Here is a 45,679-nt window from a genome sequence, read left to right as displayed (position 1 = left end):
AAACGCCCGGTTACATTCCGAACCCGGAAGCTAAGCCTTTCAGCGCCGATGGTACTGCAGGGGGGACCCTGTGGGAGAGTAGGACACCGCCGAACAACCCGCCCTTTTAGCTCAGTCGGTAGAGCGTCTCCATGGTAAGGAGAAGGTCAACGGTTCGATTCCGTTAAAGGGCTCAGAGAAAAGGCCCCCGCCATCAGGCGGGGGCCTTTTTGCGTTGTCCGGGAAACTTCGTCGAAGAAAGTTCGGCGAGGATGTCGAGACCGCGTGGCCGGCTTCGTCCCAGGGGTGAGCGCGACCAGAATGGGTCGCACCGCACCAAGGAGAGCACCATGGCCAAGTACCTGCTGCTGAAGCACTACCGGGGCGCGCCGGCCTCGGTCAACGACACTCCCATGGAGCAGTGGACGCCCGAGGAGATCTCGGCCCACATGCAGTACATGAACGACTTCGCCGCCCGGCTGGAGAAGACCGGGGAATTCGTCGGCTCCCAGGCGCTCTCCCCCGAGGGGACGTTCGTCCGGTACGACGGCGAAGGACGGCCGCCGGTCACCGACGGGCCGTTCGCCGAGACGAAGGACCTCATCGCCGGGTGGATGGTGATCGACGTCGACGACTACCAGCGGGCCCTCGAACTGGCCGGGGAACTGTCCTCGGCACCCGGAGCCGGCGGCAAGCCGATCCACGAATGGCTCGAACTCCGGCCCTTCATGGGCGAGTGCCCCACCATCACCGAATGACCCCACCCATGGACGAGGCACGGCTGCGTGCTCTCACGCCGGGCGTGCTCGGCGTCCTCGTCCGCCGCGGAGCCGAGTTCGCGGCGGCCGAGGACGCCGTCCAGGACGCACTGCTCGAAGCGCTGCGGGTCTGGCCCGCCGACCCGCCCCGGGACCCCCAAGGCTGGCTCGTCACCGTCGCCTGGCACCGCTTCCTCGACGCCACCCGGGCCGACACCGCCCGCCGTCGGCGCGAGGACCGCGTCCACGAGACGCCCGCACCCGGACCCGTGTCCGCGGCCGACGACACGCTCCAGCTGTACTTCCTGTGCGCGCACCCCTCGCTGACCCCGTCGTCCGCGGTCGCCCTCACCCTGCGCGCCGTCGGCGGACTGACCACCCGCCAGATCGCCGCCGCCTACCTGGTGCCCGAGGCGACCATGGCGCAGCGGATCAGCCGGGCCAAACGCACCGTCTCCGGCGTACGGCTCGACCGGCCCGGCGACGTCGCCACCGTGCTGCGCGTCCTCTACCTGGTCTTCAACGAGGGCTACTCCGGGGACGTCGACCTCGCCGCCGAGGCCATCCGGCTCACCCGGCAGCTCGCCGCCGCGATCGACCACCCCGAGGTGGCGGGACTCCTCGCGCTCATACTGCTCCACCACGCCCGCCGGGCCGGCCGGACCGCGGCCGACGGAAGCCTGGTGCCGCTCGCCGAACAGGACCGCGGCCGCTGGGACACCGGGATGATCGCCGAAGGCGTGGCCGTACTCCAGCGTGCTCTCGCCCGCGACCGGCTCGGCGAGTTCCAGGCCCAGGCCGCCATCGCGGCCCTGCACGCCGACGCGCCCAGCACCGAGGAGACGGACTGGGTGCAGATCGTCGAGTGGTACGACGAACTCGTCCGTCTCACCGGCAGCCCCGTCGTCCGGCTCAACCGGGCCGTCGCCGTCGGCGAGGCCGACGGACCCCGCGCCGGGCTCGCGGCGCTCACCGCACTCGACGACACCCTGCCCCGGTACACCGCCGCGGCCGCCTACCTCCACGAACGCGACGGAGCCCCGAGGACCGCGGCCCGGCTGTACGCCGAGGCGGCCCGCAAGGCGACCGACCTGGCAGAGCGCGACTATCTGACCCGCCAGGCCGCCCGGCTCAACAGCCGCTGAGCCGACCCGGCTTACGGGTGGGGCTGCTCCGGGATGCGCAGGGCGAGGATTGCCATGTCGTCCGAGGCCGGAGCCTGGGCGAAGCGCTCGACCGCCCGCAGCACCCGGGCGGCGACCGCGCCGGCCGTCAGGCCCGTACACGACCTGAGGACATCGGCGAGACCGTCGTCGCCCAGCATCCGGGTGCCCTCGCGGCGCTCCGTGACGCCGTCCGTGACACACAGCAGGACATCGCCGGGATCGAGGGTGACCGTCTGCTCGTACAGCTCCAGGTCCTCCATGACGCCGAGCAGTGGCTGCGGGTCGGCCGCCGGGCGGACCGTGCCGTCCTGGCTCAGCCGGAGCGGGAGCGGATGGCCCGCGCAGACGAGCTTGAGGAGGGCCGAGCCGTCCTCAAGCGGGCGCAGCTCGCCGTACAGCAGCGTGAGGAAGCGGCTGCGGGCGCCCTCGTCGAGGATCGCCGCGTTCAGGCGCTCCAGGACGGCCGGGCCGCCGAAGCCCTCGCGGGCCAGCAGCCGCAGGGCGTGCCGGGCGAGACCGGTGACGGCCGCGGCCTCGGGGCCCGTACCGCAGACGTCGCCGATGGCGAGGCCGTACGCGCCGTCGCGGATCGGGAAGAGATCGTAGAAGTCGCCGCCGACCTCGTTGCCCTCGCCGGCCGCGCGGTAGATGACGTCGACCTCGACACCCGGGATCTCCGGGAGGCCGGGCGGCAGCAGGCTGCGCTGCAGGGACTGGCTGATGGCCACCCGCTCCGAGTAGAGGCGGGCGTTGTCCAGGGCGAGCGCGGCCCGGCGGGACAGGTCCTCGGCCAGCTCCAGGCTCTCCTGGCGGAAGTGGTCGTCGGAGGGCCGGCCCAGCGTCAGCATGCCGATGACGCGGTTGCGGGCCACCAGCGGCAGCACCACGGTCTCGCCCCCGACGGCCGTCGCCGTGGTGAGGGCGTGGTCGATGCCGGAGGAGACCGGGCTGCCGCGGCCGTCGAGCTCGCGCATCGAGACGCTCAGCGCGGCGCGGTGGGCGGCCTCGCCCGGGGCCGTCCAGACCCGGGCGCCGGGCGTCGTCACCGGGTCGGGCGGGGCGATCGACAGGAGCAGCGCCTTCACCCCGTCGATCTGGTCCTCGTCCTCATGCAGGACATACGACAGATTCGGGTCCGACGTCTGCTCGGCGATCGTGTAGACGGCGCACCAGGTGGCCAGCGTCGGGACCGTCATCTGGGCCATCAGGGCCAGCGTCTGGTCCCGGTCGAGGGTGCCGGCCAGCAGGTCGGAGGCCTCGACGAGGAAGCTGAGGGAGCCGCGGCGGAGCCGTTCCAGTTCGCCGAGGCGGGCGGACTCCACGGCCAGGGCGATGCGGTCCGCGGCGAACTGGAGGCGCAGGGCCTCCTCGTTGGAGTAGCGGTCGGCGCTCTCGGCGGCGACGCCGAGAGAACCGGTGAGCCGGCCCTCGACCTTCAGCGGGACCGTGACGACCGAGCGCATGCCGGTGCCTTCGAGGAGGGGTACGGCGCCGGGGACGGCGGCGAGGTCCTCGTGGACGGCGGGCATCCGGGCGGAGCCGTAGCGGCTGGCGCCGGTCTCGACCGGGACGCGCGCGAAGCGCTGGCGGGCGGAGGGCAGGCCCGTGGTGGCCCGTACCTCCAGCTCGGTCTCGTCGTCGGTGGCCAGGAGCAGGAAGGCGGCGTCGCCGTCGAGCATGTCGCGGGCGCGTTCGACCGTGCGCTGGAGGAGGCCGTCGAGGTCCTCGGGGGCCGGGGAGCCGATGAAGACCTCGAAGGGGTCGACGGAGGCGCGGTCCTTCGGACCGGGTTCGGTGCCGGCGGCGCGCTGCGGGGTCTGCAGGACCGCGCGCTCGAACTCACGGACGAGGAGGCACACGGTGGACGGCTCGCCCTCGGCGTCGCGCACCCGGAGGTGCGAGGCGTAGACCGGGACGACCCGGCCGTCGGCGCAGCGGATGCCGTAGCTGCCCTCCCAGCGGGACAGCCGCAGTGCCTCGGCGAGGCCGGTGGCGATGCCGGGGGTGTGCGGCCAGGCGGCGAGATCGCCCAGCGGCTTGCCGACGACCTGCTCCGATTCGTAGCCGAAGATCTCCCCGGCGTCCTCGTTCCAGGCGGCGACGGCGCCGTCGGCGTCGAGCTGGACGACGGCGACGCGGACGCGGCTGTCGGTGCGGGGGAGTAGCCGGTCGGGCAGGAGAGGGCCCGCGGAGCGGGTGCCGACGGGGCGTTCGGGCAGGTCGAGGTGGAACCAGACGTGCTTGTGGGTGGGGGCGTAGTCGACGCCCCAGCGGGTGGCGAGGGCGGCGCACAGCAGAAGGCCCCGGCCGTTCTCGCGGTCGGGGCTGCCGGGCGTCCGGCTCTGCTGGACGGGGATCTCACGTTCGGGGTAGCGGTCGGCGACCTCGATGCGGACGCCGTCGTCGTGGCGCAGGCACAGGACGTCGGCCGAGGTGCCGGCGTGGATGACGGCGTTGGTGACGAGTTCGCTGGTCAGGACGACGGCGTCGTCGACGACCTCGGCGTATCCCCAGCCCTGCAGGGTGTCCCGGACGAAGGCGCGGGCGGTCGCGACGGACCGCCCGGCGGGTTCGAAACTGGCGGCCGCCCGAGCGGTGATCACTGAACTCCTCGTACGCGTCTCGACGCCCGGCTCTGCCATGGTCGGTGTGCCCTCCCGCTGCCCGTGCTCACGTTCCGCCGTCCCGCTCCCGCCGGGTGGACCGGGGCGGGTTGGACAGCCGGATGCCAGGTTACTTACCTTCGCTGTCCCCGCGGATGCCGGTCGCTCAATCGCGTCCCTCGGACGTGGGGACCTTGTGCGAAGCCGCCGGACTGTTATCGCCTGGTCCGGACCCGGTGAAACACTGGGCAGGCAGTAGCGAGAAAACGTACGGTCCGTTCGACCCCCTCGGGAGGGACACGGTGGAGTCTGGCACGACGACGCGGCGCGGTGGCGGTGCGCGGGCGAAGGGCGGCGGGCGGCCCGGGGGCAGGGGGACGGTGGAGGTCGACGAGGCCGCGCTGCAGCGGCTGCTGGCCGCGCTGGCGTCGATGCGGGACGGCAATTTCCGCAAGCGGCTGACGGTCTCCGGCGACGGGATCATGACCGAGATCGCCGCCGTGTTCAACGAGGTCGCGGACCGGCAGACGCATCTGACCGGGGAGCTGTCGCGGGTGCGCCGGGTGGTGGGCCGCGAGGGCAAGCTGTCGGAGCGGCTGGACACCGGGGCCGGCGAGGGGGCCTGGGCGTCGGCGATCGACGCGGCGAACGCGCTGGTGGACGAGCTGGCGCGGCCCGTCTCCGAGGTCGGGCGGGTGCTGTCGGCGGTGGCCGACGGTGATCTGGGGCAGCGGATGGAGCTGCGCTCGGAGGGCGCCGACGGGACGACGCGGCCGCTGCGCGGCGAGTTCCTGAAGGTCGCCCGTACCGTGAACAACCTGGTCGACCAGCTGTCGGTGTTCGCGGACGAGGTGACCCGGGTCGCCCTGGAGGTCGGCACCGACGGCATCCTGGGCGGGCAGGCGCAGGTGCGCGGGATGTCGGGTTCGTGGAAGGACCTCACGGACTCGGTCAACACCATGGCGAACCAGCTGACCGCGCAGGTGCGGGACATCGCCCTGGTCACGACGGCGGTGGCCAACGGCGATCTGTCGCAGAAGGTCACCGCGAACGTGGCCGGCGAGATGCTGGCGCTCAAGAACACGGTCAACCGGATGGTGGACCAGCTCTCGTCGTTCTCCTCCGAAGTGACGCGGGTGGCCCGCGAGGTGGGTACGGAGGGCGAGCTGGGCGGCCAGGCCGAGGTGGCCGGGGTAGCCGGCGTGTGGAAGGACCTCACCGACTCCGTCAACACGATGGCGGGAAATCTGACCAATCAGGTGAGAGGAATCGCGGAGGTCACCACCGCCGTCGCCAATGGCGACCTTTCGCAGAAGGTGCAGGTCTCGGCGCGCGGCGAGATCGCCCAGCTCGCGGACACCATCAACCAGATGACGGAGACGCTGCGCACCTTCGCGGACGAGGTGACGCGTGTGTCCGGCGAGGTCGGCGCGCAGGGTCTGCTCGGAGGCCAGGCGCAGGTGCCGGGCGCGGCGGGCACCTGGAAGGACCTCACCGACTCGGTCAACACCGTCTTCCGCAACATCACCACGCAGGTGCGGGACATCGCGACGGTGACGACGGCGGTCGCCAACGGTGACCTGTCGCAGAAGGTCACCGTGGACGTGGCCGGCGAGATGCTGGAGCTGAAGAACACCGTCAACACGATGGTCGACCAGCTGTCCGCGTTCGGTTCCGAGGTGACCCGGGTGGCGCGGGAGGTCGGCGTCGAGGGTCTGCTGGGCGGTCAGGCGCAGGTGCCGGGCGCGGCGGGGACGTGGAAGGACCTCACGGACTCCGTGAACACGGCCTTCCGTAACCTGACGGGCCAGGTGCGGGACATCGCCCAGGTGACGACGGCGGTCGCCAACGGTGACCTGTCGCAGAAGGTCACGGTCGACGTGGCCGGCGAGATGCTGGAGCTGAAGAACACCGTCAACACCATGGTGTCGCAGCTGTCGTCGTTCGCCGACCAGGTGACGCGGATGGCGCGGGACGTGGGCACCGAGGGACGGCTGGGCGGTCAGGCCCGGGTGGACGGCGTGTCCGGGCGGTGGCGCGAGCTGACCGACTCCGTGAACTTCATGGCCGGCAACCTGACGTCGCAGGTACGGCAGATCGCCCAGGTGACGACGGCGGTGGCGCGCGGTGACCTGTCGCAGAAGATCGACGTGGACGCGCGCGGGGAGATCCTGGAGCTGAAGAACACCATCAACACGATGGTGGACCAGCTCTCCGCGTTCGCGGACCAGGTGACCCGGGTGGCCCGCGAGGTGGGCACCGAAGGCCGGCTGGGCGGACAGGCGCAGGTGCCGGGCGTCGCCGGTGTGTGGCGGGACCTCACCGACTCGGTGAACGGCATGGCCGGCAACCTCACCGACCAGGTGCGCAACATCGCGCAGGTCGCGACCGCCGTGGCGCGCGGCGACCTGTCGCAGAAGATCGACGTGGACGCGCGCGGGGAGATCCTCGAGCTCAAGAACACCCTCAACACGATGGTGGACCAGCTCTCCAGCTTTGCCGAGCAGGTGACGCGCGTGGCCCGCGAGGTGGGCACGGAGGGCATCCTGGGCGGTCAGGCCGAGGTGCAGGGAGTCTCCGGCACCTGGAAGGACCTCACCCAGTCGGTGAACATGATGGCGAACAACCTGACCTTCCAGGTCCGGAACATCGCCGAGGTCACCACCGCCGTGGCGCGCGGCGACCTGTCGCGGAAGATCACCGTCGACGCCAAGGGCGAGATCCTGGAGCTGGTGACGACCGTCAACACGATGGTCGACCAGCTGTCCAACTTCGCCGCCGAGGTGACCCGGGTGGCCCGTGAGGTGGGTACCGAGGGCATCCTCGGCGGGCAGGCCCGGGTGAGCGGCGTGACCGGCATCTGGAAGGACCTGAGCGACAACGTCAACCTGATGGCCAACAACCTCACCTATCAGGTGCGCAACATCTCCCGGGTCTCGGCGGCCGTCGCCAACGGCGATCTGACGAAGAAGGTGACGGTCGAGGCGCGCGGCGAGGTCGCCGAACTCGCCGACACCGTCAACACGATGGTGACGACCCTGTCGTCGTTCGCCGACGAGGTGACCCGCGTCGCCCGTGAGGTGGGCACGGAGGGCGAGCTGGGCGGCCAGGCGCGCGTCCCCGGCGTCTCGGGCACCTGGAAGGACCTCACCGACTCGGTGAACTCGATGGCCGACAACCTGACGGGCCAGGTGCGCCAGATCGCCGCCGTCACGACCGCCATCGCCAAGGGCGATCTGACCAAGAAGATCGACATCGACGCGCGCGGGGAGATCCTCCAGCTGAAGAGCACCATCAACACGATGGTCGACCAGCTCTCCAACTTCGCGGAGGAACTCACCCGGGTGGCCCGCGAGGTGGGTACCGAGGGCATCCTCGGCGGCCAGGCCCGGGTCCGGGACGTCGACGGCACCTGGCGGGACCTGACCGTGTCGGTCAACGAGATGGCCGGGAACCTGACCCGGCAGGTGCGGGCCATCGCGAAGGTCGCCACCGCGGTGACCCGCGGCGACCTCAACCTCAAGATCGACGGTGTGGACGCGGCCGGGGAGATCCAGGCCCTCCAGGAAAACATCAACACCATGATCGCCAACCTGCGCGACACCACCCTCGCCAACGAGGAGCAGGACTGGCTGAAGGGCAATCTGGCCCGTATCTCCGCCCTCATGCAGGGCCGCCGCGACCTGAAGGACGTCGCCTCGCTCATCATGAGCGAGCTGACCCCGGTGGTCTCGGCGCAGCACGGCGCCTTCTTCGTCGCCACCCCGCTCGGCGCCGCCCACAGCGACACCGAACCCGTGGGGGAGGGCGAAGGGGAGTACGAGCTGCGCATGCGCGGCAGTTACGGCTACTCGGCCGGCACCATGCCGACGACCTTCCGGCCCGGCGAGACGCTCATCGGCACGGCCGCCGAGGAGAAGCGGAGCATCCACGTCAACGTACCGCCGGGCTATCTGAAGATCTCGTCCGGACTGGGCGAGGCCGCCCCGGCCCATGTGATCGTGCTGCCGGTGCTGTTCGAGGGCCGGGTGCTCGGCGTGATCGAGCTGGCGTCCTTCCAGCCGTTCACCCACATCCAGCGCGACTTCCTCAACCAGATCGCCGAGCTGATCGCCACCACCGTCAACACCATCAGCGTCAACACCCGTACAGAGGTGCTGCTCAAGCAGTCGCAGGAGCTGACCGAGCAGCTGAAGGAGCGGTCGGGCGAGCTGGAGAACCGGCAGAAGGAGCTGCAGAACTCCAACGCGGAGCTGGAGGAGAAGGCCGCGCTGCTGGCCCGCCAGAACCGCGACATCGAGGTGAAGAACACCGAGATCGAGGAGGCCCGGCAGGTCCTGGAGGAGCGGGCCGAACAGCTCGCCGTCTCCATGCGCTACAAGTCCGAGTTCCTCGCCAACATGTCGCACGAGCTGCGCACCCCGCTCAACTCGCTGCTGATCCTGGCGAAGCTGCTCGCCGACAACGCCGACGGCAATCTGACGCACAAGCAGATCGAGTTCGCCGACACCATCCACGGCGCCGGGTCCGACCTGCTCCAGCTGATCAACGACATCCTCGACCTGTCGAAGGTCGAGGCCGGCAAGATGGACGTGTCGCCGACCCGGATCGCGCTCGTCCAGCTCGTCGACTACGTGGAGGCCACGTTCCGGCCGCTCACGGCGGAGAAGGGGCTCGACTTCTCGGTGCGGGTCTCGCCCGAGCTGCCCGCCACCCTGCACACCGACGAGCAGCGGCTGCTCCAGGTGCTGCGCAACCTGCTGTCGAACGCGGTGAAGTTCACCGCCAGCGGAGCCGTCGAGCTGGTCATCCGCCCGGCCGGCGCGGACGTGCCGCAGTCGATCCGCGAACAGATGCTGGAGGCCGGGACGCTGCGCGACGCGGACGCCGACCTGATCGCCTTCTCGGTGACGGACACCGGCATCGGCATCGCCGAGAGCAAGATGCTGGTCATCTTCGAGGCGTTCAAGCAGGCCGACGGCACCACCAGCCGCAAGTACGGCGGGACCGGCCTCGGCCTGTCCATCAGCCGGGAGATCGCCCGGCTGCTCGGCGGCGAGATCCACGCGGCGAGCGAGCCCGGCCGAGGCTCGACCTTCACCCTCTACCTGCCGCTGTGCCCGACCGAGTCCGCGCACGCGGGCGCCGGGCAGGACCACGACCAGGACGAGGACCACGAGCGGCGGGGCCGGGACGCCGCGCTCGGATACGCGGACGAGGACGGTTTCGCCGAGGGCCTGGCGCACTTCGCGCCGGCGCCCGCGCCCGGCGAGCTCCGCTCGGGCGCCGGCGCGCTGTTCCGGCACCGCCGGGCGGCGGCCCCGAAGCGGGCGCAGCTGCCCGGGCAGGCCGGCAAGGAGGCGCCGGCGCCGCAGGGCGGGGAGCACGCGGGTCGGGAACCGCGGCCGGAGTTCTCGTTCTGCGGCGAGAAGGTGCTGATCGTCGACGACGACGTCCGCAACGTGTTCGCGCTCACCAGCGTCCTGGAGCAGAACGGCCTCGCGGTGCTGTACGCCGAGAACGGGCGCGAGGGCGTCGAGGTCCTGGAACAGCACGAGGACGTGTCCGTGGTGCTGATGGACATCATGATGCCGGAGATGGACGGGTACGCGACGACCACCGCGATCCGGCGGATGCCGCAGTTCGCCGGGCTGCCGATCATCGCGCTGACCGCCAAGGCGATGCAGGGCGACCGCGAGAAGGCGATCGAGTGCGGGGCCTCGGACTACGTCACCAAGCCGGTGGACCCGGACCATCTGCTGACGGTCATGGAGCGGTGGATGCGGGGCGAGGGGCACTGAGCCGGGTCCCGTCCGGAGCCGGAGGGGACCGCGCCCGGGGCCGTACGGACGCCGGGGCGGGGCTGTCGCGCCCCGCCCCGCGACCGCTTGCCGGCCGTTCCGCGGACGTCCGCCGGACCTCTGCCCCGGGCCCGCCGGATGTTCCGCGCGGGACTTTTGGCGACACCGGGAACCTTCCGGGCTCCCGCCGCGTTCGACATACGGGCACGGGTCTGCGTGCTCTGTGACATCGCGGTGACAGGGTGTGGCGATGGGTGGGGTGCGGCTACGATGACCGGCACAAGGACGGACGGCGTGTGGGAGTCGTCTTCTGGGGCGGCGCCCGGTGCTTCCCCCGGCTCGCGGAGCCGGAGCGAGCCAGTGCCGGGGCGAGGAGGACGAGGCATGGTGCAGAAGGCCAAGATCCTCCTGGTCGATGACCGGCCGGAGAATCTGCTGGCGTTGGAGGCCATTCTCTCCGCGCTCGATCAGACCCTGGTCCGGGCATCGTCCGGGGAGGAAGCGCTCAAGGCGCTGCTGACCGACGACTTCGCGGTCATTCTGCTGGACGTCCAGATGCCCGGCATGGACGGGTTCGAGACGGCCGCGCACATCAAGCGGCGGGAGCGGACCCGGGACATCCCGATCATCTTCCTCACCGCCATCAACCACGGCCCCCACCACACCTTCCGCGGGTACGCGGCGGGCGCCGTCGACTACATCTCCAAGCCGTTCGACCCGTGGGTGCTGCGCGCCAAGGTGTCGGTCTTCGTGGAGCTGTACATGAAGAACTGTCAGCTCCGCGAACAGGCCGCGCTGCTCCGGCTCCAGTTGGAGGGCGGCGGCCCCGGCGGGCAGACCAAGGAGTCCGCGGGCCTGCTCGCCGAACTGTCCGCGCGGCTCGCCGCCGTCGAGGAACAGGCCGAGGCGCTGTCCAAACAGCTCGACGACGACTCCGCCGACGCGGCGGCCGTCGCCACCGCCGCGCACCTGGAGCGCAAGCTCACCGGACTGCGCCGGGCCCTCGACGCGCTGGAGCCGGGCACCGGCGGCACCGCCGTTCTGCCGTCGCAGAACTGACGAAAGGTCACTCCGCGGGCGCCCGTCGTGAACGGGTGTCAGTTTCGCGCCCGATACGGCACGACACGAACGGGTGAGCGTGTTTTCCGGGCGGTGCGCACCGGTAACCTCAGCACCATGGCCTCACGTACGTCCGGCAAGGGTTCCCAGGGCACGGCGGGCACCGCGAAGCCGCGCGCCGGCCGTACGACCGGCGCCGCGAAGAAAGCGGCGCCCGGAAAGTCCCCTGGAAAGCCGCCCGCCAAGTCCGCCACCGGTTCCACCGCCAAGCCGCCCGCGAAGAAGGCGCCCGCCAAGAAGGCAGCGCCCGCCAAGCGCGCGCCCGCCAAGAAGGCACCGGCGAAGAAGCCCGCACCCCGGCCCGCGCCGTCTCCCACCGGCGGCATCTACCGCCTGGTGCGCGGACTCGGGCGCGGAATCGGCGGGTTGTTCCGGCACGTGGGGCGAGGCGCCAAGGGCCTCGACCCGGCGCACCGCAAGGACGGACTCGCGCTGCTGCTGATCGGGCTCGCCCTGGTCGTCGCCGCCGGCACCTGGTCCAACCTCCAAGGACCCGTCGGCGACCTGGTGGAGATGCTCGTCACCGGCTCCTTCGGACGGCTCGACCTGCTCGTCCCGCTGCTGCTCGGCGCGATCGGCGTCCGGCTGCTGCTCTATCCGCAGCGGCCGGAGGCCAACGGACGGATCGTCATCGGCCTGTCCGCGCTGGCCATCGGCATTCTCGGGCAGGTGCACATCGCGTGCGACTCGCCCGGCCGCGGCGACGGCACCAAAGCCATGCAGGACGCCGGCGGCCTGATCGGCTGGGCCGCGTCCAAGCCCCTCGTCTTCATGATGGGCGAGGTCCTGGCGGTACCGCTGCTCCTGCTGCTCACCCTCTTCGGCCTGCTCGTCGTCACCGCCACCCCCGTCAACGCCATCCCGCAGCGGCTGCGCGCGCTCGGCGCCCGGCTCGGCGTCGTCGAACCCGCCTACGACCCCGACGCGGACCCGTACGACGTGTACGGCGACGAGTGGCGCGACGACGAACCCCGGCCGGCCCGTTCGTCCCGCCGCCGGCCGGCCGGCCCCGGGAACGGCGTCGAATCCGACCCGGACCAGGCGGAGGCCGAGGCCCTGGAGCGGCGCGGCCGGCGCCGTACCCCGCCCGCGTCCGCGTTCGACACCGGCGGGCTCGACCCGGTCGACGTGGCCGCCGCGGCGGCCGCCGCGCTCGACGGCGCGGTCCTCAACGGCATGCCGCCGTCCCCGCTGGTCGCCGACCTCACCCGGGACCTCACCGCCGACCGGGCCGCCGCCGTGGCCGCGGCCGCCGCCGAGGCGACGGGGGAGACCCCGGCCCCCGCGGCGTCCGTGCCGGGCGCGCGCGGCGGCAAGCGGCGCGCCCCCGAGGACCGCGGCGGCGCGGTGCCCGACCTGACCAAGCCGGCGCCCGAGCCGACCGACCTGCCCGCGCGGGCCGAACAGCTCCAGCTCGCCGGGGACATCACGTACTCCCTGCCCTCCATGGACCTGCTGGAGCGCGGCGGCCCGGGCAAGACGCGCAGCGCGGCCAACGACGTCGTCGTCGAGTCGCTCACCAACGTCTTCGCGGAGTTCAAGGTCGACGCGGCCGTCACCGGCTTCACCCGCGGCCCGACGGTCACCCGCTACGAGGTCGAACTGGGCCCGGCCGTCAAGGTCGAGAAGATCACCGCGCTCACCAAGAACATCGCGTACGCCGTGGCCAGCCCCGACGTCCGGATCATCTCGCCCATCCCCGGCAAGTCCGCCGTTGGCATCGAGATCCCGAACACCGACCGGGAGATGGTCAACCTCGGCGACGTCCTGCGGCTCGCGGAGGCGGCCGAGGACGACCACCCGATGCTGGTGGCGCTCGGCAAGGACGTCGAGGGCGGCTACGTGATGGCCAACCTGGCGAAGATGCCGCACATCCTGGTCGCCGGCGCCACCGGCTCCGGCAAGTCCTCGTGCATCAACTGCCTGATCACGTCGGTGATGATAAGAGCGACCCCGGACGACGTCCGGATGGTGCTCGTCGACCCCAAGCGGGTCGAACTGACCGCGTACGAGGGCATCCCGCACCTCATCACGCCGATCATCACCAACCCCAAGAAGGCCGCCGAGGCGCTCCAGTGGGTCGTGCGCGAGATGGACCTGCGCTACGACGACCTCGCCGCCTTCGGTTTCCGGCACATCGACGACTTCAACCAGGCGATCCGCGACGGCAAGGTGAAACCGCCGCCGGGCAGCGAGCGCGAACTGCAGCCCTACCCGTACCTGCTGGTGATCGTCGACGAGCTGGCCGACCTGATGATGGTCGCGCCGCGCGACGTCGAGGACGCGATCGTCCGTATCACCCAGCTGGCCCGCGCGGCCGGCATCCACCTCGTGCTCGCCACCCAGCGGCCCTCGGTGGACGTCGTCACCGGTCTGATCAAGGCGAACGTGCCGTCCCGGCTCGCCTTCGCCACCTCCTCGCTCGCCGACAGCCGCGTCATCCTCGACCAGCCCGGCGCCGAGAAGCTGATCGGCAAGGGCGACGGCCTGTTCCTGCCGATGGGCGCGAACAAGCCCGTCCGGATGCAGGGCGCCTTCGTCACCGAGGCCGAGGTCGCCACGATCGTCCGGCACTGCAAGGACCAGATGGCGCCGGTCTTCCGGGACGACGTCACCGTCGGCGGCAAGCAGAAGAAGGAGATCGACGAGGAGATCGGCGACGATCTCGACCTGCTGTGCCAGGCGGCCGAGCTGGTCGTCTCCACCCAGTTCGGCTCCACGTCCATGCTCCAGCGCAAGCTGCGGGTGGGCTTCGCGAAGGCCGGCCGGCTGATGGACTTGATGGAGTCGCGGGACATCGTGGGACCGAGCGAGGGCTCCAAGGCGCGCGACGTGCTCGTCAAACCCGACGACCTGGACGGGATCCTCGCCGTCATCCGCGGCGAGGACGCGCCGTGATCCGGCAGCCGGCCGGGCGGCCGGCCGGGCAGCCGGTACGGCGCTCACGGTGGTCGGTCCGCCGGGCGCCGTCGTCGCCCGGTTCACCGTGGCGAGATACCGCCGAGATCCATCCGTGAGGAAACCGGAGCAACCCTTTCCGGCGGTCGTACGTCCGATGAGGGGAGGGGCGGCAATGCCCCATTCCCCTGGCGTACAAACCACGCCCGCCCGGTTGCCCCACCCTTTCGTACCACCCATAGACTGAACCTCCAGCAGGTGGTTACACGCTCGAAAGGCGCTCTCGTGTCCATCGGCAACTCCCCCGAAGACGACCGGTACTTCCCGGCAGACGACCCTGAATCCATCGGTCGTGCCCTCCAGCAGGCCCGTATCGCGGCCGGTCTCACCGCCGAGGAGATCAGCACCTCCACCCGGGTACGGGTCCCGATCGTGCAGGCGATCGAGGAGGACGACTTCTCGCGCTGCGGCGGCGACGTCTACGCGCGCGGGCACATCCGTACGCTCGCGCGCGCCGTGGGGCTGGATCCGGCGCCGCTGATCGAACGGTACGACGCCGAGCACGGCGGCCGTCCCGCGCCGACCCCGGCCGCGCCGCTGTTCGAGGCGGAACGTATCCGCGCCGAGCCCCGGCGCCCCAACTGGACCGCCGCCATGGTCGCCGCGATCGTGGCCGTCGTCGGATTCGTCGGCTTCACCATGTTCAACGGCACGGACGCCCCGTCCGGCGGTTCGGCCGCCGAGGGCCCCGCCCCCGCGACCAGCGCCACCGCCCCCGCCAAGCCGAAGCCGGCCAAGCCGGCCGACCCCAAGCCCGTCCCCTCGGACAGCGCCATCGCCGCGGTCCCGCAGGACAAGGTCACCGTCAAGCTGACCGCGACCGACGACAAGAGCTGGATCTCCGCCAAGGCCCACGACGGCAAGGTGCTCTTCGACGGCCTGCTCCTGGCCGGCCAGTCCAAGACCTTCCAGGACGACGAGCGCGTCGATCTCATCCTCGGCAACGCCGGCCCGATCGAGCTGTACGTGAACGGCAAGAAGGTCGAGGACAGCTTCGAGTCCGGCCAGGTCGAGCGCCTCTCGTACACGAAGGGCGACCCCCAGGCGGGCTGATCGGGCCCTTCCCGGCGTCCCGGTCACGCCCCACGTCGCCAGGGTGAACCCTGCGCGACGAGAGCGCGGCCGGGACGAAGTAGTCTTGAGCCCATGCCCGAACGCCGTACCGTCGCCCTTGTCACTCTCGGATGCGCCCGTAACGAGGTGGACTCGGAGGAGCTCGCAGGCCGCTTGGCAGCGGACGGCTGGGAGCTCGTCGAGAACGCCGAGGAAGCGGACGTCGCCGTCGTCAACACCTGCGGCTTCGTCGAAGCCGCCAAGAAGGACTCCGTCGACGCCCTTCTCGAAGCCAATGACCTGAAGGACCACGGCCGCACCCAGGCCGTCGTCGCCGTCGGCTGCATGGCCGAGCGCTACGGCAAGGAACTCGCCGACGCGCTGCCCGAGGCCGACGGTGTGCTCGGCTTCGACGACTACGCCGACATCTCCAACCGCCTCCAGGTCATCCTCAGCGGCGGCAGCGTCGAGGCGCACACCCCGCGCGACCGGCGCTCGCTGCTCCCGCTGTCCCCCGTCGAGCGCCAGAAGGCCGCCGAGGGCGTGGCCCTGCCCGGCCACGGCACGGCGGGTGAGGCCGACCTCGCCTCCGCCGCCGAGAGCGCTCCCGCCGACCTGCCCGAGGGCCTCGCGCCCGCCTCCGGCCCGCGCGCGCCGCTGCGCCGCCGCCTGGACACCAGCCCCGTCGCCTCGGTGAAGCTGGCCTCCGGCTGCGACCGGCGCTGCTCCTTCTGCGCCATCCCGTCCTTCCGCGGCTCCTTCGTCTCGCGCCGTCCCTCCGACGTGCTGAACGAGACGCGCTGGCTCGCCGAGCAGGGCGTGAAGGAGATCATGCTGGTCTCCGAGAACAACACCTCGTACGGCAAGGACCTCGGCGACATCCGCCTCCTGGAGAGCCTGCTGCCCGAGCTGGCCGGCGTCGACGGCATCGAGCGGGTCCGGGTCAGCTACCTGCAGCCCGCCGAGATGCGCCCCGGCCTGATCGACGTGCTCACCTCCACCGACAAGGTGGTCCCGTACTTCGACCTGTCCTTCCAGCACAGCGCCCCGGACGTGCTGCGCCGGATGCGCCGCTTCGGCGACACCGACCGCTTCCTGGAGCTGCTGCGGACCATCCGGGACAAGGCCCCGACGGCCGGCGCCCGCTCCAACTTCATCGTCGGCTTCCCCGGCGAGACCGAGGCGGACTTCGCCGAGCTGGAGCGCTTCGTCACGCACGCCCGCCTCGACGCCATCGGCGTCTTCGGCTACTCCGACGAGGACGGCACCGAAGCCGCCACGTACGAGCACAAGCTGCCCCAGGACGTGGTCGACGAGCGTCTGGCGCACCTGTCGCGGCTCGCCGAGGAGCTGACCGCCCAGCGTGCGGAAGAGCGGATGGGCGAGACCCTGGAAGTACTGGTCGAGTCCTTCGACGAGGACGAGAACGACGGCGAGGGCGGCTGGATCGGCCGCGCCGCGCACCAGGCGCCCGAGACCGACGGCCAGGTGGTCCTCACGGCGGACTCGGCCGAGGGCCTGGACCTCGCTCCGGGCCGGATGGTCACGGCGAAGGTCGTCGGGACCGAGGGAGTCGACCTGGTGGTTGCGTGTCTGGACGAGGAGGCGGGCAGATGACCGGAGTCCCGGCATCCGCTACGGGCGGGACCGGAAGGCCCGCGCCCCGAGGCAAGCTGGGCGCTGCGGCCGTCAATCAGGCCAGCCTGTGGAACATCGCCAACATCCTGACCATGGTCAGGCTCGTGCTGGTGCCCGGGTTCGTACTGCTCCTGTTCCAGGACGGCGGACACGACCCGGCGTGGCGCGCCTGGGCGTGGGCGGCGTTCGCCGTCGCCATGATCACCGACGTCTTCGACGGACATCTGGCGCGGACGTACAACCTGGTCACGGACTTCGGGAAGATCGCCGACCCGATCGCGGACAAGGCGATCATGGCGGCCGGACTGATCTCGCTGTCCTTGCTCGGCGATCTGCCCTGGTGGGTGACGGCGGTGATCCTGGCACGTGAGCTCGGCATCACGCTGATGCGGTTCTGGGTGATCCGGCACGGGGTGATTCCGGCCAGCCGCGGCGGCAAGATGAAGACCCTCGCGCAGGGCACGGCGGTCGGCATGTACGTGCTCATGCTCACCGGTCCGCTCGCCACTCTGCGCTTCTGGGTGATGGCGGTGGCCGTCGTGCTGACCGTCGTCACCGGTCTGGACTATGTGCGACAGGCCGTCGTCCTGCGCCGCAGCGGTCTCGCCGCGGAGCGGGCCGCGGCGGCGGAGAGGGCCGACGCACGATGAACGAAGCCGCCCGGGTGCTGGAACTGCTCGCGGAGCGTGATCACACGCTCGCCGTAGCGGAGTCCCTCACGGGCGGCCTGGTGGCGGCCGAGCTGACCGGGGTGCCGGGCGCGTCCCGGAGCTTCCTCGGCTCGGTCACCGCCTACGCCACTCCGCTCAAGGAGCGGCTGCTCGGGGTCGACGGGGCCCTGCTCGCGGAGCGGGGCGCGGTCGATGCGGAGGTCGCGCTGCAGATGGCGGCCGGTGTACGGGCCCTGCTCGGAGCCGACTGGGGCATCGCGACGACGGGGGTGGCGGGACCCGACCCGCAGGACGGGCAGCCGGTGGGGACGGTGTACGTGGCCGTCGCCGGGCCGGGGGAGTCCGGTACGGGATCGGGGAACGTGGCCGCACTGCGGTTGAACGGCGGACGAGCGGACATCCGTACAGAGAGTGTACGGAGCGTGCTCGCCCTCCTGCGGGCCCGCCTCGACGGCGAACAGCCGGGAAATGCGCGGGCACAGGATACGGAACAGAACGGGGGAGATTGATGTTTGCAGCCATGAGTGAACACGACATCGCTCCCCGCACGGCCGCGTCGCGAGGCGGTACGGTGGGGCGTGAAGGATGCGGCTACGCGGTCCGAGGAGGGAGCCACCGATGATTCTGCTCCGTCGCCTGCTGGGTGACGTGCTGCGTCGGCAGCGCCAGCGCCAGGGCCGTACTCTGCGCGAAGTCTCCTCGTCCGCCCGAGTCTCACTCGGCTATCTCTCCGAGGTGGAGCGGGGGCAGAAGGAGGCTTCCTCCGAGCTGCTCTCCGCGATCTGCGACGCGCTGGACGTACGGATGTCCGAGCTCATGCGCGAAGTGAGCGACGAGCTGTCGCTGGCCGAACTGGCCGCGTCGGCCGCCGCGAGCGAACCGGTGCCGGCGCCGGTGCGACCCATGCTCAATTCGGTGTCGGTGACGTCGGTGGGCGGTGTGCCCACCGAGCGGGTGACCATCAAGGCGCCCGCGAAGGCCGTCGACGTCGTCGCCGCCTGACACCACCGGAACGGTCCGAAGCCCCGGACGGTGCCCTCACGAGGGTGCCGGCCGGGGCTTCTGCCTTTGCCGGTTCGGCACTTCGTGCACTGATCGGCGGGTTTGGTTTGAGATGCCGGATTCGGGTGAGGCGTGCCATGGTGAGGGGACATGCGGTATACGGCGCGGGTCATGTGCCGTATGCGCCATGCGATGCGCCACTCGCGCGACCGAATGGAGAACCGGAATGTCCGTCGTGAAGAGCCCGCTGTCCGAGACCGCCCTCAAGACGGTCGGCGGCGCGCTGCAGGGCGCGCTCGTCGACCTGGTCGATCTGTCGCTGGTGGCCAAGCAGATCCACTGGAACGTGGTCGGCCCCCGCTTCAGCTCCGTGCACCTCCAGCTCGACGAGGTGGTCGCGACCGCCCGTACGCACTCGGACATCGTGGCCGAGCGCGCCACGGCGATCGGGTGGAACCCGGACGGGCGGGCGGCGACGGTGGCGTCCGGGAGTGCGATCCCGACCGTGGCCGAGGGCTGGATCAAGGACGTGGACGCGGTCCGGACCATGGTGGAGGCGCTGGGCGTGGTGGTCGCGCGGATGCGGGAGCGGATCGACGCGACCGGCGACCCGGACCCGGTGAGCCAGGACATCCTGATCGCGCTCACGGCGGACCTCGAGAAGCACTCCTGGATGTACCAGGCGGAGAGCGCCTGACCGTGCCGGCGTACGGGCCGGAGCCGGAGCCGGCGGTGAGGGCGGTGCCGGGGACGGCGGGGCCGGTGATACGCGGTGCGTGCGCCGGGCCTGCCTCCTGTGCGCCCTCCCGCCCGGTGATCCCGCGGGGCTAGCGTCGAGCGGAGGAGGCGGCCATGGTACGGCGACGGGTTCCGCTGGTGACGCTCATGCTGATCGCGGCCGGACTGGTGGCCGGAGGGCTCTGGTGGTGGGCGGCGCTGCGCCTGCTGCTGGTGCCGGGGGAGACCGGGCCGGTCGAGGGGGTGGTGGCCGCGGGTGGCTGGGGGCTGAGCCTGCTGCCCGTACACGTGGCCGCCTCCTCCGGACGGCGCAACGCCGCGGCGGCGCGGGCGGCCGGTGTCGCCGCGGCCGGTCCGCCTGAGGGCGCCGACGCCGTGGAGGCGCCCGCGCAGGCCGCCGAGAAGCCCGGGACATCCGAGCGCGGCCTCTGGTGAGGCGTGGAGCGCCGGTCAGCGGAGGGCGATGCGGGCCTTCAGGACCGGGCGCAGACGTGCGACGTCCGCCGGGCTCGCGATGGTGAACGACACCGTGAAGAGCGTGCCATGGAGGGGTTCGTCCCGGATCCGCCGTGCCGGCGCCGGTGGGAGGTCCGGGCGGTCGAGGAGGGCGTCGCGGAGCCGCTCGGCGAAGTGGAAGCCGCACCGCGTGGCGTCGTCCTCGACGGCGATCCAGGCGACCGTGCGCGACCGGTTCGCCGCTTTGGCGAGCCAGCCGCCGTCGCGGTACCAGCGCCAGGACACCTGGACCCCGGCCTCCGTCAGCTCACGCATCAGCGCGTCCCAGCCCTCGACCGCAGGGCCCAGGGCATCGGCGATCAGCTCGTGCGCCGGCTCGACGCCCTGCTCCGTAAACGGGTTCGCCACGCGGCGAGGGTAACCCCGGCTCGCCCGCCGGCCGACGCGGGCACGCGGGTGGGCTCGGCCTCGGATGGACCGCGGGGCGCGTCACCGTTCGGTCCGCGCCCCCTGCCCGCCCCGCTGGCAGGCCGGGCACCAGTACGTCACCCGGTCCGCCGACTCCGCCTTGCGCACCGGGGTGCCGCAGCGCGGGCAGGGCCGGCCCTCCCGGCCGTACACGTGCAGCCGTTCCCCCGTCCGGCGGGTCGTGGTCGTCCGGCGGTCCGGGCGGTCCTTGTTGGCCTCCAGGAGCCGGTGCGCGGTGGCCACCAGACGCTCCGGCACCCCGGGGCCGAGGTCGCCCACCGGGAGCCAGGGCGTGACGGCGGCCAGGAACGCCAGCTCCGACTTGTAGACATTGCCGATCCCGGCCAGGTTCCGCTGGTCGAGCAGGGCCTCGCCGAGCGGGCGCGCCGGATCGGCGGCCAGCCGGCGCACCGCCTCCGCCGGATCCCAGTCCGGGCCGAGCAGATCCGGCCCGAGATGGCCGACCACCTGCGATTCGTCGGCCGTACGGAGCAGCTCCAGGACCGGCAGCCGGTAGCCGTACGCCGTGAACTCCGCGTTTCCGAGCACCGCCCGGATCTGGTGCGCCGGGCCGCCGCGCGGGCGCTCCCCGGTCGCGTACACCCGCCAGGCTCCGTCCATCCGCAGATGCGAGTGGAGCGTCAGCCCGCCCTCGACGCGCGCCAGCAGATGCTTGCCGCGCGGGGTGACGCCGAGCACCCGCCGGCCGGTGAGATCGGCGGTCGCGAAGCGCGGCACCCGCAGGTCCGCCCGGGTGAGGACCCGGCCGGCGAGCGCCGCGTCGAGCCGGTGGGCCGCGTACCAGACGGTGTCTCCTTCGGGCATGGGGTCGTCACGCCCGCAACCGCAGGCCCTGCGGGACGGCATGGAAGCCGGCTGCCTCCAGAGGGCGGGCCAGCGGCGAGGTGAGCGAGGAGGCCCCGTTGATCCGCTGCACCGTCACCGTGCCGAGCGAGCCCGCCGAGGCCGCGGCCGCCAGCGCCTCGGCCGCCGCGCGCAGGGCCGGCGCGTCCGGATCGTCCGCCCAGGACAGCAGGGTCTTGCCGCCGCGCTCCATGTAGAGCGTCAGCTCGCCGTCGACGAGGACCACCAGCGAGCCCGCCTTCCGTCCCGGTTTGTGGCCGGCGCCGGTCGGCGGCTCGGGCCAGGACAGGGCCGCCCCGTACGCGTTCGCCGGATCGGCCGCCGCCAGGACCACGGCCCGCGGGCCCGCGCCCTCCTCGGCGCCCCGGTCACGGGCGGTCGCCGCCGCGCGCAGCCGGTCCACCGCGCCGTCCATGGCGAACTGGGCCGCGCCCAGGCCCTCCACCACATAGCCGCGGCGGGCCTGCCCGCTGTCCTCGAACGCCGACAGGATCCGGTACGTCGCCGCGAAACCGCCCTCGACGCCCTCGGCGGCCACCGCGCCCCGGGTCACCACGCCGTGCCGGTCGAGCAGCGTGCGGGCCAGGGCGTGCGCCCGGTGGGTCGGTTCCGGATCGGCCGGCGGCAGCAGCGACCAGCGGCCGCTGACCGTCGGCGGCCCGGTGCGGGAGACCGGGCGGGCGGCGGCGCTCAGCGTCCCGTACCGGCCGCGCGGCACCGTGCGCCGGGCCCGGTGGGCGGTGGCTCCGGCCGTGCGGCCCGAGCCGAGGAGCGCACGCAGCGGGGCGAGCGTGTCGTTGGTCAGCCGGCCCGACCAGGCCAGGTCCCACAGCGCGTCCGCGAGCTGCGGGTCCGTCGCGTCCGGATGGGTGGTGGCCCGGATCTGGTCGGCGATCTGACGGAAGAACAGCCCGTATCCGCCGGACAGGGCGGTGAGCACCGACTCGTGCAGTCCGGTGAGCTCCAGCGGGTGGGGCGGCGGCAGGAGCAGCGGCGCCGCGTCGGCCAGATAGAGCGAGACCCAGCCGTCCTTGCCGGGCAGCGCGCCCGCGCCCGCCCACACCACCTCGCCGGTGGTGGTCAGTTCGTCGAGCAGCGCCGGGGTGTAGTCCCGCACCCGGGACGGCAGGATCAGCTTCTCCAGGGCGGAGGCGGGCACCGGCGCGCCCTGGAGCTGCTCGATCGCGCGGGCCAGCCCGTCGATCCCGCGCAGGCTGTTGCTCCCCAGGTGCTGCCACTGCGGCAGGAAGGTCGCGAGGGCGGCCGGCGGCACCGGTTCCAGCTCCTGGCGCAGCGCGGCGAGGGACCGGCGGCGCAGCCGCCGCAACACGGTGGCGTCGCACCACTCCTGACCGGTGCCCAGCTCCGAGACGGCCGTGCGCAGCGCCTCCTCGGACGGGGACTGGGCACCCTGCGGACGGAACTCGCCGGCCACGACCCGGCCGCCGGCGGCCAGCCGGTGCAGCGCGCCGTCGGTGACCGCGGGGCCGAGCCCGAACCGGGCGGCGGCCTGTGAGGAGGTGAACGGGCCGTGGGTACGGGCGTACCGGGCGAGCAGATCGGACAGCGGGTCCTTCACCGGCTCCGTGAACGCCTCCGGCACGCCCACCGGCAGCGCCGTGCCCAGCGCGTCCCGCAGCCGGCCCGCGTCCTCGATCGCCGCCCAGTGCTCGGCGCCCGCGATCCGCACCCGGATGGCCCGCCGGGCCCGGCCCAGCTCGGCCGCCCAGTCCGGTCCGGCGCCGCGCTCGGCCAGCTCCGCGTCGGTCAGCGGCCCGAGGACCCGCAGCAGATCCGCGACGCCCTCGACGTCCTTGATCCGCCGGTCCTCCGTCAGCCACTGGAGCTCCCGCTCCAGTTCGGTCAGGACGTCCGGGTCCAGCAGCTCGCGCAGCTCGGCCTGGCCGAGGAGTTCGGCGAGCAGCCGGGAGTCCAGCGAGAGCGCGGCGGCCCGCCGCTCGGCGAGCGGCGAGTCGCCCTCGTACAGGAACTGCGCCACGTACCCGAACAGCAGCGAGCGGGCGAACGGCGACGGCTCGGGGGTGGTGACCTCCACCAGACGGACCCGGCGGGACTCGATGTCGCCCATCAGCTCGCGCAGGCCGGGGACGTCGAAGACGTCCTGAAGGCATTCGCGGACCGCCTCCAGGACGATCGGGAAGGAGCCGAACTCGCTCGCCACCTGGAGCAGTTGGGCCGCCCGCTGGCGCTGCTGCCACAGCGGCGTCCGCCGGCCGGGGCTGCGCCGGGGCAGCAACAGGGCACGGGCCGCGCACTCCCGGAACCGGGACGCGAACAGGGCCGAGCCGCCGACCTGGTCGGTGACGATCCGCTCGATCTCGCCCCGGTCGAAGACGGTGTCGGCCGCCCCGACCGGGGCCTGTTCGCTGTCGTACGCGGTGTCGGCGAAACGGCCCGGATCCACCCCGTCGCCGGAGGCGCCGTCGAGCAGATCGAGCCCCATCAGGTCGGCGTCCGGCAGCCGCAGCACGATCCCGTCGTCGGCGTGCATGACCTGGGCGTCCAGCCCGTACCGCTCGGCCAGCCGGGCGCCCAGGGCCAGCGCCCACGGTGCGTGCACCTGCGCCCCGAAGGGCGAGTGGACGACGACCCGCCAGTCGCCCAGCTCGTCGCGGAACCGCTCCACCAGGATCGTCCGGTCGTCCGGCACATGGCCGCAGGCCTCGCGCTGTTCGGCGAGGTACGCGATGACGTTGTCCGCCGCCCAGGCGTCGAGCCCGGCCGCCAGCAGCCGCAGCCGGGCGTCCTCCGGCGCGAGCGCCCCGACCTCGCGGAGGAACGCGCCCACCGCGCGGCCCAGTTCGAGCGGGCGGCCCAGCTGGTCGCCCTTCCAGAACGGCAGCCGGCCCGGCACGCCCGGCGCGGGCGTGACCAGGACACGGTCGCGGGTGATGTCCTCGATCCGCCAGGAGGTGGTGCCGAGGGTGAACACGTCGCCGACCCGCGACTCGTACACCATCTCCTCGTCCAGCTCGCCGACCCGGCCTCCGCCCTTCTTCGGGTCCGAGCCGGCCAGGAACACGCCGAACAGGCCCCGGTCGGGGATCGTGCCGCCGGAGGTGACCGCGAGCCGCTGCGCGCCGGGCCGGCCCGTCACCGTCCCCGCCACCCGGTCCCACACCACGCGCGGACGCAGCTCGGCGAACGCGTCCGAGGGATAGCGGCCCGCCAGCATGTCCAGGACCGCCGTGAACGCCGACTCGGGCAGCGCCGCGAACGGCGCCGCCCGCCGTACCGTCGCCAGCAGGTCGTCCACCTGCCGGGTGTCGAGCGCGACCATCGCCACCAGCTGCTGGGCCAGCACGTCCAGCGGGTTCGCCGGGACGCGCAGCGACTCGATGGAGCCCGTGCGCATCCGCTCGGTGACGACCGCCGACTGCACCAGATCGCCCCGGTACTTGGGGAAGACCACGCCGGTGGACACCGCGCCGACCTGGTGCCCCGCGCGGCCCACCCGCTGGAGGCCGGAGGCCACCGACGGCGGCGCCTCGACCTGGACGACCAGATCCACCGCGCCCATGTCGATGCCCAGCTCCAGGCTGGACGTCGCCACCACGGCCGGCAGCCGGCCGGCCTTCAGGTCCTCCTCGACCTGGGCGCGCTGTTCCTTGGAGACCGAGCCGTGGTGCGCCCGGGCGAGCAGCGCCGGCGCGCCGCGCGCCGCGCCGGACTGGGCCATGATCTCGGCGGGCGGTTTGCCCTCGGGCAGGGCCTCACCGGTCGCCCGCTCGTACCCGATCTCGTTGAGGCGGTTGCACAGGCGCTCGGCGAGCCGGCGGGAGTTGGCGAAGACGATCGTCGAGCGGTGCGCCTGCACCAGATCGGCGATCCGCTCCTCCACGTGCGGCCAGATCGACGGCCGGTCGCCGCCGTCCGGCCCGCCCCCGCTTCCGCCGGAGGCGTCGGATGCCGGGGAGCCGCCCAGCTCGCCCATGTCCTGCACCGGCACGACCACCGACAGGTCGAACTCCTTGCCCGACGGCGGCTGGACGATCTCCACCTTGCGCATCGGCGAGAGGTAGCGCGCCACCTCCTCCACCGGCCGCACCGTCGCCGACAGGCCGATCCGGCGGGCGGGGCGGGGCAGCAGCTCGTCAAGCCGCTCCAGGGACAGCGCCAGATGCGCGCCGCGCTTGGTCCCGGCGACCGCGTGCACCTCGTCGAGGATGACCGTCTCCACGCCCGCGAGCGCGTCGCGCGTGGCCGAGGTCAGCATCAGGAACAGCGACTCCGGGGTGGTGATCAGGATGTCCGGCGGCCGGGTCGCGAGCGTCCGCCGCTCGGCGGGCGGGGTGTCGCCGGAGCGGATGCCGACCTTGATGTCCGGTTCCGGCAGCCCGAGCCGGACCGACTCCTGGCGGATGCCGGTCAGCGGCGAGCGGAGATTGCGCTCGACGTCGACGGCGAGCGCCTTCAGCGGCGACACGTACAGCACCCGGCAGCGCTTCTTCGCGTCGGCGGGCGGGGGAACGGCCGCCAGCCGGTCGAGCGAGGCGAGGAACGCGGCCAGCGTCTTGCCGGAACCCGTCGGCGCCACGACGAGCACGTCCGAGCCCGCGCCGATGGCCCGCCAGGCGCCCTCCTGCGCGGCGGTGGGCGCGGAGAAGGCCCCGCTGAACCAGCCGCGGGTCGCGGGGGAGAAGGCGTCGAGCGCGGAACCGACCATGCCCCCCATCGTGCACCCCGCCACTGACAACCGCCCGGACCTGGGGAAACCGGGCCGGCGGCGGGTCGCGGAGGCGGGCGCCGGGCGACAATGGGGGCATGGCGAGCAGGGAAGCGGACGGCCGGGGGCGGGGAGGCCGGATACCGGAAGGCCGGGGCCGCCAAGGCGACCCGGGTCCGGGCGACCCGGGCCTCAGCGGGGTGGAATCGGCCGGTGCGGACGCGTCCGGAGCCGGCTCGGGCACGGTACTCGGGGGCCGTCGTACGGGGGGTGTGCCGCGCGGGCACGCCGTCGCCGAGGGCGACCGCAGCGGCGCGCCCGCCGAGGAGGGTCCGGCCGTCGGGCGGAACCGGACCACCGGCGAGCGGGCCCGCTACTGGCAGCCCGCCGCGCTGCCCGGCGTCGACCTGCTGCACGCCCGCTACCTGCACAAGTCCTTCTCCCGGCACACCCACGAGAGCTTCGTCTTCGCCGCCATCACCGAGGGCGTCGAGGCCTTCCACTACGGCAGCGACCTCGTCCACGCCGGACCCGGCCAGATCGCCCTGGTCAATCCCGACACCCCGCACACCGGGCACGCGGGCGTCCCCGAGGGCTGGACCTACCGCACGATCTACCCCGACCCCGAGCTGATCCGCTCCATCGCGGACGACACCCTCGCCCTGCGCGGCGACGTCGGATTCACCCAGCCCGTCGTCGACGACCCGTACGCCGCGCGGCTCGTCGTCGCCGTGCACCGGGCCGCCGAGGAAGGCAACGCGCTGGCCGCCGACAGCCTGTTGCGCCTGGTCACCGCCCGGCTGCTGCGCAGCCACGGCGGCCGGGTCGCGTCGGCGGCCCCGCGCGCGGCGGGGGCACGGGACGCCGCACGCGCGCGTGCCGTCCTGGAGGAGCGGATGGCCGACCCGCCCACCCTGGAACGGCTCGCCGCCGAGCTCGGCACCAGTCCCTTCGCGCTGCTGCGGGCCTTCCGGACGGCGTACGGGATGCCGCCGCACACCTGGCTGACCGACGCCCGGGTCCGGCGGGCCCGGCGGCTCCTCGACGCGGGGCTGCCGCCGGCCGAGGCCGCCGTCGCGGTCGGTTTCACCGACCAGCCGCACCTCAACCGGCACTTCACCCGGAGCGTGGGCGTGCCGCCCGGCGCGTACCAGCGGGGGAAGAGCCGCTGACCGGCGCGCGGCGCGGCGTACGGGGCGCGGGCGCGGGCCCAGGCACAGCGGCGGGCGCAGGGGCGCAAGAACGTACAAGACGCCGTCCGGCCCCGTCCGTACCGTCACCGACGTGGCAGAACAGACAGCACCCCCGGAGATACCCGGCACCGGGCCCGCCCCGGCGACCGACTCCCTCCCCGCCTCCGCCCCCGTGCGCGAGAGCCCCAAGAGCGACGGCGCCGTCGTGCGCGACGCCCTCGGCGTCGGCATCGCCGTCGGACTCTCCGGCTTCGCCTTCGGCGTCACCTCGGCGGGCGCCGGCCTCAGCCTCCTCCAGAGCTGCGCCCTGAGCCTGCTGGTCTTCACCGGCGCGTCGCAGTTCGCGCTGGTGGGCGCGCTCGCGGCGGGCGGCAACCCGTTCACCGCGGCCGCCGGGGCGTTCTTCCTCGGCACCCGCAACGCCTTCTACGGGCTGCGGCTCTCGCAGCTGCTGGCGCTGCGCCGGCTCGTCCGCCCGTTCGCGGCGCAGTGGGTGATCGACGAGACCACGGCCGTCGCCCTCGCCCAGCCCACCCGCCGGACCGCCCGGCTCGGCTTCACCGTCACCGGCGTGACGCTGTACGTGCTGTGGAACCTCACCACGCTGCTCGGCGCGCTCGGCGCCGAGGCCATCGGCGACACCGGCGCGTGGGGCCTGGACGCGGCCGGACCCGCCGTCTTCCTCGCGCTGCTCGCGCCGATGCTGAGGACCGCCACCGAGCGGGCCACCGCCGCCTTCGCCGTCCTCCTCGGGCTCGGCCTGCTGCCGGTCCTGCCGGCCGGGGTGCCCGTGCTCGTCGCCGCGCTCGCCGCGCCGCTCGTGCTCTGGCTGCGCGGGACGCGCCGGGGCGAGGGGAGGATCCGATGAACGTCTGGCTCGCCATCGCGCTGACCGCTGCCGGCTGCTACCTGGTCAAGCTGCTCGGCCTGCTCGTCCCGGCCGGCACCCTGGAACGCCCGCTCGTCCGGCGCCTCTCCTCGCTCGTCCCGGTCGCCCTGCTCGCCGCCCTCACCGCGCAGCAGACCTTCAGCGCCCAGGGCGCCCTCGTCCTCGACGCCCGTGCCGCCGGACTCGGGGCCGCCGCGCTCGCGCTCGTCCTGCGGGCCCCGTTCCTGGTGGTGGTCGGCGCGGCCGTCCTGGTCACGGCGGGGGTCCGGGCCCTCGGCGGCTGACCGCCGGAGGAACCCGGCCCGTACGGCGCGCGGGGCCCGGAGCTCAGTCGATCGGCCGGCCGTGCGCGCGCAGCGTCCGCAGCGCCTCCACGGTGAGGATCGGCCGCCACTCCAGGGCCGAGCCCGGCGCCCACAGCCGCCAGGTGACCGGCCAGCCCCCGTCCTCCTGCTGCGCCGCCGCGAGATGGTCGAGCGAGCGTTCCATCTCCTCGTCGGTGAACCAGCGGCGGGCCAGCGAGTCCGGTACGCGCGCGTAGTCGTGCGGGTAGTGGAACTCGCCCGGCGCGTACCCGTCGGCGACCGGGTAGTCCTCCGGCCGGTCCGGGTCGAGCACCGCGAGCCGCTGCTCGCGCACCATCCGTCCGAGCCGGTCTCCGGCCGCCTGCGCGCGGGCCCGGTCCGGGACCCCGTCAAGGAAGGCGACCGCCGCGTGGATCTCGTACGGATGCGACTTCTCCAGCGCGTCCACGGCGGCCCAGCAGAACTCGGTGGCCCGGAACAGCCAGGCGTGCCAGACCTGGTTGCGGTGCAGCAGCCCGACCACCGGGCCGGTGGCGAGCAGCTCGCTGGGCGGGTCGTCGACGACGGGCACGAACGGGGCCAGCGGATAGCCGCGCTGGGAGGGATGGACGGCGGGCAGCGCCCCGTCGTGGGTGGACACCTCGGTCAGATAACGGCAGATCCGCTCGACCCGCAGCCCGCCGCAGCGGCCGATGGAGTCGAGGACCCGCAGCGCGTGTGCCGTGTGCAGGGGCTGGCTGACCGGCCCGCGCAGGTCGGGTTCGAGGGCGTGCCCGTAGCCGCCGTCCTCGTCGAGATACGCGGTGAGGGCGGCCTCGACGGGGTCGGCGCCGCCGCGCAGGAAGTGGTAGGCGAACCGGCGCTGTTCCAGCACGCGGGCGGTCAGCCAGACGAAGTGCTCGGCCCGCGCGAGCGGTGAAGCGGACGGAGCGGTGGTTTCCGGAGGATTTCCAGCCATGCTCCGAACCGTAGGGGGGAAACCGCGTCCGACAAGGGCTTCGGCCCGGGCTGCACTCGTGAGGGCGGGATACTGAGGGCATGCGGTTGACGATTTTCTGGGAACGCATGACCGACCACTTCGGTCCGTCCTCTGCCGAGACCTTCGCCCGGGACCATGTGATGTCGGAGCTCGGCGGACGCACGGTGCACCAGGCACTGGACGCGGGCTGGGAGGCCAAGGACGTCTGGCGGGCGGTCTGCGCCGTCGTCGGCGTACCCGCCGAGAAGCGGTGATGTGAGGAGGTCCAGCAGGGAATGTCCGCGCGGTGCGCGAGACTGGCGGGGTGGCCCCGATTGACGCGAACGACGAGACCCCTGACGAGACCCGTGACATGGACGGGGCGGACGGCCGCGCCGACCGTGCCCGCGACGGCGGAGGAGCCGGTACGGCGCCCGCCGCACCGGCGGCGCTGACCACCGCCCGGACCACCGCCGTGGCGACCGTCCCGGCCCCCACCCCGGCGGAATCCGGCGTGACCGGGGACCCGGCCGGGACCGTACCGGCTCCGGCCGAGGGAGCGGGCGGCGACGGCGGTACGGACCGGCGCGCGGCGCCGGCCGGCGGGCGCATGCCCCGCTGGCTGCCCCGCGCCCTGGTGCTCGCCCTCGCGCTCTACGCCTGCTTCCAGATCGGCAGCTGGGCCTTCCACCAGCTGTTCGGCCTGCTGGTCAACATCCTGCTCGCCTTCTTCCTGGCACTGGCCATCGAGCCGGCCGTCGGACGGATGGCGGCCCGCGGGATGCGCCGGGGCCTCGCGACCTTCCTCGTCTTCTTCGGGGCCCTGCTCGCGGGCGCGGGCTTCGTCGCCATGCTCGGCTCGATGCTGGCCGGCCAGATCGTCGACATGGTCGAGAACTTCCCCCAGTACCTCGACTCGCTGATCAACTGGACCAACCAGCACTTCCACACCGATCTCTCCCGGCTGGAGGTCCAGGACAGCCTGCTGCGGTCCGACTGGCTGCAGAAGTACGTGCAGAACAGCGCGTCGGGCGTGCTGGACGTCTCCACGACCCTGCTCGGCGGCCTGTTCAAGCTCCTGACGATCTTCCTGTTCGCGTTCTACTTCGCCGCCGACGGGCCCCGGCTGCGCCGCGGGGTCTGCTCGGTGCTGCCGCCGGCCCGGCAGAAGGAGGTACTGCGGGCCTGGGAGATCGCCGTCGACAAGACCGGTGGCTACCTCTACTCGCGCGGTCTGATGGCACTGGTCTCCGGTGCCGCGCACTTCGTGCTCTTCGAGATCCTGGGCGTGCCGTACGCGCCCGCGCTCGGCATCTGGGTCGGCCTGGTGTCGCAGTTCATCCCGACCATCGGCACCTACCTGGCGGGCGCGCTGCCGATGCTGATCGCCTTCACCGTCGACCCCTGGTACGCCCTGTGGGTGCTGGTCTTCGTCGTGGTGTACCAGCAGATCGAGAACTACGTGCTCCAGCCGAAGCTGACGTCCAAGACCGTGGACATCCACCCGGCGGTGGCCTTCGGCTCGGTCATCGCCGGCACCGCGCTGCTCGGCGCGGTCGGCGCGCTGATCGCCATCCCGGCGGTCGCCACTCTCCAGGCGTTCCTCGGGGCCTACGTGAAGCGGTACGACGTCACCGAGGACCCGCGCGTCCACGGCCACCGCGGCTACGGGGTGGCGGTCCTCGCCCGGGTCCAGAAGGCGCTGCACGTGAAGAAGGACGCGGCAGCCCGCGAGGGCGGGGACCAGGAGTAGGGCGGGGGCCAGGAGCGGGCGGGCGTGCCGGCGAAGGGCGGGTGCGGTCACGCGGGTTCCTCCACACTGGCCGTATGGGATTCGTCTTCTTCGTGACCCTGCCGGGGCTGGTCGTCGCCCTGACCTCGCTGGCCTTCGTCGACCAGCTGCTGCTGCGCGCCGGGCGGGCCGGGCTGCTGCCGTGGCGGAACAGCGCGCGGCAGGGCCAGATATCGGCGACCGGCTTCGAGCAGCTGCACGCGAGCTTCTCGCCGGGCAAGCAGAACGAGCTCAAGGAGCGGCAGTCGGCGCTGATCATGCCGGACGAGGAGGACGACGGGGCGCCGCCGCACACGACGACGGTGGATCTGGACGGCGGAACCGTGGTCGTCCGGATGCCTCGTCCCGGCCGTTAGGACCCGCTCGGGGGCTCGTTCCGGCGTCGGCGGCACGGGCTCGCGGTGGGCTGCCGCAAGGCGGCGGCGGTGCCGCGGGGCTTCGGAGCGGTGCGCTTGACACGAAAATCGAACATCTATTCTTATGGGTGTCGGAGCCTTGGAATCACGGGGTTGTCGCCGAGTTATCCACAGGCTGGAGGGACGTCGGGGCCCATTGTCAGTGGCAGGGGTTAGCGTCTTTCACATGAAGCGATCGACTCAAGCAAACCGGGTGGAACCCATGGCAGGAACCGACCGCGAGAAGGCGCTCGACGCCGCGCTCGCACAGATTGAACGGCAATTCGGCAAGGGCGCCGTCATGCGCATGGGAGAGCGCTCGAAGGAGCCGATCGAGGTCATTCCGACCGGATCGACCGCCCTCGACGTCGCCCTGGGCGTCGGCGGCCTGCCGCGTGGCCGTGTCGTGGAGATCTACGGCCCGGAGTCCTCCGGTAAGACGACCCTGACCCTGCACGCCGTCGCCAACGCGCAGAAGGCCGGCGGCCAGGTCGCCTTCGTGGACGCCGAGCACGCCCTCGACCCGGAGTACGCCCGCAAGCTGGGCGTCGACATCGACAACCTCATCCTGTCTCAGCCGGACAACGGCGAGCAGGCCCTCGAGATCGTCGACATGCTGGTCCGCTCCGGCGCCCTCGACCTGATCGTCATCGACTCCGTCGCCGCGCTCGTCCCGCGCGCGGAGATCGAGGGCGAGATGGGCGACTCGCACGTCGGCCTCCAGGCCCGCCTGATGAGCCAGGCCCTGCGGAAGATCACCAGCGCGCTCAACCAGTCCAAGACCACCGCGATCTTCATCAACCAGCTCCGCGAGAAGATCGGCGTGATGTTCGGCTCGCCGGAGACCACGACCGGTGGCCGCGCGCTGAAGTTCTACGCCTCGGTGCGCCTCGACATCCGCCGCATCGAGACGCTCAAGGACGGCACGGAAGCGGTGGGCAACCGCACCCGCGTCAAGGTCGTCAAGAACAAGGTCGCGCCGCCGTTCAAGCAGGCCGAGTTCGACATCCTCTACGGCCAGGGCATCAGTCGCGAGGGCGGCCTGATCGACATGGGCGTGGAGCACGGCTTCGTCCGCAAGGCCGGTGCCTGGTACACGTACGAGGGCGACCAGCTCGGCCAGGGCAAGGAGAACGCCCGCAACTTCCTCAAGGACAACCCCGACCTCGCCGACGAGATCGAGAAGAAGATCAAGGAGAAGCTGGGCGTCGGTGTCCGGCCCGAGGAGTCCTCGGCCGAGCCGGGCGCGGACGCCGCCGGCAGCGGCGCGGACGAGGCGGGCAAGGCGGCCCCGGCCTCCGCCAAGATCGCCAAGGCGACCAAGGCCACCGCGGCCAAGAGCTGACCCGGTGACCGGTCGCACCGAATGGCCGGACGACAGCCCCGACTCGTCGAGGGCCGAGAAGGAGCTGTCGTCCCAGGATCCGGCTGAGCGGGCGCGGGCCATCTGCCTGCGCCTGCTCACCGGGACCCCGCGTACCCGCAAGCAGCTCGCCGACGCCCTGCGCAAGCGGGAGATCCCCGACGAGGTCGCCGAGGAGGTGCTGTCCCGCTTCGAGGACGTGGGGCTCATCGACGACGCCGCCTTCGCCGGTGCCTGGGTCGAGTCCCGCCACCACGGCCGGGGCCTCGCCCGCCGGGCGCTCGCCCGCGAGCTGCGTACCAAGGGCGTCGACCCGACCGTGATCCAGGAGGCGGTCGAGCGGCTCGACTCCGACCAGGAGGAGGCCCGCGCCCGCGAACTCGTCGACCGCAAGCTGCGTGCCACCCGCGGTCTCGAACGCGACCGGCGGCTGCGCAGACTCGCCGGCATGCTCGCGCGCAAGGGGTACCCGGAGGGCATGGCGCTGCGCGTGGTGCGCCAGGCCCTGGAAGAGGAGGGCGAGGACACCGAGGGACTCGACGAGCCCTTCTAGGACGAGCCCTTCTGCGGGGATTCGTTCGCTTCACCCGGCCGAGGTGCGGCGCCCGGAGCGGGCGCCGAGGGACCCCTGGGTGGTTCCACGGCCTGGTGGGCCGCCGACCGCACCGCCCGCGCCCGCCCGTCCCGCAGACCGTCAGGTGGCGTCCGCGACTACGTCCTCGCGGTCCTTTGCACGGCCCTTCCGGCGTGCCTTCGTCCGCCGGCCTTTGTGCCCCGCCTCGTCGTCGGCCTCGGCCTCGGCGTCCGCGTGGCTCTCGTGATCCTCGTCGTCCGCCGCGTCGTCGTCGGCGGTCTCGGCGTCCAGCACGCCGCCCCGTACCGCGTCGGCCGCCGCGTGCAGCTCCTCCGGCAGGACGCCGGAGAAGGCCGCCGCCAGATGCCCGTCGGGCCGGACCAGGAGCACCGCGTGCGCGGGAGCGCCCGGGTAGCCGTCCGTGACCAGCAGTTCCGCCGGCGCCGGAAGCGCCTCCACGGCCTCGGCCAGCTGCGGCATGACCCCCGCGCTCACCCAGTGCCGCCGGTCCCACACCCCGGTGCCCGGCGCGACCAGCAGGACGATCAGCCGCCCCCGGCCGAGCCGGTCGCGCAGCCGCACCGTCGTACCGTCCGGCGCCGAGACCCGTACGTCGTCGACCGGCGCGCCGTCCGGCGTACCCACCGGGATCCGGCCCTCCGACGGCTCGGGCGCCAGCGGCGAGTGCGGGTAGGCGGGCAGCGCGCCCAGCGGGCCGCGCCCCAGATGCCCGTCGGTGAGCAGGACGTCGTGCCCGCGCCCGCCGCCCGGCAGACAGCCGCGCAGCCCCCCGCCGCCGCGCAGTATCGGCAGCGCCTGGTCCGCCGCGCGCAGCAGACTGGCGACGGCCGCCCGCCGCTCGCTCTGGTAGCTGTCGAGGAGGGTCTCCGAGGTGTCCGGGCGGTGCCAGACCAGGGCCAGTTTCCAGGCCAGGTTGTCGACGTCCCGCATCCCCTCGTCCACCCCCTGGGTGCCGACCGCGCCCAGCAGATGCGCCGCGTCGCCCGCGAGCAGGACCCGGTCCACCCGCCAGCGCCGGGCCAGCCGGTGGTGCACGGTGTACACGCCGGTGTCGATCAGCTCGTACGGGGGAGTCGTCCCCTCGCACCAGCCGGCGAGGGTGTCGCGGATCCGACCGACGAGCGCGTCGGGCGTGACCAGCTCGCCGCGCGACGGCAGCAGCCAGTCGATCCGCCACACCCCGTCGGGCAGCGGCCGGGCGGCGATCTCCTCGCCCGCGTCCCGCCACGGCGGCCGACGGTGCAGCAACGCCTCGCCGGCCCAGGGGAGTTCGGTGCGCAGCGCGGCGACCGCGTGCCGTTCCACCGCCGTACGCCCGGGGAAGCGGACGCCGAGCAGCTTGCGCACGATCGAGCGGGCGCCGTCGCAGCCGACCAGATGGGTGCCGCGCCACCAGCTGCCGTCGGGGCCGCGGGTGTGGGCGCTGACCCCGTGCTCGTCCTGCTCGATGATGTCGACCCGGGAGCCGGGGACGAGCGTGACGAGGTCGTGGCGGGCGGCGGCGTCGCGCAGTCCGCGGGTGAGGGCGTGCTGGGGGATGTGCAGGGGTGCGGCCGGGCCCGCCGCGTCCCCGGGCAGCCCCTCCTCGCCGGCCAGGACGGTGCCCAGGCCCAGGTCGAGCGGCACGTGCCGGGTCTGCCGGGCGCGCCGCATCGCGCGCCAGCCGATCCAGCGCATCCCCTCGTCACGTACGGTGGCGCAGCCCAGCCGCTCGATCAGGGCGGCCATGTCGGCGCGCAGCACGACGGTACGGGCGGGGCGGGGTTCGTCGGTGCCGGGGCCCTCGTCGAGGACGACGCTCGGCACGTCCTGGGCGGCGAGCGCGAGGGAGAGCGCGAGACCGACGGGCCCTGCGCCCACGATGATCACCGGCTCCACGGGGCGGCTCCTGAGGGCGTGCTGAGGCGTACGGCCCGAGACCGTACGGCCGCGCGGGAAGCACGGCGAAGGGTGGTGCGGGCCCGGAGCTTGATCACAGAACGTATGCAACCCACTGGGGATGCGCGCGTCAAGTGAAAGGGGGCAGCGGCGCCAGCCACTGCCCCCGGATGATGTCACATGCCGTCAGATCTTCGCGATGCCACCGCTGTCGGACGGTCCGCCGGCCGGCGCGCCGCCGGCGCCGGGGGCGTCCACGGCGGGCTCCGCCTCGGTGCCCGGGGCACCGGCGTGGGCCACGGCGATGCCGGTCTTGGCCCGGCGGCCGCGCTTCTCGATCCAGGTGGCGAGGCCGGACAGGGCGAGGCACAGCGCGATGTAGATGGTGCCGGTGACGACGATCGTCGACACATACGGGTACTGGCCGTTGACCAGCGTGTTGGAGGCGATCAGACGCGCGGTCTGGAGCAGCTCCGGGTAGAGGATCACGAAGCCGAGCGAGGTGTCCTTGAGGGTGACCACGAGCTGGCTGATGATCGTCGGCAGCATGGCCCGGACCGCCTGCGGCAGCAGGACGGTCGTCATGACCTGGGTCTTGCTCATGCCGAGCGCGTACGCCGCTTCGCGCTGGCCGCGCGGCACCGCGTTCACACCGGCCCGCAGCACCTCGGCCTGGACGCAGCCGTTGTAGATCGACAGGCCGATCGCCAGCGCCCACATCGAGTAGTCGGCGAGGAAGCCGACCCACACCGCGTAGATCGTGATGAGCAGCGGCAGGGAGCGGAAGACCTCGACGAAGGCGGTGGCCGCCCAGCGGACCGGCTTGTGGTCGGAGAGCCGGGCGACGGCGAGGAGCACACCGAGGACGAGGGAGCCGATCGCCGCGAGACCGAACGCCTTCAGGGTGGCGACGAGGGCGTCGGCGATGTTCTGCCGGATGCCCGAGTAGTTGAAGATGTCCCACATCTCGGGGGCGAGGTGCCCCTTGGCGCTCAGCCGCATCACGCTGACGGCGAGCAGGGCGGCGATGACGAGGATGCCGACGACGGCGTAGATCCGGTTGCGGATCCGCGCCTTGGGGCCGGGCGCGTCGAAGAGAACGCTGGCGCTCATCGGGCGACCTCCATGTTGCGCTCGAGGACACGGAACAGTCCGCTGATGGCGAAGGTGACGACGAGGTAGGCGACGGCGACCCAGAGGAAGATCGGGGCGATCGCGTAACCCTGCTCGCTCATCAGCGTCTGCCAGCCGAAGAGCTCGGTGACGCTGAAGGCACCGGCGATGGCCGAGTTCTTCGTCAGCGCGATGAAGATCGAGCTCAGCGGGGGCAGCACGGTCCGGGTGGCCTGCGGCAGCACGATCAGCCGCAGCGTCTGCGAGAAGGTCAGGCCCAGCGAACGGGCGGCCTCGGCCTGGCCGAGCGGCACGGTGCCGATGCCGGAGCGGACGGCCTCGCACACGAAGGACGAGGTGTAGAAGCCGAGCGCGAGCGAGCCGAGCAGGAACGGGCTCATGCCCGGGAAGAGGATCTCCGGGACGACGAAGAAGAAGATCAGGAAGAGCAGCGTCAGCGGGGTGTTGCGCAGCAGCGTCACCCAGGCCGTGCCGAAGAAACGCAGCGGGGGGACGGGGGAGACCCGGAAGCCGGCGACGACGATGCCGAGGACCAGCGCGATGACCGAGCTGATGGCGGTGATCTCGACGGTTCCTATGAATCCGTCGCGGAATTCCGGGAAATGGTCGAGCAGTACATTCATGAGGACTCCGCGTCGGCGGTCGGCGGCGGGCTTACGGGCGGCGGGCCCGCGGGCACCGGCCGGCACGGGCCGGCCGGCCGGGCCTGGCTGGTCCACGGGCCGGGAGGCCGGGAAGAGCCGGGAAGGATCAGGGTGGGGCGGGGCGGCGGCGGAGCGCCCCGAGGCGGGGAAGGGCCTGCGGGGCGCTCGCGCGGCGGCGGATCAGTAGCGCTCGAGCGCCGGCGGCTCGGTGTAGGCCGAACCCGAGAGGCCGAGGGTGGCCTCGTAGATCTTCTTGTAGGTGCCGTCCTTCTCGAACTTGTCGAGGATGTCGGACACCTTGCCGCGCAGGGCCTTGTCGTCCTTGTTCATGCCGATGCCGTACGGCTCCTTGGTGAACGGCTTGCCCGTGACCTTGAGCTTGCCGGAGTTGGCGGCGGCGTAGCCCTTGAGGATGGCGTCGTCGGTGGTGACGGCGTCGACCTGCTTGGTGAGCAGCTGCTGTACGCAGTCGGAGTACTTGCCCAGCTCGATGGTCTGCGCGCCGTACTCCGGCTTCTTGATCTCCTGGAGCGGGGTCGAGCCCGTGATCGAGCAGACCTTCTTGCCCTTGACGCTCTCCGGGCCGGTGATCCCGGTCTCGTCCTTGCGGACCAGGAGGTCGGCGCCGGCCAGGTAGTACGGGCCCGCGAAGCCGACCTGCTCCTTGCGCTTGTCGTTGATCGTGTAGGTGCCGACGTAGTAGTCGACCTGACCCGTGGAGATCGCCGTCTCACGGAGCTTGGAGTCGACCGTCTTCCACTCGATCTTGTCCTCGGAGAAGCCGAGCTCGGCGGCGATCATCTTGGCGATCTCGACGTCGAAGCCGGAGCGCTTCTTCGTCGCCTGGTCCTCGAAGCCGAGGTACGGCTGGTCGGCCTTGGAGCCGATGATCAGCTTGCCGCGCTCCTTGGCCTTCTTGAACGTCGGCGAATCGAGGTCGACACCGCTCGCGACGGTGTACGTGGGGAGCTGCGGAGCAGCGGCGTCACCCGGCTTGGTGGCGGGCTTGTCGCCGGCCGAGCCTTCCTTGCCGCCACAGGCGGTCGCGGTCAGCGCGAGGACGGCAACGGCCACGGCCGCGGTCTTGCGGAGCTTCATCGTGAACATCCCTCAAGTCGTGGGTAGTCGATCGTCAGTGTGCGGCAAGTCGCGTGCGGCGACTCGGAGTTTCGGCCGCCGGTGATCCTGGCCGCCGGAGTTCCGGCCACCGGGGGCGGCGCCGGTCCGGCGTGTCCTTCGACGTGCCGGGGAGGCGAACGGTCGTGGTTCCGGCCGGTCGTGGCGCCGGTCCGGCGGGTGTGCCGGACCCGCCCGTGGGGCGGCTCGGCGCGGGGCCGGGACTCAGTGGTGCAGGATCTTCGACAGGAAGTCCTTGGCGCGGTCGCTGCGCGGGTTGCTGAAGAACTCCTCGGGGGAGGCCTGCTCGATGATCCGGCCGTCGGCCATGAACACCACGCGGTTGGCGGCCGAGCGGGCGAAGCCCATCTCGTGCGTGACGACGACCATCGTCATGCCCTCCCGCGCCAGCTGCTGCATGACCTCGAGGACCTCGTTGATCATCTCCGGGTCGAGGGCCGAGGTCGGCTCGTCGAACAGGATGACCTTGGGGCCCATGGCCAGCGCGCGGGCGATGGCCACGCGCTGCTGCTGGCCGCCGGAGAGCTGCGCCGGGTACTTGTCGGCCTGCGCGCCCACCCCGACCCGGTCGAGCAGCGCGCGCGCCCGGGTCTCGGCTTCCTTCTTGTCGGTCTTGCGGACCTTGATCTGGCCCAGCATCACGTTCTCGAGCACCGTCTTGTGCGCGAAGAGGTTGAACGACTGGAAGACCATGCCGACGTCCGACCGCAGCCGCGCCAGCTCCCGGCCCTCCTGGGGCAGGGGCTTCCCGTCGATGGTGATGCTGCCGGAGTCTATGGTCTCCAGGCGGTTGATCGTGCGGCACAGCGTGGACTTGCCGGACCCGGACGGCCCGATGACCACCACGACCTCGCCGCGGTGGATCGTGAGGTCGATGTCCTGGAGCACGTGCAGCGCGCCGAAGTGCTTGTTCACGTCGGAGAGCACGACCAGCTCGTCCGCGGTCGGCACGGCGTCCCTCACACCCTTGGTCACTGACACATTGCTCATCGGCTTCTCGCTCCGTCCTGCTCGGTTGGGGAGGACATTAGAGAGCAGATGGGAGGGGAGTCATCACATCTGAGCGAAGTTTGAGGATAACGATCCGGTCGCAAACGGGCACTTTGCGTGAACAGGGCGTGCCGTGGCGTACCGGCTGGATAACAGAAGCACCGGAGCAACCGGGGAAGACTTGACGGCGACCGTCACCATCGGCGTTCATGCCCTGGTAGACAGATGGTCATCGCGTGACGTCGGCGTTCACCGCCAGGGCGCCGCGTGGCACCCACGGGACGATCGGGCATATGCCCGGCGTCACCGCCCATCACCGCACGTACGGCGCCTCACGTCAGGTCGCGCCGCCGCGTGCGTCCGAGCGACCCCGAGGCACGAAGGAGGGCCCATGAGACTGCTGCTCGTCGAGGACGACGACCATGTCGCCGCCGCGCTCTCCGCGATCCTCGCGCGGCACGGCTTCGCCGTCACCCACGCCCGCAACGGCGAGGAGGCGCTCCAGGCCGTGCTGCCCGCCACGCACGGCGAGCGCCCCTCGTACGGGGTGATCCTGCTCGACCTCGGCCTGCCCGACCAGGACGGCTACCAGGTCTGCGGGCGGATCCGGAAGCTCACCAGCACCCCGGTGATCATGGTGACCGCGCGGGCGGACGTCCGCTCCCGGATCCACGGCCTCAACCTGGGCGCCGACGACTACGTGGTCAAGCCGTACGACACCGGCGAGCTGCTCGCCCGGATCCACGCCGTCAGCCGGCGCAACACCACGAGCGAGGAGACCGGAACGGCCGCCGACGAGGGTGTGCTGCGGCTCGGCACCGTCACCGTCGAACTGCCCACCCGCCGGGTCAGCGTCGACGGCGCCGCCGTCCCGCTCACCCGCAAGGAGTTCGACCTGCTCGCCCTGCTCGCGCAGCGGCCCGGCGTGGTCTTCCGCCGCGAGCAGATCATCAGCGAGGTCTGGCGCACCAATTGGGAGGGCACCGGCCGCACGCTGGAGGTCCACGTCGCCTCCCTGCGCTCGAAGCTGCGCATGCCCGCCCTCATCGAGACCGTGCGGGGCGTCGGCTACCGCCTGGTCGCGCCCGCCGCGTAACCGCCCGGCCCCCGCCCGCCCGTGCGCACCCGACTCCTGCCGCTGCTGATCGTCCTGATGGCCGGTGTGCTGCTCGCCCTCGGCTTCCCGCTCGCCGCCGGGAACGCCGCCGCCGAGCAGCAGCGGGTGGTCGTCGACCGGCTCGACGACGCCGCGCGCTTCGCCGCGCTCGCCCAGTTCGTCAGCGAGCGCCGCTTCGGCCCCGACGAGCGGCGGACGACACTCAGCGGCGAACTCGCCAGCTACCACGAGGTGTACGGCATCCGGGCCGGCATCTTCTACCGCGACAACCGGTCCATGGCCGCCGCGCCCGAGGACTGGGTCGTCCCGTACGACGGAGAGGGCCGGCGCGCCTTCAACGAGGCCCTGCTCGGCCGCCGCAGCCACGATCCGCCGCAGGTCTGGCCCTGGCAGCGGGACGCCCGGCTGATCATCGCCTCCCCGGTCGTCCGGGACGGGGACGTCGTCGCCGTCGTCGTCACCGACTCGCCCACGGGCGAGATGCGGTCGCGCATCCTGCACGGCTGGCTGCTGATCTTCGTCGGCGAGGTCGCGGCCATGCTGCTCGCGGTCGGCGCCGCCTTCCGGCTCACCGGCTGGGTGCTGCGCCCCGTACGGATCCTCGACGCCGCCACCCACGACATCGCCACCGGCCGGATGAAGTCCCGGGTCGCCGCCGCCGGCGGGCCGCCCGAACTGCGGCGCCTGGCCCGCTCGTTCAACGAGATGGCCGACAACGTCGAGGAAGTCCTCGAACAGCAGCGGGCGTTCGTCGCCGACGCCTCCCACCAGCTGCGCAACCCGCTCTCCGCGCTGCTGCTGCGCATCGAGCTGCTCGCGCTCGAACTACCCGAAGGCAACGAGGAGATCGCCTCCGTACGGACCGAGGGCAAGCGGCTCGCCCAGGTGCTCGACGACCTGCTCGGCCTCGCGCTCGCCGAGCACACCGCCGCCGATCTGCGGCTCACCGACATCGGTGCGCTCACCGCCGAACGGGTCGCCTCCTGGCGCCCGGTCGCCGAGGGCAAGGACGTACGGATCGAGGCCGACCTCGCGGCCCTGACGGCCTGGGCGGATCCGGTGGCGCTCTCCAGCGCGCTCGACGCGGTGATCGACAACGCCCTGAAGTTCACCCCGGAGGGGGAGGACGTCACCGTCGCCACGCGGCTCGCCGACGACGGCCGGACCGTCGAGATCGAGGTCGCCGACCACGGACCCGGGCTCACCGAGGAGGAAATGGAGCGGGTCGGCGACCGCTTCTGGCGCTCCGGGCGGCACCAGAACATCGACGGTTCGGGCCTCGGCCTGTCCATCGCGCGGGTGCTGCTCGCGGCCGGCGAGGGCACCATCGCGTACGCGCCGCACACGCCGCACGGGTTGAAGGTCACCGTCCGCGTGCCGCGCGAGGACCCGCGCGGTGATCTGCGCGGTGATCTGCGCGGACGGGGCGAGGGGGACGGGGAGCCGGGGGACGAGCGGGCCTAGGGCCTTTCTTTTGGATCTTGCTGGGCTCGCGTGCCCCGGCACGCGCTCCCCCGTAGCCCTTCGGGCACGGGAGGTACCCCCACGCCGCGTTGTCGTCGGTCGCCAACTCCCCCGTAGCCCTTCGGGCACGGGAGGTACCCCCACCGCGTTGTCTCCCTCCTCCGCCTTGCGATCACCCGCACCGGACCCCGCTCCCTGACCCAGCCTGACCCAAAAGAAAGGCCCTAGAGCAGAGCCGCCGCGGGACCTTGGGTGGGAGGGGTGGGACCCGTAGGGGGCTCTGTCACGGCTTCGCGGAGCGGTAGTAGCGCCGGGCGCCCTCGTGCAGCGGCAGCGGCTCGGTGTAGATCGCGGTCCGCAGGTCCACCAGCTGGGCCGGGTGCACCTGGCTGCCGATCCGGTCCCGGCTGCCGATCACCGTACGGGTGAAGCCCTCCACGAGGTCCGGGTCGGCGGCGTCGGTGGTGACGAGGATGTTGGCCACCGCCAGGGTCTCCACCGGGTTGCCGCCCTGGGCCAGCGCGTAGGCGTCGCCCGGGATCACGGCCGCGCGGTAGAAGCGGGTGGACTCGCCCACGTCGTGCAGGCTCCGCACCAGGGTGGCGTCCATCGGCACGAGCCGGACCGGCAGCCGCTCGGACAGCGCCTGGACGGCCTGGGTGGGCAGTCCGCCCGACCAGAAGAACGCGTCGATCTCGCGCTGCTCCAGCAGCTTCGGCATCGTGTCGATACCGGCCGGGACCGGGGTGATGCTCACATCCGGGGTGAGCCCGGCCGCCGCGAGGATCCGGTCGGCTATCAGCCGCACGCCCGATCCCGCCTGGCCGACGCCGACCCGCAGCCCGCGCAGATCGGCCACCGACTGGACGGGCGAGCCCTTGGGGACGACCAGCTGGATGTAGTCGTCGTACAGCCGGGCGCAGCCGCGCAGCCGTTCGAAACCGGGCCTGCGGTCCCGCTGGTACTGGGCCACGGCGTCGGCCGTCGCCACGGTGAAGTCGGCCTCGCCGGTCGCCAGCCGGTCCAGGTTCTGCTGGGACCCCTCGCTGTCCGTCAGGGATATCGAGACATGCGGCAGATCACGGTCGAGGGCCTTCTGGAGGAGTTCCCCGTACCGCTGGTAGACGCCCGTGGGGACGCCCGTACTGAAGGTGATGTGCCCGCTCGGCGACTTCGGACCGAAAGGAACCAGCCACCACACCAGCAGCCCGGCCAGCGCCAGAAGCGCCGCCGCGAGCGGCAGGGCACGACGGCGGACGGAACGGGGCAGGGAGGTGAACACCCGGCGATCCTGCCAGCCGGGCCCGGTCCTGACCAGGGTGAAGCGAGCGGGGGTGAGGGCCGGGGCAGTCCTTCGGTGCGGCATATGCCCTGGTGGGAGGAGCCTGACGGGCCGGATGTGAGGGTGGCGACATGGCCGGATCCAGCTGCGTCGTACTGTCGTCCGCCCGTATGGGCGGACTTGTCCCGCAGCCTCGCGCGCCCCGAGGGTGGACCGCGCAACCACCCCGTACCGAGCCGCTACCGAGAGGCCCCGCGCGATGCCGCCCTCCCTCACCTCCCCGTTCGTCGTCCTCGCCGACGACCTCACCAGCGCCGCCGACGGCGCGGCCCCCTTCCGCCGCTCGGGCCACCGGGCCCGGGTCGTCCTCACAGCGGGACCTGAGGGCGGGGAGTCAGGGCAGGCGCGGGAGTACGGTGACGGGGTCACCGCCGTCGATCTCGGCAGCCGGAACGCGGGCGCTGCCGAGGCCGCCGCGCGGACGGAGCGGGCGGCCCGGGAGGCCGCACGGGCGGGCGCGGGTCTGCTCCTCAAGACGGTCGACTCGACCCTGCGCGGCCATGTCGCCGCCGAGCTGCGCGCCGCCCTCGCCGGATCCGGCCGCCGCACCGCGATCGTCGCCCCCGCCTTCCCGGCCGAGGGCCGGACGACGGTCCGGGGCGTGCAGTACGTGCACGGGGTACGGGTCGACGCGAGCGCGTTCGCCCGCGACCCGGCCCACCCGGTGCGCTCCGCGGACCTCGCCGACGTCCTGCCGGAGGCCGTCCTCGTCGAATCCGGCGGCCTGAGCCGGTGCGGGGACAGCGACCGGGTGGTCGTCTGCTCGGCGGCCACCGACGCCGACCTCGACGCGCTCGTGGCCGCCGTGCCTCGCCCCGAGGAGGTGCTGTGGGTCGGCTCGCCGGGCCTCTCCGACGCCCTGGCCCGCCGTTACCCCCGGCACCCGGCGACGCCGCCGCCCGCGCTCCCGCCCGTACGCCGTCCCCTCGCGGTCGTCGGCAGCGCGCACCCGGCGAGTCGCCGCCAGCTCGTGGCGCTGCGGACCACGGGCACCATGGCCCTCCACACGCCCGAGGAGCGGGCCGGCGACCCGGCGGCGCTGCTGCGCCGGCTCACGGCGGAGGTACGCGAGGCGGTGGCCGCGGGCCTCGCCGACGGCCTCGTCCTCACCGGCGGCGAGACGGCCGCCGCCGTCCTGCACGCCCTCGGCGCCACGGGCTTCGAGCTGTACGACGAACCGGAACCCGGCATCGCCCGCGCCGTCCTGCGCGGCCCCGCCGCGCCCGCCCTGCCTGTCCTCGTCAAGGCCGGCGGCTTCGGCGACGACACCACCCTGCTCCGGCTCACGGGCCTCCTCGCGGGCGGCGCGGTCCGCGGCTGAACCCGGGCGATCCGCGCGCGCCCCGGCCGGGGCGCCGTACCGCCCCGGGGGCTCCGGCCGCTCCGGACCGGAGCGCGTCCGGCACCGCATACCCTTGTCCCATGACCAGCAGCGACCGGAGCCAGACCGTGGACGTCCAGCGAACCTATGAAGTACGCACCTACGGGTGCCAGATGAACGTCCACGACTCCGAGCGGCTGTCCGGCCTCCTCGAAGAGGCCGGTTACGTGCGCGCCCCCGAGAGCGCCGACGGCGACGCCGACGTCGTGGTCTTCAACACCTGCGCGGTCCGCGAGAACGCCGACAACAAGCTGTACGGCAACCTCGGCCACCTCGCGCCGAAGAAGGCCGCCCGCCCCGGCATGCAGATCGCCGTCGGCGGCTGCCTCGCGCAGAAGGACCGGGACACCATCGTCGCCAGGGCCCCCTGGGTCGACGTGGTCTTCGGCACCCACAACATCGGCAAGCTGCCGGTCCTGCTGGAGCGCGCCCGGGTCCAGGAGGAGGCGCAGGTCGAGATCGCGGAGTCGCTGGAGGCGTTCCCGTCGACGCTGCCGACCCGCCGCGAGTCCGCGTACGCCGCCTGGGTGTCGATCTCCGTCGGCTGCAACAACACCTGCACTTTCTGTATCGTCCCGGCCCTGCGCGGCAAGGAGAAGGACCGCCGCCCCGGCGACATCCTCGCCGAGATCGAGGCCCTGGTCGGCGAGGGCGTCTCCGAGATCACCCTGCTCGGCCAGAACGTCAACGCGTACGGCTCCGACATGGGCGACCGCGAGGCCTTCAGCAAGCTGCTGCGCGCCTGCGGTGACATCGAGGGCCTGGAGCGGGTCCGCTTCACCTCCCCGCACCCGCGCGACTTCACCGACGACGTCATCGCCGCCATGGCCGAGACGCCGAACGTCATGCCGCAGCTCCACATGCCGCTGCAGTCCGGCTCGGACACCGTCCTGAAGGCCATGCGCCGCTCGTACCGCCAGGACCGTTTCCTCGGCATCATCGAGAAGGTCCGCGCCGCGATCCCGCACGCCGCGATCTCCACCGACATCATCGTGGGCTTCCCCGGCGAGACCGAGGAGGACTTCGAGCAGACCATGCACGTGGTGCGCGAGGCCCGCTTCGCGAGCGCGTTCACCTTCCAGTACTCCAAGCGCCCCGGCACCCCGGCCGCCACCATGGAGGACCAGATCCCCAAGGCGGT

General features: G+C 72.6%; 34 protein-coding genes, 1 tRNA gene, 1 rRNA gene and 1 pseudogene (1 of these 37 running past the window's edge). 26 read left to right on the top strand and 11 right to left on the bottom strand.

What is annotated here, in order from left to right:
• The 4 genes from rrf to ABZ693_RS17525 all read left to right on the top strand — a co-directional run.
• Positions 1–95: ribosomal RNA gene (rrf, locus tag ABZ693_RS17540) — 5S ribosomal RNA — on the top strand; the annotation flags it as partial.
• Between the two features lie 5 nt (positions 96–100).
• Positions 101–173, top strand: a tRNA-Thr gene (locus tag ABZ693_RS17535).
• Between the two features lie 156 nt (positions 174–329).
• Positions 330–737 (top strand): YciI family protein, encoded by a 408-nt coding sequence (locus ABZ693_RS17530; protein WP_359877616.1) that lies wholly within the window; start codon positions 330–332, stop codon positions 735–737.
• Positions 734–1,882: an RNA polymerase sigma factor gene (locus ABZ693_RS17525; protein WP_359877613.1), complete on the top strand. Its 1,149-nt coding sequence runs from the start codon at positions 734–736 to the stop codon at positions 1,880–1,882. Before ABZ693_RS17530 ends, ABZ693_RS17525 begins: the two co-directional genes overlap by 4 nt.
• Positions 1,883–1,893: 11 nt before the next feature.
• On the opposite strand, the gene ABZ693_RS17520 is transcribed toward ABZ693_RS17525, so the two are convergent.
• Positions 1,894–4,545 (bottom strand): SpoIIE family protein phosphatase, encoded by a 2,652-nt coding sequence (locus tag ABZ693_RS17520; RefSeq protein WP_359877610.1) that lies wholly within the window; start codon positions 4,543–4,545, stop codon positions 1,894–1,896.
• A 263-nt stretch (positions 4,546–4,808) separates the two neighbouring features.
• Between ABZ693_RS17520 and ABZ693_RS17515 the strand changes: the two genes are divergently transcribed.
• From ABZ693_RS17515 to ABZ693_RS17470, 10 genes are all read left to right on the top strand, one after another.
• Positions 4,809–10,307: a HAMP domain-containing protein gene (locus tag ABZ693_RS17515; protein WP_435842450.1), complete on the top strand. Its 5,499-nt coding sequence runs from the start codon at positions 4,809–4,811 to the stop codon at positions 10,305–10,307.
• 384 nt (positions 10,308–10,691) lie between these two features.
• Positions 10,692–11,366 carry a response regulator gene (locus ABZ693_RS17510; protein WP_359877607.1) on the top strand — a complete coding sequence of 225 codons (675 nt, stop codon included), beginning with the start codon at positions 10,692–10,694 and terminating at the stop codon, positions 11,364–11,366.
• Positions 11,367–11,483: 117 nt separating this feature from the next.
• Positions 11,484–14,324, top strand: a complete 2,841-nt coding sequence (locus tag ABZ693_RS17505) for a DNA translocase FtsK (RefSeq protein ID WP_359877604.1) — start codon at positions 11,484–11,486, stop codon at positions 14,322–14,324.
• A 285-nt stretch (positions 14,325–14,609) separates the two neighbouring features.
• A complete protein-coding gene (locus ABZ693_RS17500) occupies positions 14,610–15,437 on the top strand; it encodes a helix-turn-helix domain-containing protein (protein WP_359877603.1) in 828 nt (275 codons plus the stop codon).
• Positions 15,438–15,530: 93 nt separating this feature from the next.
• Positions 15,531–17,054: a 30S ribosomal protein S12 methylthiotransferase RimO gene (rimO, locus tag ABZ693_RS17495; RefSeq protein ID WP_359877601.1), complete on the top strand. Its 1,524-nt coding sequence runs from the start codon at positions 15,531–15,533 to the stop codon at positions 17,052–17,054.
• Positions 17,051–17,725: a CDP-diacylglycerol--glycerol-3-phosphate 3-phosphatidyltransferase gene (gene pgsA / locus ABZ693_RS17490; RefSeq protein WP_359877598.1), complete on the top strand. Its 675-nt coding sequence runs from the start codon at positions 17,051–17,053 to the stop codon at positions 17,723–17,725. Before rimO ends, pgsA begins: the two co-directional genes overlap by 4 nt.
• On the top strand, positions 17,722–18,255 hold the full coding sequence (locus ABZ693_RS17485) for a CinA family protein (protein WP_359877596.1): 534 nt from the start codon (positions 17,722–17,724) through the stop codon (positions 18,253–18,255). Before pgsA ends, ABZ693_RS17485 begins: the two co-directional genes overlap by 4 nt.
• Before the next feature lie 109 nt (positions 18,256–18,364).
• Positions 18,365–18,748, top strand: a complete 384-nt coding sequence (locus ABZ693_RS17480; protein WP_359877594.1) for a helix-turn-helix domain-containing protein — start codon at positions 18,365–18,367, stop codon at positions 18,746–18,748.
• A gap of 226 nt (positions 18,749–18,974) precedes the next feature.
• A complete protein-coding gene (locus ABZ693_RS17475) occupies positions 18,975–19,445 on the top strand; it encodes a Dps family protein (RefSeq protein WP_359877592.1) in 471 nt (156 codons plus the stop codon).
• Positions 19,446–19,600: 155 nt separating this feature from the next.
• Positions 19,601–19,921 carry a hypothetical protein gene (locus tag ABZ693_RS17470; RefSeq protein WP_359877589.1) on the top strand — a complete coding sequence of 107 codons (321 nt, stop codon included), beginning with the start codon at positions 19,601–19,603 and terminating at the stop codon, positions 19,919–19,921.
• 15 nt (positions 19,922–19,936) lie between these two features.
• Here ABZ693_RS17470 and ABZ693_RS17465 read toward each other — a convergent pair whose 3' ends face one another.
• The 3 genes from ABZ693_RS17465 to ABZ693_RS17455 form a co-directional block, all read right to left on the bottom strand.
• Positions 19,937–20,350: a DUF3788 family protein gene (locus ABZ693_RS17465; protein ID WP_359877587.1), complete on the bottom strand. Its 414-nt coding sequence runs from the start codon at positions 20,348–20,350 to the stop codon at positions 19,937–19,939.
• A gap of 81 nt (positions 20,351–20,431) precedes the next feature.
• Positions 20,432–21,235, bottom strand: a complete 804-nt coding sequence (locus ABZ693_RS17460) for a DNA-formamidopyrimidine glycosylase family protein (protein ID WP_359877584.1) — start codon at positions 21,233–21,235, stop codon at positions 20,432–20,434.
• A gap of 7 nt (positions 21,236–21,242) precedes the next feature.
• Entirely contained in the window at positions 21,243–25,961 is a 4,719-nt protein-coding gene (locus ABZ693_RS17455) for an ATP-dependent helicase (protein WP_359877581.1), read from the bottom strand.
• 98 nt (positions 25,962–26,059) lie between these two features.
• Between ABZ693_RS17455 and ABZ693_RS17450 the strand changes: the two genes are divergently transcribed.
• The 3 genes from ABZ693_RS17450 (at position 26,060) to ABZ693_RS17440 (ending at position 28,327) form a co-directional block, all read left to right on the top strand.
• Positions 26,060–27,133 carry an AraC family transcriptional regulator gene (locus ABZ693_RS17450; RefSeq protein WP_435842447.1) on the top strand — a complete coding sequence of 358 codons (1,074 nt, stop codon included), beginning with the start codon at positions 26,060–26,062 and terminating at the stop codon, positions 27,131–27,133.
• Positions 27,134–27,245: 112 nt separating this feature from the next.
• Entirely contained in the window at positions 27,246–28,022 is a 777-nt protein-coding gene (locus ABZ693_RS17445; RefSeq protein ID WP_359877578.1) for an AzlC family ABC transporter permease, read from the top strand.
• Positions 28,019–28,327: an AzlD domain-containing protein gene (locus ABZ693_RS17440; protein WP_359877575.1), complete on the top strand. Its 309-nt coding sequence runs from the start codon at positions 28,019–28,021 to the stop codon at positions 28,325–28,327. Before ABZ693_RS17445 ends, ABZ693_RS17440 begins: the two co-directional genes overlap by 4 nt.
• Positions 28,328–28,370: 43 nt before the next feature.
• Here ABZ693_RS17440 and ABZ693_RS17435 read toward each other — a convergent pair whose 3' ends face one another.
• Complete coding sequence (locus ABZ693_RS17435) at positions 28,371–29,306, bottom strand: hypothetical protein (protein WP_359877573.1); 936 nt, start codon at positions 29,304–29,306, stop codon at positions 28,371–28,373.
• 80 nt (positions 29,307–29,386) lie between these two features.
• Between ABZ693_RS17435 and ABZ693_RS17430 the strand changes: the two genes are divergently transcribed.
• The 5 genes and pseudogenes from ABZ693_RS17430 to recX all read left to right on the top strand — a co-directional run bounded on the left by ABZ693_RS17430 (position 29,387) and on the right by recX (position 33,409).
• A complete protein-coding gene (locus ABZ693_RS17430) occupies positions 29,387–29,581 on the top strand; it encodes a DUF3046 domain-containing protein (RefSeq protein ID WP_359877570.1) in 195 nt (64 codons plus the stop codon).
• A gap of 335 nt (positions 29,582–29,916) precedes the next feature.
• Complete coding sequence (locus tag ABZ693_RS17425) at positions 29,917–31,059, top strand: AI-2E family transporter (RefSeq protein ID WP_435842452.1); 1,143 nt, start codon at positions 29,917–29,919, stop codon at positions 31,057–31,059.
• A 74-nt stretch (positions 31,060–31,133) separates the two neighbouring features.
• Positions 31,134–31,454 (top strand): DUF6191 domain-containing protein, encoded by a 321-nt coding sequence (locus ABZ693_RS17420; protein WP_359877564.1) that lies wholly within the window; start codon positions 31,134–31,136, stop codon positions 31,452–31,454.
• 124 nt (positions 31,455–31,578) lie between these two features.
• A pseudogene (gene recA / locus ABZ693_RS17415) lies at positions 31,579–32,640 on the top strand (recombinase RecA); the annotation flags it as partial.
• Positions 32,579–33,409, top strand: a complete 831-nt coding sequence (recX, locus tag ABZ693_RS17410) for a recombination regulator RecX (protein ID WP_359877561.1) — start codon at positions 32,579–32,581, stop codon at positions 33,407–33,409. The pseudogene recA and the gene recX, both read left to right, overlap by 62 nt.
• Before the next feature lie 141 nt (positions 33,410–33,550).
• Here recX and ABZ693_RS17405 read toward each other — a convergent pair whose 3' ends face one another.
• The 5 genes from ABZ693_RS17405 to ABZ693_RS17385 all read right to left on the bottom strand — a co-directional run bounded on the left by ABZ693_RS17405 (position 33,551) and on the right by ABZ693_RS17385 (position 39,234).
• Positions 33,551–35,329, bottom strand: coding sequence for an FAD-dependent monooxygenase (locus ABZ693_RS17405; RefSeq protein WP_359877559.1), 1,779 nt, complete (start codon positions 35,327–35,329; stop codon positions 33,551–33,553).
• Between the two features lie 186 nt (positions 35,330–35,515).
• Positions 35,516–36,442 carry an amino acid ABC transporter permease gene (locus ABZ693_RS17400; RefSeq protein WP_359877555.1) on the bottom strand — a complete coding sequence of 309 codons (927 nt, stop codon included), beginning with the start codon at positions 36,440–36,442 and terminating at the stop codon, positions 35,516–35,518.
• Positions 36,439–37,086: an amino acid ABC transporter permease gene (locus tag ABZ693_RS17395; protein WP_359877552.1), complete on the bottom strand. Its 648-nt coding sequence runs from the start codon at positions 37,084–37,086 to the stop codon at positions 36,439–36,441. The genes ABZ693_RS17400 and ABZ693_RS17395 overlap by 4 nt, the downstream gene beginning before the upstream one ends.
• A gap of 201 nt (positions 37,087–37,287) precedes the next feature.
• Positions 37,288–38,205, bottom strand: a complete 918-nt coding sequence (locus ABZ693_RS17390) for a glutamate ABC transporter substrate-binding protein (RefSeq protein ID WP_359877549.1) — start codon at positions 38,203–38,205, stop codon at positions 37,288–37,290.
• A gap of 243 nt (positions 38,206–38,448) precedes the next feature.
• Complete coding sequence (locus tag ABZ693_RS17385; RefSeq protein WP_359877546.1) at positions 38,449–39,234, bottom strand: amino acid ABC transporter ATP-binding protein; 786 nt, start codon at positions 39,232–39,234, stop codon at positions 38,449–38,451.
• Between the two features lie 391 nt (positions 39,235–39,625).
• On the opposite strand from ABZ693_RS17385, the gene ABZ693_RS17380 reads away from it, so the two are divergent.
• Together ABZ693_RS17380 and ABZ693_RS17375 are read left to right on the top strand one after the other, a co-directional pair.
• On the top strand, positions 39,626–40,330 hold the full coding sequence (locus ABZ693_RS17380) for a response regulator transcription factor (RefSeq protein WP_359877543.1): 705 nt from the start codon (positions 39,626–39,628) through the stop codon (positions 40,328–40,330).
• A gap of 21 nt (positions 40,331–40,351) precedes the next feature.
• Complete coding sequence (locus ABZ693_RS17375) at positions 40,352–41,815, top strand: sensor histidine kinase (RefSeq protein ID WP_359877540.1); 1,464 nt, start codon at positions 40,352–40,354, stop codon at positions 41,813–41,815.
• 283 nt (positions 41,816–42,098) lie between these two features.
• Here the strand turns inward: ABZ693_RS17375 and ABZ693_RS17370 are convergent, their stop codons facing one another.
• Positions 42,099–43,097: a TAXI family TRAP transporter solute-binding subunit gene (locus ABZ693_RS17370; RefSeq protein WP_359877538.1), complete on the bottom strand. Its 999-nt coding sequence runs from the start codon at positions 43,095–43,097 to the stop codon at positions 42,099–42,101.
• Positions 43,098–43,356: 259 nt separating this feature from the next.
• On the opposite strand from ABZ693_RS17370, the gene ABZ693_RS17365 reads away from it, so the two are divergent.
• Both ABZ693_RS17365 and miaB read left to right on the top strand, forming a co-directional pair.
• Complete coding sequence (locus ABZ693_RS17365; protein ID WP_359877535.1) at positions 43,357–44,478, top strand: four-carbon acid sugar kinase family protein; 1,122 nt, start codon at positions 43,357–43,359, stop codon at positions 44,476–44,478.
• A 101-nt stretch (positions 44,479–44,579) separates the two neighbouring features.
• Positions 44,580–45,679 carry the 5' portion of a tRNA (N6-isopentenyl adenosine(37)-C2)-methylthiotransferase MiaB gene (gene miaB, locus ABZ693_RS17360; protein ID WP_359877532.1) on the top strand. Its footprint extends 421 nt past the window's final position, so only the first 1,100 of its 1,521 coding nucleotides appear in the window; the start codon lies at positions 44,580–44,582; the stop codon falls past the right edge of the window.

This window comes from Streptomyces laurentii (genome assembly GCF_040635425.1).
Lineage (GTDB): Bacteria > Actinomycetota > Actinomycetes > Streptomycetales > Streptomycetaceae > Streptomyces > Streptomyces laurentii.
The sequence above is the reverse complement of the archived record's forward strand: the minus strand, read 5'-3'. Positions and strand labels throughout refer to the sequence as shown.

Coding starts and splice junctions, on each gene's coding strand:
- ABZ693_RS17430 (WP_359877570.1), top strand. CDS start 29,387: ATGCGGTTGACGATTTTCTGGGAACGCATGACCGACCACTTCGGTCCG.
- ABZ693_RS17475 (WP_359877592.1), top strand. CDS start 18,975: ATGTCCGTCGTGAAGAGCCCGCTGTCCGAGACCGCCCTCAAGACGGTC.
- ABZ693_RS17390 (WP_359877549.1), bottom strand. CDS start 38,205: ATGAAGCTCCGCAAGACCGCGGCCGTGGCCGTTGCCGTCCTCGCGCTG.
- ABZ693_RS17435 (WP_359877573.1), bottom strand. CDS start 29,306: ATGGCTGGAAATCCTCCGGAAACCACCGCTCCGTCCGCTTCACCGCTC.
- pgsA (WP_359877598.1), top strand. CDS start 17,051: ATGACCGGAGTCCCGGCATCCGCTACGGGCGGGACCGGAAGGCCCGCG.
- ABZ693_RS17485 (WP_359877596.1), top strand. CDS start 17,722: ATGAACGAAGCCGCCCGGGTGCTGGAACTGCTCGCGGAGCGTGATCAC.
- ABZ693_RS17400 (WP_359877555.1), bottom strand. CDS start 36,442: ATGAGCGCCAGCGTTCTCTTCGACGCGCCCGGCCCCAAGGCGCGGATC.
- ABZ693_RS17455 (WP_359877581.1), bottom strand. CDS start 25,961: ATGGTCGGTTCCGCGCTCGACGCCTTCTCCCCCGCGACCCGCGGCTGG.
- ABZ693_RS17525 (WP_359877613.1), top strand. CDS start 734: ATGACCCCACCCATGGACGAGGCACGGCTGCGTGCTCTCACGCCGGGC.
- ABZ693_RS17505 (WP_359877604.1), top strand. CDS start 11,484: ATGGCCTCACGTACGTCCGGCAAGGGTTCCCAGGGCACGGCGGGCACC.
- rimO (WP_359877601.1), top strand. CDS start 15,531: ATGCCCGAACGCCGTACCGTCGCCCTTGTCACTCTCGGATGCGCCCGT.
- ABZ693_RS17470 (WP_359877589.1), top strand. CDS start 19,601: ATGGTACGGCGACGGGTTCCGCTGGTGACGCTCATGCTGATCGCGGCC.
- ABZ693_RS17520 (WP_359877610.1), bottom strand. CDS start 4,545: ATGGCAGAGCCGGGCGTCGAGACGCGTACGAGGAGTTCAGTGATCACC.
- ABZ693_RS17420 (WP_359877564.1), top strand. CDS start 31,134: ATGGGATTCGTCTTCTTCGTGACCCTGCCGGGGCTGGTCGTCGCCCTG.
- ABZ693_RS17450 (WP_435842447.1), top strand. CDS start 26,060: ATGGCGAGCAGGGAAGCGGACGGCCGGGGGCGGGGAGGCCGGATACCG.
- ABZ693_RS17480 (WP_359877594.1), top strand. CDS start 18,365: ATGATTCTGCTCCGTCGCCTGCTGGGTGACGTGCTGCGTCGGCAGCGC.
- ABZ693_RS17530 (WP_359877616.1), top strand. CDS start 330: ATGGCCAAGTACCTGCTGCTGAAGCACTACCGGGGCGCGCCGGCCTCG.
- ABZ693_RS17425 (WP_435842452.1), top strand. CDS start 29,917: ATGCCCCGCTGGCTGCCCCGCGCCCTGGTGCTCGCCCTCGCGCTCTAC.
- ABZ693_RS17460 (WP_359877584.1), bottom strand. CDS start 21,235: ATGCCCGAAGGAGACACCGTCTGGTACGCGGCCCACCGGCTCGACGCG.
- ABZ693_RS17365 (WP_359877535.1), top strand. CDS start 43,357: ATGCCGCCCTCCCTCACCTCCCCGTTCGTCGTCCTCGCCGACGACCTC.
- ABZ693_RS17440 (WP_359877575.1), top strand. CDS start 28,019: ATGAACGTCTGGCTCGCCATCGCGCTGACCGCTGCCGGCTGCTACCTG.
- ABZ693_RS17395 (WP_359877552.1), bottom strand. CDS start 37,086: ATGAATGTACTGCTCGACCATTTCCCGGAATTCCGCGACGGATTCATA.
- ABZ693_RS17380 (WP_359877543.1), top strand. CDS start 39,626: ATGAGACTGCTGCTCGTCGAGGACGACGACCATGTCGCCGCCGCGCTC.
- ABZ693_RS17385 (WP_359877546.1), bottom strand. CDS start 39,234: ATGAGCAATGTGTCAGTGACCAAGGGTGTGAGGGACGCCGTGCCGACC.
- ABZ693_RS17510 (WP_359877607.1), top strand. CDS start 10,692: ATGGTGCAGAAGGCCAAGATCCTCCTGGTCGATGACCGGCCGGAGAAT.